Source organism: Bacillus cereus group sp. N21, assembly GCF_016483395.1.
Lineage (GTDB): Bacteria > Bacillota > Bacilli > Bacillales > Bacillaceae_G > Bacillus_A > Bacillus_A pseudomycoides.
Genome location: NZ_JAEHBX010000039.1, coordinates 1 through 45335, shown reverse-complemented (window position 1 = coordinate 45335; position 45335 = coordinate 1). Strand labels below are relative to the sequence as shown.

Genomic DNA, 45335 nt, shown 5'->3' with positions numbered 1-45335 from the left:
GAATGAGTGTAAAGATACACAAAAACCCCGAAGCATGGACTTTTTTTAAGTGTCCACGATTCGGGGTACAGTTCAATAGAGATAGAGCTGGGTTTTTATACACCCTAATATAATTTTGAAAACAACAAAAATTCTAATTTTTTTAACTATCAATTTCAATATCTTTAAATTATAATAAAAGGTAGAATTATATTCTAATTAACAGGAGGCACAAACATATGAAAGCCGCAGTAAAGCATAACGTTTCAGACTTTAAAGATTATCTACAATCCAATGAAATACATATGGAAGAAAACATAGATGAGAATGATGGCTCTGTATTTTTTTCAGTAAACTTAGAAACAGAGAGTGGTGCAAAAGTTCGTCTTATCGCTGCCTTTCATAACGAGCATCCTACTGTCGATATATATTGCTTCAATGTCGCTCAAGTTCCTGATTCAGCTAAGAAAAGCGAAATATTACATTTAATCAACGAACTAAATACAGCATATAGATTCGCAAAATTCACAATTAGTAACAGCGACTCCATTGATATTTCAACTTCCCTTGTATTTACAGAACCATACTTTAACCCTGCCCTTGTATTTGAGCATACTAGACTATTATATAAAGCTGCAAATGATGAATATGAAAGATTAATGAAACTTATTTGGGCTTAATAACTTGAATGCCACTGGTTCTCTAGTGGCGTTCTTACATTCTTTCTATACTAGCCTTCTTCTTCAAATATCTATCCGGTAATATCTGGTAATACACTTCCCAAAAATCATATTACAATGCGATATCCATCCAAATTTTAATAGATGTTGAAACAATCAATATCGCTAATATCCACTGCAATATTTTTTGATTTAACCTCTTCCCTACACTTGCTCCAAGCGGTGAAGCAATTAAACTTGCAATCGCGATCATTATAGACGGCAGTACTACCACTTGTCCTGTAGTTACTTTTCCAATTGTAATCCCGATAGATGAAATAAAAGTAATTGCTAATGAAGTTGCAATTGTCATATGTGTAGGGATTTTAAGAATGACAAGCATAATTGGCACAAGTAGAAATGCACCGCCTGCTCCAACAATACCAGAAGAAGTACCTACGATAAATGCTAAAACACTAGCTAATCCTTTATTATACGTCAATGCTTCTAAAGGAAGCTCGCTGCGATTTTTTTTCGGAATAAACATCATAATAGCTGCTATCGTAGCTAAAATAGCATATACAATATTAACTTGCCCTGCATCTAATACTCTTGAACCTAGACTCCCGACAAAACTTCCCACTAAAATACTCGTTCCCATATATAGCACCAATGTTTCATTTATATAACCGCTTTTCCGATAAACCCATACACCTGCAAATGTTGCGAAAAACACTTGAATAGCTGTAATACCACTTACTTCATGTGCCGTATAACCAGTAAACCCTAATAGCACAGGAATATATAAAATCATCGGATAATTAATAATAGCACCGCCAATACCAACCATTCCTGATATAAATGAACCAACAAAACCAATAAGAAAGATTACAATCATAAAACTGAAGCTCATCTTTATTTTTCTCCCTTCTAGAAAGAAGGCGTTCTTTAATGAATTACCTTTAAATAAATAGATTCACATTTCCATCAGAAGCATCTGCTAGATAAGCTGCCACACCAGCAAATTCAACATCTTCCATAATCTCTTCTTCTTTTAGTCCTAATAAATCAACTGTCATTTGACAAGTTACAAGCCTAACACCTTGCTCTTTTGCCATATCAATTAAATCTGGAAGCGGCATAGCATTGTGCTTTTTCATAACATGCTTAATCATTTGAGGGCCCATACCGGCAAAATTTATTTTAGATAAGCCCATCTTATTTGCACCGCGAGGCATCATCTTTCCAAACATTTTCTCTAAGAAGTTTTTCTTTACTTTTACATATTCATCTTTTCGAAGTGCATTTAACCCCCAAAACGTATGGAAAATAGTCACCTCTTGATCATACGCCGCTGCACCATTGGCAATAATATAAGCTGCCATCACCTTATCGTAATCTCCACTAAACAAAACAATCGTTGTTTTTTTCTTTTTCTCCATGTTAACTCCCTACCTCGATATACCTATACGGGTATTTTGCGAAATATACAAAATCCTTTATTTATAAAAGAACCCTGCGTCGTACTCCGTATTATTCTATTTTACCTTCCCAATCTAACATACCACCAGTCATATTTATAACCCCAAAACCATAGCTTTCTAAAAACTGAACAGCTCGTGAACTTCTCCCACCAGAGCGACACACCATAATATATTCTTTATTTTTATCTAATTCATGCATGCGAAATTCCAACAGGCCAAGTGGAATATGAATAGCTCCCGGAATTTTCCCTTCCATCACCTCTTCCACTTCACGAACATCAATAACGTGTAATACTTCATGATTCATCAATTTATTTTCTAATTCTTTTGCTGTCATTTCTTTCATTTTTCATTTCCTCCTTAATTCCAAGCATTCATACCACCTGAGACATTCGTAATATGTTGAAAGCCTAATTTTTTTAACATTTTTGTTGCTTGTTTACTTCTCATTCCACTTTGACAAATTACAATTACTTCTTTGTTTTTATCTAAATGACTCGCTTTTTGTGCTAACTCATTTAATGGGATATTCTGAAACCCTTGAATATGATTCCCTCTAAATTCACCAGGTGTACGAACATCAATAAATTGTTTATTTTTTTTATTCATCTCCGTCTTTAGTTCTTTCCCGTTTATATTTTTAACTCCCTTAACCGGTAAAAAACGAGAAATGATAAACCAAGCAACAAGTATAGTTAAAACAATATTGAATACTACATTTGCACTCATACACCATCTCCTCCAATCTTTCTCTATACAATTCGTATCCGTAGAGCAGGTCTTTTTGTTTTACGCCTTTTTAATCCAGAACTTCAGTACACCATTTTCTTCCGTATGCTGTAGTACTTCGTGTCCACCTGTTTTTGACCAAGCTGGAATATCCTTTATTGCACCTTTATCTGTTAAATGAACCTCTAGCACTTCTCCAGATTGTAAAGCTTCCATAGCTTTTTTTGTTCTTACGATTGGCATTGGGCATGCTAAGCCTTTCACATCTAATACTTGTTTTGCATTCATATTCTATACCTCCAACATATTTTTTTATTATTAATCGTGCACCGCACAGCGGTTTGGGCCAATTTCCATTTCGCGCTCTTCTTCTACACTTGGATTGATTTTCCCCATATTCGTCTGACGAATATCTTGATATGCATTCGGCTGGAGCGGTAAATTTTCTGTAACTGTTTTTCGAAACTCCAACTCATCTTCAATATTTAATCCTGCATTTCGTTTAAATAGATCTTTCAATTTTGCACGAACCCGCCCTTGCTCATCCAATTCGCTTGCTTTCGAATAATGCGCTGGTAAAACAATCAAATCTTGAGATAATGTTTTATAACGTTTATATAAAGTGTTACGCAAATCACTTACCCAGTCTTCCGCTTTGCCCGCAAGATCCGGACGACCAATAGAATCTACAAATAAAATGTCACCTGATAGAAGATAAACATCATCTACAATGAATGATGTACTTCCAATTGTATGACCTGGTGAATAGATCGTCTCAATAGCAATTTTTGTTTCTCCCACCTGAATGACAATTCCTTCAACAAGTGGCTCATAAGAAAAAACAACTTCTTCAGCATCTTTTGGCGGTAACCAATACGTACCTTTCACCTTCTGTGCTAACTTACGACCACCAGAAATATGATCGGCATGTAAATGTGTATCCATAACGTTTGTAATCATAGCACCTTGTTCTTTTGCAAACTCCTCATATGCTTCAATTGTCCGTATAGAATCAATGACTACAGCTTCCCCATTTGAAATAACCATATAGGACAAACATCCTTTTCCAAGACGGTTAAATTGATACACGCTGCCACCATCTTTTAAATCCCCTACTTTAATCGGCTTCACATATTCACTCCAAGCTTTCATACCACCAGCTAAATAATAAACATTTTTCAAACCAGCTTCTATAAGTTGCTCAGCAACAAACTTGGAAGATCCTTCTTTCGCACATACAACAAGAATATCTTTTTCCTTTGGCAACTCTTCCAAGATGCTTTCTACGCCTTCTAACAAATCAAAGTATGGTTTATTAATAGAAGAAACTTGTTTTCCTTCAATTTTCCAATCCATATAATCCACTTCATTACGAACATCTAAAATAAATAATTCTCTAAATAAAACTTTCTCAGCAATATCTTTCGCTTGTAATCCTATAGCACTCACTACCTTACCCCCTATGGTATAAATTTTGTTAAAAAAATTAAAAGTTAACTGCCCTACTCAAATTTTTTCTTATTCTTTTTCTATAGTAGCTTACCACTACATCACTCAATATACATATACCTGTACGGGTATGTTGAAATGCTTTTTAAAATCTGTCAACACATTCGTTTGACAGATTATCTGCTTTTCACAAGCAGTTGTACAGCCTCTTTAATTAAATCTTCATTTGATGTATCGCCTTTTTTAAATTGTTCTCGCAAACAGTTTTCCAAGTTCGTTCCTACAATTAATCCAATTGTGCGATCCATAGCAGAGCGAGATGCTGTTAATTGTGTAATAACCTCTTTACAATCTTTTTCTTCTTCAATCATTCGAAGTACACCGCGAATTTGTCCTTCAATTCGCTTCAACCTATTTTTAATATCTTGATTATATTCCAACGTGCTATCACCTCAATACTTTAATAGACATGCTTTATCTAAAAAAAATGTCTACTGCACCAGATTGTAGTAAAATTCTTATTTGAATTTACAACCTCATCATATACCCTTCAGGGTATTTTGTAAAGCCATATTTTTATATTTAAAATTAATTCCTACTATATTACCTTATATTATTAGCCACAGCCCCTAATATATTAATATACAATGCAGTTTGGTAAAGCAGTTGCATACAATTTAAAACCACCATCTACATTCTTCACCTTATATCCTTTTTCCATTAACATACGTGCAGCAACATAGCCTCTCATACCTAGCTGGCATGTAATATATATTTCTTCATTTACTGGAATTGCATCCAATCTTTCACGTAATTCATCTAATGGAATATTAACTGATCCCTTAATCATCCCTTGTTTCAATTCATTCGGTTCACGAACATCAATTAAATATCCACCTTTTTGGGCAATATAATTAATTTCATGCCACTGCACTGTATCTACAAGCCCTTCAATCATATTACTTGCAACATACCCCACCATGTTTACTGGGTCTTTTGCAGAAGAATACGGCGGTGCGTATGCTAATTCTAAATCTGGTAAATCCATTACCTTTAGCTTAGCTTTCATTGCCGTCGCAATTACATCAATTCGTTTATCTACACCGTCACGCCCAACAGCTTGTGCACCATAGATTTCTCCTGATTCTTTATTAAAAAGCAATTTTAATAAAATTGGATATGCATTTGGATAATAACCCGCATGAGAATTTGCCTGTACATGCACTACCTCATAGGGTATATTTAAACGCTGCAATATCTTTTCATTTACTCCTGTTGAAGCAACCGTTAATTCAAATACTTTTGCAATTGATGTTCCCATCGTCCCTTTGTATACAGACTCTGTATGCCCATGAATGATATCCGCTAATAGACGACCTTGTCGATTTGCTGGCCATGCTAATGGAATCATTGTCTCTGTTTCTGTTACAAAATCTTTTACTTCAATCGCATCACCAATGGCATAAATAGATGAATCAGACGTTTGTAGTTTGTCATTTACTTTAATTGTCCCGCGTACTCCAAGTTCTAGTCCTGCTTCTTTTGCCAAGCTACTCTCTGGCTGGACACCGATAGACAGAACTACCATATCAGTATTGATTTTCGAACCACTTTTTAAGCGTACGACTGCTCCGCCTTCTTCAAAAGCATCTACTCCATCTTCCAAAATGAGCTGAACACCATGCTTTTTCATATGTTCGTGTACATATACTGCCATTTCATAATCAATTGGCGGCATTACTTGATTTGCCATCTCAACAAGCGTCACATCAATTCCTTTTTCTCTCAAGTTTTCTGCCATTTCAACACCAATAAATCCTCCCCCAATAACAGTAGCATGACGTGGTTTCTTCTCATCAATATACCCTTTAATGCGATCTGTATCTGGTACATTTCGTAATGTAAACAACGTTTTTGCTGTTTCAATTCCTGGAATAGGCGGTACAATTGGTTTAGATCCTGGTGAGAGAATTAAAATATCATAAGACTCTTCGTATGTTTCATTTGTCATTACATTTTTCACAACAATTGTTTTTTCTTCTTTATTAATTTTTATCACTTCACTTAAAACACGAATATCTAAATGAAATCGCTTTGACATCTTTTCAACAGTTTGCACTAACAACCTCTGTCTCTCTTGAATCACACCACCAATGTAATATGGTAACCCACAGTTTGCAAACGAAATATATTCGCCTCGCTCGAACATAATAATTTCATCCACTTCACTTAAACGACGAAGACGTGCTGCTACTGATGCTCCTCCTGCAACTCCACCGACTACAACAATTTTTTTGCTCATCTTTTCATAACCTCCACGATTATTTTCATTTAACTTTTCTTCTTTTTACTTACTACATATAAATATACAGGACATCAAATTACATATACCCGTATAGGTATATAATAAACACAAAAAAATAGAATGACAATATATAAAGCTCAAACTTTATACTTGTTCACAAAATTGAAACAAGCTTGGTATGTGTAAAATCATACTACGCTTGCTTTTAGCTTCGCAAATTCGTTTGAAATAACATCATTTATTTTAAGTAAAATATAGAACAAGAGCTCAGATTATTTCTAAGCTCCTACTATTGCTACTAGACTCTTTTTTATTCCACTACAGCCCCAAGTTATTTTATTTATTGTATAGCTCCATAATTCTGTTCACAATCAACTCAGCAGTATTTTCTTCTGGTGGCATTAATAAGTTTGTAGTTGGTCCATACACTACAGGATTCAATTCCACTTCATATCCTCCATATGTATATTCCTCTTTTGTTGGTAAATAACCAAGATAGCCATTCGTATATCCACCAAAAAAAGCTAGTTCATTGTTTAGATTTTCTTTAATAGCTAGAGCTGTTTCTGAGAAAGGTTCCATCGGTATTCCAGAAAATGATCCATCATTGATCCGAAACAATTGAATTTCCAAATCAATTGTTAACTGTTTAATATTTTCTTTATGCTTAGCTACAACGACTTTAAGCCAGTCATCAGTATTAACCCCCCACTGCTTTTCAGCTAGTAGTGCCATTCTTTTTATCTCTTCAAGCTCAGGAATATCCTTTAGTTTCATTTTCATTGTAGTTGAAATAGTTTTCAGCTCTGAAATTAGGTTGTAAGTAACTGTTGGTAACATAGTTAGGACACTCCCACTCAATATGTAAGCCATTTGTTTTAACGCTTCCTTAGAACCACGATATTTTGCATTTACATTTCCAGCGGCTCCCTGAACAATCATTACAGGACAGTTTAATGTTTGTTCTAGAATCTCCCTTGTCACTCCCGGATAATCTGCTGATAATCTATCACTATCTGACTTTAAGACATTAGGATGAGCAGTACAAAATATAATGATTCCAGTTAGTTCTTTTGTTTTGTAGTTTCTGATTGCTAGAACGCCAATTCGTTTGTCTACAACACCATTTTCATTTATGCCCATTTTCACTTTCCCGTCAGATGTTTTTTCTCTTCGATTTACTCCTATTTCACCCGTCGTTACGTTCCACCCCACCTCAGATAATTGCATATTTTCATTCGCAATAACGGCTCCTTTGATTACATTAGTGATTAAAATCGTTTTATAAGACTTTACTAATTAATCATCACCGACCGTTTCGGGACCAGAATGGGTATGAGTATAAACAACCGTTATATTTTTAAATGAAACGTTCAGCTCATGTGCTACTTGTTCTCGGATTGTTATTGTATCTTCTATTAGCATTCCTATATTATCAATGCTAATAAATACCGCCTTTGTTTGATTATTTTCAAACACATATATTGTTGCATAAATACGTTCTTCAATATTACTAATACCTGTTTCCCTATGATATCCAATAAAATCAATACCTAAAGGAGGTGTAATATCCACCTTACATACCCCTACTTTACTCATTTGAACCTCTCCAGTTATCTATGTAATTTTTATATCTCACTCAGCTAAACTCCCCTAGTTTAATCTAAACATACAACAATATTATCACATGTAAATTTAACAATTCCATTAAATTACCAATTCATAAAAAAGCCGCTGATCCCAGCGGCTTCACACATACTTCCGGTGCACCATCTTCCCATCATATGAGAAGACAACACCTTTATTCTCAACATTAGATTCCATATGGACTGTTCTTCCCCATAGCTGATGAATGTATGGCAGTACTTTCTCTAAGTATTTTAAATCTAACTCGATTCCTTCGTAGCTATGTTTAATGTACAATTCCCCATTCTTTAAGTAGTCTCCATCTTCTACTACTAAGTATGGGAACCCTCCATTTGTACGCATATTTACGAGCTGGTCACGCACATGTTCCCATTCTTTATCAATTACTTTATACTCTTTTCCTTGGCGCTGGAATAAGTACATATCTTCTCTCATAACCAATTCTTTATTTAAGTAATTCCTTAAGAAGGATACATCCCATTCAATTTCTCGCACTTCAAAGATTTTTTCACGGCCTGATCCAGGTTTTACACCACGACGTTTCATTTCTTCAGTTGGATTATTATAACGTTCTTCAATATCTTCGAACATTTTAATACCAAGGTAGTATGGGTTAATGCTTGTTTTTGATGGCTGAACTACACCTGCATTTAGCTTTGCAAATTCGATTGCTTCATCTGAAGTTAAGTCCATTTCTCGGAGGATGCGCTGATGCCAATACGATGCCCAGCCTTCGTTCATGATTTTCGTTTCTAGTTGCGGCCAGAAATACAACATTTCTTCTCGCATCATCGTTAAAATATCACGTTGCCATTCATCTAGCTCCCTACTATATTCTTCAATAAAGAGCAGCAAATCTTTCTCTGGCTGCGGCGGGATTTTCTTTTTCTTCCGCATATTTGGCCGTTCTCGTTTTTTATTTCTATCATCTAAATTCCACAAATCATCATACTGTGAAACTCGTTTCTTTTCTACTTCTTCCTCTTCTAAGTCATCTATGCTCCAAGCTAGCTTCGGCCGCATAAGCGATGGATCAATATGTTCTTGAATGGCCAAAACAGCATCTAAAAACGTTTCTACCTCTTCTTTTCCATATTTATGTTCATATGCTTTAATTCGTTCTGCTGTCGCTGCCATACTTTCAACCATATCGCGCTTTGTATTTGAGAAGCGGATATTATTTTTAAAGAAATCGCAGTGTGCTAATACGTGTGCTACAATCAATTTATTTTGAATCAATGCATTTGTATCGAGTAAAAATGCATAACATGGGTCAGAGTTGATGACAAGCTCATATATTTTACTAAGTCCCAAATCGTAATGTAGCTTCATTTTGAAGAATTGTTTCCCAAAGCTCCAATGTGAAAACCGCGTCGGCATGCCATAAGCACCAAATGTATAAATAATTTCCGCTGGGCATACTTCATAGCGCATCGGATAAAAATCCAGCCCAAATCCAGTTGCAATTTCAGTAATTTCAGCGATTGCATATTGTAGTGCTTTATCATCACTAGTTCTCATTATTTTCCCTCCTTACACTTTCCCTTAAGAAAGTGTATGAAGGAAAACAAGCTTTCATGAGAAATGATGAAAAATAGATACTCTACCATTCACTTTAACCAGTAGTCTTCTTCATAATCATATGACAGATACTGCTCTTCATAACAGCGTTGGCACATATTATAAGGGTAATCCCCTAGCATATATTTTTGACAATACTTGTACCTTTTACGATGGTTTAGCAAGTGTTTACTTACATACTCATCAATTACTGCAATATAAAAAAGTACTAGAAAAGCACAAAAAAGCCGGATACAAATTTCACATCATTTGCATCCAGCTTTCCACCTTTATCTATTACCCTTCAATAACTTCAAGCTTCTCCATAATCGGCGTGCGCTCTTTTCCTTCTGGCTTCTTATCGAAATAACCAATATGAAGGATTCCAACAATGCGTTGTCCTTTTGTTAATCCAATTCCTTCTATAAATAAAGGATTATAATTCAATCCGCCTGATTTCCAAACACAGCCTAGTCCACGTTCCCAAGCGAGTAACTGAAAGTTTTGCATAAATGCACATACTGCTGCGTAGTCTTCATCGCGCTGGATTTGACGTGGATCTTCATCCATATACACAATGATTTGAGCTGGTGTACTTAGAAAACGATCGGATAAAATTTTACCTCGTTTTGTTCTTTCTTCTTCTGTAAAAGAATTTAATACAGCATCTACTAATGTTTTACGTCCTTCACCAATATATAATTTACATTTCCATGGCTCACGATGCTGATGGTTTGGTGCCCACGTTGCATCATTTAATAATTCAATTAATAATTCTTTTTCTACTTCTCTATCTGTAAATGTACGAATCGAACGTCTTTCTTTAATGATATTTGCAATGGAAGTATATGTAGTCATATGTTTCTCTCCCTTATTCTCATCTATATGTATAAGTTTGTTATTGATATTGATTTTCAATTTCGATTATAACGCAGTTTTCTACCATTAATCAATGTTTTATGTTGTGAAACTAATAAAAATTTTTTTTTGTTACATTGCGAAAAAAACTTGAAATGTTCACAAGTTTTTCACAACTTACGGACATGCTATGTGTAAAGTTTTCCATTTCATTCAATTAGGAGGAATTTGTATGTACAAAAGAATTGTATTAAGTATGGCTATGGTAGCACTGCTATGTGGAGTATCTGTCTTCCCAGCTGCAGCTGCCTCGCAAAAAGAAGTTGCGGTGCATCATCATAAGTTAATCTCAGAAGAACAAATCCAGTCGTTAGAAAAACAAGGATACAACAAGCATGAAATTTGGAAAGCAGCACACATTGCAAAGATTAGCAAAAAAGATATTAAAGATGTTTTATTGTACTATAAACAAAATAAATCTTGGAAAGAAACAGCAAAGCATTTTGGCGTGGATCCAAAGAAACTGCATAAACACCATATGAGTAAAGAAATGAAGAAAGCACTACTGCAAAAAGTAGCCGAAATGCAAAACTCCACACCAGAACAAATGCAGAAAATAATGAAAGATAATAATATTCGTTTGCATCACCTTACAGTTTTAACTATCATTGCACAAAAAAGCAATACACCATTCAATGACGTATTAAAAATGAAAAAAGATGGCATGCATATTAAACAAATCGCAGAAAAATTAAACGTGAAGAAAGAAGATATAAGAGCTGAAATGATGAAATTAATACAGTCTGTGAAAGAAAAAAAGACAAATTAAACATAAAAAGGAAGAAGCATTTGTTGCCCTTCCTTTTTTATGTTTCCTGTATAAAATTTGTTCTTCCCAAAAAAACTAACAAGAGCATTCCATATAAGGGAAGGAGTGAAAATTATTGTTTAGCTTACCACGAAAAAATTCTAAAGCAAAAAACAAAAAAATGAGCTGTACCATTCCAGAATTTATTCATACGATGAAAGAATCTACGGATTTTGTATCCTACAACATAACAGAAAATGGAAAACTCTGTCTTTTTTATTTATAAATCTGTCGTGGAAGAGCTCATAATTAAACGATTTATTTTGACACCTATTAAAAAGCAATTAGAACAAATCCAAAACATTGCAGACTTGACAAACATCGTCTTTATTGAAGACATTATTATCTCTCCTTCCATTGATGATATTCGTGAAAAGTTATTGGGTGGATATGTACTCATAGAGTTACAAAATACATCACATGCTGCACAGTATGCTTTAATTCAAGCAGAAAGTACCGTTCTTGGTAAGCGTTTATATAATGATACTGAAAATGAATATAGTGTAATTGGACCGAAAGTTGGTTTTGTGGAGAGCATTGATATAAATATTCACTTATTACGTCGCGGCATCATAACAGAGCAACTCATTTTTAAAGAGATTATTGTCGGTTCTATGTCCAAGACACATGTTACCATTGCCTATATAAAAGGACTAACAAATGAACAACACATTAATACAGCGACGCAGCGTCTTCAAAATATTGATTTTGATGTTCCTTTTGATGCGACAATGATTGAACAATTTTTGAGTGATAATAGTAACTCACCCTTTCCCGTTTTACTGCCAACTGAGCGAGTTGATCGTGCTGTATTCGCTCTTATCACTGGTCAAGTATTAATTTTAACAGACGGATCACCGTATGCATTAGCCGGACCAACAACATTATTAGACTTTTTTGTTTCTCCAGAAGATTATTATTTACCATGGATCATCGGCTCCTTCTTCCGGATTATTCGCTTTTTTGGTGCTTTATTTTCTCTATTTTCTTCTGCCATTTATACAGCTGTCTTAACATTTCATTATCAAATGATTCCATCAGATTTGTTAGGACCTATTATTTTTTCTAGAGCCAATGTACCTTTTCCCCCAGTTTTAGAAGCACTCTTTTTAGAAATTACAATTGAATTACTTCGTGAAGCTGGAGCACGCTTACCTACAAAGGTCGGTCAAACCATTGGTATTGTCGGTGGAATTGTTATTGGACAAGCTTCTGTTCAAGCTGCTTTAACGAGTACAATTTTATTAATTGCAGTCGCATTATCTGCATTAGCTTCTTTCACCACACCGACAGTGAAGATGTCTTCGACAATTCGTTTGCTCCGGTTTCCACTCATTGTTTTAGCCGGTGCCTTTGGCGGACTTGGTCTTATTGTTGGATTTGTGATGATACTTACGCACTTAATTCAGTTAAAATCACTTGGATCACCTTACTTAGTACCCTTATATCCATTTCGTGGTTTAGCTGCATCTGAAGGTTTTATTCGCTTCCCATTTAGCCACACAGCGCAGCGTCCTTCTTTTCTACGCCCAAAATCGAATTGGCGCTATAACCCGAGTAAAGCAAAGACAAAACGTGATGGTGAAAAGACATGAAAAAATTTTTAACTGTATGGATCATTGGGGGATTATTTTTCCAATCTGCTTGCACTCAAACTCAAATTATTGATACACAAAGAATTATTCATGTTGCGGGATTCGATATAAACAAAAATAAAGAAGTTCAAGGAACGATTTTGTATCCCGACTATACCCGTGGTGTACAGACGAAACCAAAAATTCAGTCAACATCGGCAAATTCGATTGAAACAATCGCATCTCGTATGAATGGAAAGTCCCCTCACAATGTTGTTGTAGGACAAATGCGTACCGTGTTATTTGGGAAGTCTTTTGGTACATATGGAATTGGTGATATTGTGAATAATTTACAAAGAGATCCCAATATTGGAAGGGATGTACAATTTGCATTTGTCGACGGCTCAGCAGAAAAGCTGTTAAAACATGTTGCGTCAAATGGTTCATTATATCTCTCTGACTTGTTGGATCAAAATATGATGAATGAAAATATTCCTCGTGCTACTTTAAATATTTTTTTATATGATTACTATTCATATGGATCCGATCCATTCATTCCTTACATTCAAATGAGTAATAATAAAGCGGCTACAGTAAAAGGACTTGCATTTCTAAAAAAAGACAAAGTAGTTATGTTTGCCGATCAAAAAGATTCATTTTTAGTAAAATTACTGACTCATCCTACTAAAAATGGTCGTTATGAAACGTCCATCCAAAAAGATGGCCATAAAGGGCTTGTAGTCACACAAAACTTATCTGGAAAAAGCACCTATTACCTTGATGGAAATGGTGAGATTCCGAAAGTAAACATTCATTTAAAACTAAATGGTTTGATAAAAAATTCTCCGAATTGGCTTAATTTAACGAAGCCTCAAAATATAGCTTATATCAAAAAACAAATCGAGCAAACGATGGAAAAACAGTCTAAAGCTTTGATTCAGCAATTTCAACAAAAACAAATAGATCCGTTAGGAATACAGGATCAAATTAGAAGCCGCACGAGAAAATGGAACATACAACAAATACATAAAATGTATCCATCTGTAGATGTAAATATTGATGTAAAGGTTAATGTTGTGCAATCTGGTATCGGAGAATGATGAGGTGACGATATGAATACCCGCAGCAAAGAACTAACAGTATCTCCTTACTTCGCTTTCTTTTTGGTTCACTCTCTTCAAATCGGAGTAGGAATTTTAGGATTTCAACGTATCCTGATTAAAAGCGCTGGATATGACGCTTGGATTTCCCTTATCCTTATGGGATTTGCAACTCACATTGTTTTATTTTGTATGTTAGCGATGCTAGAGAAAGATAACGACTTAATCAATATACATACAACATGCTTTGGAAAGTGGATCGGATCTTTCTTTTCTCTATGCTTTACTGCTTATTTTCTTTTATTTTGCCTTACCATTCTTCAAACATATATTGAAGTCATTCAAGTTTGGGTATTTCCTACACTTAAATCGTGGAATTTGAATGTACTCTTTTTATTCATTGTTTTTTATGTTATAAAAGGTGGATTTCGCTCTGTAACCGGTATCTGCTTTTGGGGGATCGTCATTCCTTTTTTTGTAATCTTTTTTTTAATTTTCCCAATGAAATATGCTCATTTCCGTAATATTTTACCTATTTTGACGCATTCACCTTTACAAATTTTTCAATCAGCAAAAGATTCTATATTAGAATTTCTCGGATTTGAAGCATTACTATTTGTATACCCACTCATTGAAAAAGGAAAATCTCTAAAAAGATGGGCACACGGTGGAATTGCTTTAACAACCATTATTTACGTTATCTTAGCACTCATTTCTTTCATGTACTTTAGTGAAGGACTTTTGCAGCGTACAATTTGGGCAACCTTAACAATGCTTAAAATTATTAAAATTCCTTTCATTCAACGATTTGAGTACATCATTATTTTTGTTTGGTTTCTCATCATTTTACCTAATCTTTGTGTAACGATTTGGTCTTCTTGCCAATCCATGAAACGATCGTTCCATATTCCGTTTAAGTTTACATTGCCTTTTTTCATTTTCGTTGTGTATATCGCGTCTTTATTTATTATAAACAGAGAACATATTAATACATTGAACACGCTCCTATCTCGGGCTGGTCTGTATATCGTATATGTTTATATCCCTCTCCTTTTTCTATGGCATTCCATTCGCTGGCGATTGAAAAATAAACAAAATAAAACTTCACCATAGGAAAGCACTAGCGATTTTGGTACAATTTTACTAATACAAAGGCAAAGGGGATATGCAGATGAAAAAATATCTATTCTCTCTACTTGTAATAAGCAGTCTTATGCTTTCTGGATGCGGTGCAGCGGACAAGAAACAAACGTCTGAACCGAAAGAAGAACACGCTTCCCATTCTCAGCAAGGTGATATACAAGAAACAACAAAAGGGATCGACACGCTACCAACGTTTCTGGACAAACTAGACCCACAAATGAAAGAAATCTATACAGTTGCAGGAAAAAATGCCGAATTATTAAATTGGATACCTTGTTACTGTGGATGCGGAGAAAGTGTGGGACATAAAAATAATAAAAACTGTTTTATTCGTGAAATTAAGAAAAATGGAGAAGTTGTTTGGGATTCTCACGCAACGACCTGTGTAAACTGTTTAGAAATTGCGGTAGAATCTGCATCTATGCATCAAAAAGGAAAATCGACTCTTGAAATTCGAAAATACATTGATAATAAATATAAAGAAGGCTACGCAAAACCAACGCCTACCCCAATGCCAAAAGCGTAAAAACAAGGAATTTCCTCGTTTTTTATTTTTTACGTAACATTTCCCTTAGCAAATTCTTTCAAGTGTTTTTCTTCTCGATTGACGTACACTATATGTAACTCCTCAGTAAGGAGGGTACACAATGCAGACATATAACGACTACGATAAAGCTCTCTATTACACGTATTGTTGTAATTGGGACAAGTTGCTTGTTTTAATGGTGCAAACTGATGATCAATTATTTTCTAAACGAATCGAGCATTTTTTACATGCTTACAAATATGGAAAAGAACTACCAGAAGTAGATAAACAACTCCAACTTCTATTCCAATATATCGACCATGCTTCACAAAAGTCGCATATAGAAGAAATAGACCAAGTACAAATGTAAATGAAGCGCTATTCTCCCTTTGAGAATAGCGCTTTTTGAATATTTTTCCACATATCCGTTCATAATACACATATCAATAGTGAACGGACGTGATTATTTGTATAAATCCTTGTACGTATTTCTCAGCATGATGATACTGCTAATTGGTTGTGAAAAAGCGAATAATCCTCATTTATTTCAAGGGGTAAAACAAGAGAAAAACATATGGAATATCTTAATTATCGGTAGCGATTCACGAGGTGAACAACAAGCCCGTGCTGATACAATTATGATTGCCCAGTACAATAAAAAAGAAAATACAGCAAAGCTCGCTTCAATTATGCGGGATAGTTATGTAGAAATTCCTTCTTATGATAAAAAATATAATAAAATCAATGCTGCCTACTACTATGGCGGCCCTGAATTATTACGAAAGACGATTCAACATAATTTTGGAATCGATGTTTCTCATTACGTTACGATTGATTTTGAAGCATTTGTTAAAATTGTGGATACCATTGCACCTGAAGGAATTGAAGTGAATGTTACACAAACAATAATCGATGATATGGGACTACATGTAAAGCCAGAAATACAACCTCTTCACGGGAAAGATTTACTAAAATACGCGCGTTTTCGCCATGATACTGAAAGTGACTTTGGCCGTGTGAAACGACAACAAGAAGTACTCCGGGCATTGAAACAAACCCTTACTGATAAAGTTCACTCTATAGATGGGGTACTAAATTTACCAATAATGGCACATGAACTCTCTCCATATATAAAAACAAATCTAGATATACCAACGCTCTTTTCACTTGGGAATAATATTTTGTTTCAACCCATTGATAATATAGAAACGATGCGAATTCCAATTGATAACGAGTATGAATCTGCTCTTACCAAACACGCTGGTTCCGTATTAAAAATAAATCCAGAAACAAATAAAGAAGCAATTCAAAAATTTTTCAATGCTACAAAAGCCGTAAACACCCCCTAAAAACAAGGTTCATGGACCTTGTTTTTTTATTTCCAAGTTTTCCCCTTATAAAACTTTCCTTGATAAAAATATTTTCTCTTTATTTTCTTGTCCTTTTCATACTATAATTTAGTATGTAACTATTATAAGAGAGGTAAAAAACATGAAACGTGAGAAAAAACAAGAATATGCATTGTTTACTGCTTGGGGAGCTTCTTTTATTGCTACACTTGGAAGCTTATATTTTTCTGAGATCATGAAATTTGAGCCTTGTGTACTTTGTTGGTATCAACGCATTTTTATGTACCCATTTGTTTTATGGCTTGGTATTGCAGTTGTAAAAAAAGACTACCGCATTGCTACATATTCTTTACCAATTGCAAGTATTGGTGCCTGTATTTCGTTATATCATTATGCCATTCAAAAAGTTTCTGCATTCTCAGCAGCAGGAGCAGCTTGTGGACGTGTGCCTTGTACGGGGGAATATATAAACTGGTTCGGATTTGTCACAATCCCATTTTTGGCACTTATCGGATTTGTCACGATTGCCATTTGTAGTTTGATTGTAATTAAAAATAAATAAGGAGATGACATAATGAAAAAAATGCTTATCTTTGGCGGTATTATTATCGTCTTATTTGCAGCTATTTTTGCTGTAACACAGATGGAAAACAAAAATACAGCGAAACAAGAAAAAAATTACTATACAAATAAAATCTCTTCTTCTGATATTCGTAAAAATAACGAGGAAAAGAAAGAACAAACCATTTACTTCTATCAAACAGATTGTCACTACTGTGAAAAAGTCTCACCTATTGTTGTACCAATGGCTAAAGACATGAACATTGATATGAAAGTCATTGATATTTTAAACGATAACCCAACTTGGGATGATTATAAAATTGAAGGAACACCAACAATTATTCATTTCAAAGACGGAAAAGAAGCAAGCCGCATTAGTGGCGAACAGCCAAAAGATACTTTTGAAAAATGGTTTAAAGAAAACAAGAAGTAATAAGAAAAGGAAACTCCTTCTATACATGAAAGCTGTGTAAAATCCCACACTAATGTATAAGGAGGGGGTTTTATGCCAGAGGTACGCTGTTCTGTGTCCAATTGTTCATTTTGGGGACAAGGGAATTTTTGTCAGGCGAATTCAATCTTTGTCCAGCCTGATGATCAAAACACGAATCAATCAAATGAATCTTATACAAATTCGGCCTTAACAGGTGAAACACTTGAAAGCTCTGCGTCAACAAGCGTTGAAACATGCTGCCAAACGTTTAGACCGAAATATTAAGACGTAAATCCCCATCTCCTTTTGAGATGGGGATTTTTCTTTCTTTTCTTCCTCATGTCTTAAATAATATGTATAAACATACTATTTAAGAGACGAACAAAAATAAGACACGTTTTTTATATCGGGGAATTACTAATCGACTTTGTATGCCATGATATTCATTCATCATTAACAGATGGTAAACATTTTGAAAAGAAAGTTGTTGCCTTAAACTTGTACAAATCGCGGGCAATCGTTTCTTTCCTAACGCTTAAAGATGTAGAAGCATACAGCTAAAGGTATGCTTCTACATTATAACAACCCCATATTTCCATGCATCATGCATTATCGTTATATACACAATCAATATAAAAACTGTTCCAAACAATGTTATCCTGCGATAGATTCCATCTTCCCCTTCTCTCGCTTCAACAAAGGACCAAATAAAACCAACGAAAAGTAATAAATCAATATAGGGAATATACAGATTAAACATAAATGAAACATACAAATAAATAATAAATAAGCAATTCGTTAACAAAAAGATTTTAAATGCAAATTGGCTATTCTCTTTTCTCATAACACGCCCGCCCCCAATCTGTACTGTATTATATTCACAAGAACAGAATAGTTGCGATTGGACCAACTAATTACACTTTGCTATATAAATCGCGGCTATGAAAACAAACAGAGACCTCCACTCATTTCCTCTCTTTGTTTTAACATGGCATGGGGCCAAAAAAGGCTCTGACCGCTTCTATCCACGGACGGATCCTCTCTCTCATCCAAAAAGAAAGGTCTTTCGCTTTTTATTTATATAACAAATAAGCTATCGCCTATTTACGATAGCTTTACTGTACATTATATTTCCTCTTATATATATTACTTAAAATGGAATAAGGCACTTGCTCATAACGAATTTTCCCGCCTGTTTCATCCATAATATACAAATTATTACCTATATAATAACTTCCATTTTTCCCTCGAGAATAAACAGCATATCGTTCATTCGGCAATACTGTTTTTACTTTCGTAAATTGGCCATTTGGTTCTTGCCAATATATATTCATACGATCCACAAGTGTTAACATTCCAATTTGTTCTTCTGCTATTATACGTCCATTCCAACTTGTAACACGATATCCAAGCTTATGCGCTGCATATTCTGGAGATGTATAAAACTGAGAAATAATTACTTTTGTCCGTAACGATACTCGGTCATATAGCCATTGTATATCTCGATCATGCATACGAATGCAACCGTTTGATTCTCTTCTTCCAATTGTCCCTTCTCGATTTGTACCATGAATTGCATATTCTTTTTCATTTAAACCAAGCCATCTTGTTCCAAGTGGATTATTCGGTGCACCACCCGGAATATTTTTACGGTGATATTCTTTATTTTTATATTTATTAATGATACAAAATGTGCCTTCAGGGGTTGGTGTGTTACGCTTTCCAGTTGTAACAGGAAACGTCCTTACATAGTTTCCATTTTCAAAAAAAGATAATTGATTTGTTGTAAGGTTAATTAGTATCAGATGATCTGTATCCGCAAAAGTGCTAATTGGTAGACAGAAAAAGAGTATTACAACTAAACATACTTTTTTCATTCATATCCCCCCAAGCATCCCCCTTTAAAATTGACCATAATATATGAGGGTACAATTAGCTTTTACTATGAATTCTATTCTTATGAATGAAAGTACAAAGCTTCTTCAGATTTAACTTATCCATTCACAATTACACCACCATTTACGTGAATGATTTGTCCGGAAACATATGTGGAATCGCCTGAAGCTAAATATACATAAGCAGGTGCTAATTCATACGGCTGCCCTGGTCTTTTCATCGGTACATTACTTCCAAATTCCGATACCTTCTTCTTATCAAAACTCGCTGGAATAAGCGGTGTCCAAATCGGGCCTGGCGCAACACCATTTACACGAATTCCTTTTTGAACTAGTGATTTTGCAAGTGAACGTGTAAAAGCAACAATCGCTCCTTTTGTTGCAGAATAATCAATGAGTTGCTCGTTTCCTTCATACGCAACGATCGAAGCTGTATTTATGATTGTATCTCCCTGCTTTAAATGTGAAAGCGCAGCTTTTGTAACATGAAAATAAGAAAAAATGTTAATGCGAAATGTTTTTTCAAGTTGCTGCGCTGTAATGTATTCTAAACTTTGCTGTGGATATTGCTGTGCGACATTATTCACAACAATATTCATCCCCCCTAGCTTCGAAGCCGCTTCCTTTACAATATGCTGGCAATGTTGTTCACTACTTAAGTCACCAGGAAGTAATATACACTTCACTCCTTGTTTTTCAACAAGTCTTTTTGTCTCATTTGCATCTTCAAGTTCATCTAAATAAGCAATAGCAATATGCGCTCCCTCTTTTGCAAACGCAATAGATACCGCCCTTCCAATTCCACTATCCCCTCCTGTAATAAGCACGTTTTTCCCTTTTAGTTTTTCACTACCGCGATAATTAGGATCTTCGTACTCTGGGAGAGGATTCATCATCGCTTCAATCCCCGGTTGTTTATTTTGATGTTGTGGTGGTAATGTTAAAAACTTTTTTTGCTCAGGCATACACATTTCAGCTCCTTCTCATTTCTCTTTCTTATGATGTACACATTTATAAAAAGTACTTATACATGAAAAGCCGAAACATATGAGCTGTTCTGTGATTAATATTCGAAATTAAGACATAAAATAGAAATTGTTATAAAATTTTTTGTACGAAACTCTTGCAATAGAACTAAAAAACGAATATTATATATAACTGTTGTGACAATTATTCGTAAACAGAAAGGATGTTTATATGTTTAACCTTTCAAAACATAAAACTTCTATTAAAACTGAAATTATGGCAGGTATAATTACCTTCTTAACAATGGCATATATCATTGTCGTAAACCCTGTCATCCTTGGGGATGCAGGTGTTCCATTTGAACAAGCATTTACAGCGACAATTATTGCCGCTGTTGTTGGAACATTATTTATGGCAATCTTTACAAATTTACCAATTGCAATCGCGCCGGGTATGGGACTTAACGCTTATTTCTCTTACTCTGTTGTAAAAGCGCATGAAGGAATGACATTCGCAATTGCATTCTCTGCTGTATTTGTGGCAGGTATGATTTTAATGTTGTTATCATTAACTTCTTTCCGTACAAAATTAATGGAAGCAATTCCTGAAAACTTAAAACACGCAATTACTGCTGGTATTGGCTTATTTATCGCCTTTATCGGTTTACGTATGACGGGCATCGTAACAAAACATCCATCTAACTTAGTTGGACTTGGAGATCTTCATTCGCCTCCAGTACTACTAGCGTTAGCTGGACTTGGGATCACACTTATTCTTATGTCCTTAAATGTAAACGGCGCATTATTCTTCGGAATGTTATTAACAGGAATTATCGCTTATTTCACAGGTCAGTTAACATTCCCAAACGGCATTACATCTATGCCTGGATTACCAGAAGGAATTATTGTTTCAAATCCAATTACTGCTGTTTCTGATGTAATTAACTACGGTTTATACGGCGTTGTATTCTCCCTCTTCCTTGTTACATTATTCGATACAACTGGTACATTACTTGGTGTCGCTCAGCAAGGTGGACTTATGAAAGATGGTAAACTCCCAAAATCGGGACGAGCTCTTCTATCTGATTCTTTCTCAGCAACAATCGGGGCTATGTTCGGAACAACACCATCAACAGCATATATTGAATCATCTGCGGGTGTTGCAGCTGGTGGACGTACTGGTTTAACAACAATTACAGTAGCTGCATTGTTTGCCGTTGCTGCATTCTTTGGTCCTCTAGTAGGTGCTGTTTCTGGTGTTTCAGCAATTACATCTCCATCATTAATTATTGTTGGTAGCTTAATGATGGGCGCTGTACGTCATATTGATTGGGATACATTCGACGAAGCATTTCCAGCATTCTTAGTAATCTTAAGCATGCCACTTACATCAAGCATCGCAACAGGTATTGCACTTGGATTCATTTCATATCCACTTATGAAAATGGCAAAAGGACAATTCCGTGCTGTTCATCCACTTGTATATGTATTTGGTATTTTGTTTGCTTATCAATTAGTTTTCTTACCGCACTAATAAAAAAGCCTTGGCTCACAAATTCTGTGAACAAAGGCTTTTTCTAATATTCCTTATTCATTTGCAATTCTTTACTATACTTTTGAATCAAAAATGAAGAAATAAACATTGCCGTATATCCCATACGTCTAAGTCCCTTATATACATTTTCCATATGTATCATTCCTCTATACACTTTTACCCAAATTACACCACAATTAGCTCTAAATAGATTTTATATTCAGTCTATTACAAGAACAAAAACCCCTTAAAGAGGTTTTTCCATCCATTACCTTTGTAAAAACGCCTGTAAATCCGCAAATTGTCTTGCTGCATCTTTATAGCCTTGTTCATATAAATTTTGCAGCTTTTGTGGATCTTTTTCCATTCGATCCACTTGAAGTGGTACTTCTGGACGAATGACAAATAGATTTCCAGCTAACTCTTCTTTTTCAATATAATGAAGTGTCTCATTGTATACTTCATAACGAGAAAGCATCGTATTGACAAGATTAGGATATTTTTTATAAGCTTTTGCTGCAATCCATCCAAATTTTGATTTTTTCTTCGCATATCCATGGTTTCTCGTTAAAATAAAAACCGATTTCTCATAACCATCTTGCTGTGCTTTACGAACTGGGATTGGATCCGAAATTCCACCATCCAATAATTGTTTACCACGGTAATTTACAACTGGTGCGATAAATGGCAATGAGCTAGAAGCTTGTAATAAAGTCAATACATCTGCATTTGTTCCTTCTTTTTCAAAATACATTGGTTCACCAGTTTCACAATCTGTCGTTCCTACTAGAAAACGCTCTGCACTATTAAAATATGTGTCAAAATCAAATGGCACGTGCTGTTCTGGAATCTCACGAAAAATAAAGTCCATATCAAATAACTGACGTTTTTTCCATAAATTTTTGTAAGATAAATACCTCGGATGTGTTGCATAATCAATATTTACTGTTTTATTTCGATTTCTTTGTCTTGAAATATATGACGCCGCATGGCACGCTCCCGCTGAAACACCAATAACATATGGAAAATATAAATCCTGTTCCATAAAGTATTCTAGTATTCCACCCGTATATACACCGCGCATACCGCCGCCTTCTAATACTAAACCCGTATTTTCAAGCATTGTTTTCTCTCCTCTTTATATACATAGACTCTTTAATTATTCATCTTGTTAAATATCTCTTTCTATTATATAAGGGTCTTCACGAAAACCATATTCAGAAGGCTTGGTGCGAACGAAAAATTATTCTTCTACTTCTCTAAATGAGCTCCTACATCCTTTACAAACCTTTGAATCAATGATAATTCCTCTTCTGTATACTGATTTAAAAGTAACAACCACTTCTCTTCAGCTTGTTGATGCAATTTCTCATGCGCCATGTAAATTTCATTTCCGTTGTCTGTTAAACGAAAAAATATTTCCTTTTGATTATCTAACATTTTCATCTTTTCAACAAATTGTTTATTAAACAATTTTGTACAAATTTTAGAAATTGCTCCCTTTGTCATTCCCATCTCTTCAGTAATAGCTGTTACATTCATTAATCCTTTTTTTCCTATGCATTGGATCACATGTAATTCTGATAAAGACATACCACTTACCCCTGTCTCACGAAGAAAACGCTCATCATTTCCTTTCATATGCTCTTCTTGTTTATGAAAAAGTGTACGAATATCCGAAAGTATTTCTATTTGCCTTACTGTACGGTCCAAGTCGAATCCCCTCCATGATACTTCATAAGTTTCCGCAGAAACAATTTAATTATATACCATTTCAAAATAAAAATTAAATTCATTTTTATCTTTACAAGTAAGAAAATAATGTTAAAATTATTTTAGTTTCCAAGGAAACTAAAATAAGGAGGTTTTCTGATGAATCACTCATTATCTTCATCAAAATTAAAATCTATTTTGTATATCGTTTGTATTAGCGCTCTATTAGGTTCCTTTGCTCAAAACATTTACACGCCCCTCTTACCAATGATTCAAGATTCTTTTCACACCTCTCTTTATCTTGTGAATTTAACTGTTTCTATTTTTACTTTTGTTCTTGCAATTATGCAGCTTGTTTATGGACCATTAATTGATACAAAAGGACGCAAATATATTCTTCTTCCCAGCCTATTCATAGGTACAATCGGTGCAATTGGTTGTGCTTTTACAACAAACATTTATTTATTTCTTATTTTCAGAGCAATTCAAGCATCAGGGATAGCTGCGATACCTGTTGTAGCGGCTACTATTATTGGGGACTTATTCGAAGGAAAAGAACGAGGGAAAGCCATGAGTCTTTATCAAATGCTACTTTCCATTGCTCCTGCTGTAGGCCCTCTCATAGGCGGCTATCTTGGAAATATAAATGGTCACGTATCTATTTTTCTATTCTTATCTACGATTGGCATAGCTCTATTAATTGTAAATATTGCATGGCTACCAGAAACAAAACCGGTTATTTCTAAAAAAGCTACAACAACTAATAATTATTGGAGTATCTTAAAACACAGAACTGGTTCTGCTATTGCGATCATTGGATTTATGCAGTTCTGCATTTATTTTTGTTTTCTTGTTTTTTTACCAACAATACTAGCCAATTTAGTTCATTTCAACACAAGTAAAATTGGGCTTATGTTTGTACCAATGTCTCTATGTATTATGCTAGGAAGTTATTGCTACAAGTTTTTACAAACATTACTTACAACAAAACAAGCTTTACTTCTCACCAGTTTTCTCAATATCACATGCGTTATTCTATTTTCTTTCACATATCATATAAATATCCCAATCCTTATCATTGCAACATCCCTATACGGTTTTAGCATGGGACTATCAATTCCAACCCATACAACTCTACTAACTGAAGAATTTGTAAGCGAACGAGCAACTGCCATTGGTATCTACAACTTTATCCGTTATATTGGAATGGGTACAGGACCAATCGTAGGCAGTTTTCTACTCTTTAATCAAAATTACTTTTGGATTTTCTTTGTAGAGGCAATTGTTTTTCTGATTGTGGTCTTATATTCTATGAAAAAGCTAACTTCTCATCCTGTAAGAAAAGCTAGAATTCAAAAAGCTAAATAAACATTTATATATATTACAAACAAAAAAGAGAATGTCCGAAAACAGCTATTTTACTGCATTTGGACATTCTCTTTTTTATACTCTCTGATCCGCCACAATATGAATATCAATATGCTTCGTCTGCCTCATAATTTCATTTACAATTGATCCTTTTCGAATTTCTTCCCATCTTGTTCTTGCTGATTGACCAAGTAAAATTTGGGTGACCTGTAATCGTTTTGCCACTTCAATAATGACATCAGCTGGCTTTCTTCCTTTCGCTTCTTCCAATACGAAAGTAGCATGAAATTGATTCGTTAACGCTTGCCACTCCTCAATTGTTTGCCTTTTGCTTGCCGATAATGATTCTATATTTTCTCTTTCAACATTTAATACATACAATTCAGCGTTTAATCGATCTGCCATACGCCAACCACGCCGTATTAATTTCTCTGCTGTTGAACTATATTGCACACAAACGAGAATTTTTTCTTTTACACCTATTGGTTCTGTCACTGACTGACTAATCTTCTCGTCCATATCGTCAGCAACTTCACGAAGTGATAACTCTCGTAAAGCTCCTAAATTATTAACCGTAAAAAAATTTTGTAAGCTTTGCTGAATTTTTTCTTCTTTATATATCTTTCCATCTGTCAATCGTTTCCTCAAAACTTCAGGGGTTACATCAACAAGTTGAATTTCATTTGCTTTTTGTAAAATAAAATCAGGAATACGCTCTCGTACTTTTACATTCGTGATTTGTTCCACAATATCATGAACGCTTTCTAAGTGTTGAATATTAAACGCTGATAATACTGATATCCCAGCGTCCAATAATTCTTCTACATCCATATAACGTTTTTTATGTTTTAATCCAGGTATATTACTATGTGCCAATTCATCCACAACAACTACTTGCGGTGCTCGCTTTATAATCCCCTCTACATCGAGCTCATAAAATACTTTTCCTTTATAGTTTATTTCTTTTAACGGTATTCTTTCTAAATCAGCAATTGCTTCTTCTGTTTCTTTTCTTCCATGCGTTTCAATTAAACCTATTACAATATCAATATTCTCTTTTTTCATTTCTTGCGCATCAAACAACATTTTATAACTTTTCCCTACTCCTGGAGCAGCACCTACATACAGCTTTAATTTCCCACGATTTTGCTGGCGTATATATTCTAAATATTCTTCCGGCGTTCGTCTTTGAAACGTCGGTTTATAGTCATCTGCATACATTACACGCACTCCTTCCCAGTAAACAACGCTACCTCAATCGATTGGATTGAGGTAGCAACAGTACTATTTCATTATTTTTTGTAATTCTAAATTTAATTTCAAAACGTTCACACGATCCTCTCCAAATAATCCTAATGTAGCACCTTCTGTTTGAGACTTAATCATTTGATTTAGTTTTTCTTTCGGAATATTCGTTAATTTTGAAATACGATCAACTTGTACGTAAGCTGCCTTTGGACTAATATCAGGATCTAATCCAGAACCTGAATTCGTCACTAAATCCATCGGTACTTCCGTAACTGAAACAGTCGGATTTTTATCCTTCCAATCCGCTACACTTTCTTCTACACGTTTTACTAAATCAGGATTAGATGGTGCATAGTTATTTGATCCTGACGCTTCTGCTTTATATTCTATACTAGAGACGCGTCCATGAAAATAACGTGGGTCTTTAAAGTTTTGGCCGATTAACTTTGAGCCAATTACTTCATTTTTTTCATTATATATAAGACTTCCATCCGCATTATCCTTCATCACTGCTTGCGCAATTCCAGTTACAAGCAGCGGGTATAAAAGCCCACAAAGAACAAGAAATGTAAAGGTAACACGAATGACTGGTGAAAGTATATTTTGTTTTTTAGCCATTTTCTTTTCCCCTCTTCCTTATATGAACAATCCTACAATTAGATCAATTACCTTAATCCCAATGAAAGGAACAATGACTCCTCCAAGTCCGTAAATTAATAGGTTTCGACCAAGCAATGCATTGGAACTCATCGGTTTATATGCAATCCCCTTCATTGCTAATGGAATGAGTAATGGAATGATAATCGCATTAAATATTAATGCTGATAAAATAGCTGAAAGTGGCGAAGTTAATTTCATTATGTTCAGTGCTTCCATTTGCGGAATTGCTAATGTAAACATCGCTGGAATAATCGCAAAGTATTTTGCTATATCATTCGCGATACTGAACGTTGTTAACGCACCACGCGTCATTAACAGCTGTTTACCAATACCTACAACCTCAATAATTTTTGTTGGATTGGAATCTAGATCAATCATATTAGCCGCTTCTTTCGCAGCTGTTGTTCCACTATTCATCGCTAACCCAACATCCGCTTGTGCTAATGCTGGTGCGTCATTCGTACCATCACCAGTCATTGCCACAAGTTTTCCTTTATCTTGTTCTGCTTTAATAACTGCAATTTTATCTTCTGGCTTACATTCTGCAACAAATTCATCTACACCTGCTTCTTTCGCAATTGTTGCTGCTGTTAATGGGTTATCCCCTGTACACATGACCGTTTTGATTCCCATTTGGCGAAGTTGTTCAAAACGTTCACGCATACCAGGTTTTACAGTATCCTTTAAATAGATTAAGCCATAAATACGATCATCCACTGCAACTACAAGTGGTGTCCCACCTTCTTTTGAAATTAAATCTGCCTTTTGATTCACATCTTTTGGAATCGTACCACCTTGCGCTTGTACCCACTCAATAACAGCACCAACTGCACCTTTTCTTACCTTTGTACCATCAAGTAAGTCTACACCACTCATCCTTGTTTCTGCTTTAAACGGAACAAACTCTCCTTGCTCAGCAAGCTCACTGTTATATGATAAAGCTTTTGATTTTACATATTCAATTACAGAACGACCTTCTGGTGTTTCATCTAAAACTGATCCTAATGCAGCCCATTTTGCTAATTGTTCAATTGTTTCGTTTCCTACAGGAAGTAATGTATGTGCCATCCGGTTTCCAAAAGTAATAGTACCCGTTTTATCTAAAATAATTGTATTAATATCACCCGCAGCCTCTACAGCTTTACCTGACATTGCTAATACATTAAATTTCGTAACACGGTCCATTCCTGCAATCCCAATCGCGGATAATAATCCTCCAATTGTTGTTGGAATTAAACAAACAAGAAGTGCAACAAGTACGGCTGTATCAATCTTAAACCCTAAATAATTTGTAAAAATCGGTAGTGTTACAACTACAATTAAGAAAATAAGAGTTAAACTTGTCAGTACTGTATTCAGAGCAATCTCATTTGGTGTTTTTTGACGGGCAGCCCCTTCTACTAAAGAGATCATTTTATCTATAAATGACTCACCTGGATTGCTTGTAATCGAAATTGTAATCTCATCACTAACAACCATTGTACCGCCTGTTACCGAACAAAAATCACCACCTGCTTCTTTAATAACAGGAGCAGATTCACCTGTAATTGCTGATTCATCCACCGATGCCAAACCTTTAATGACTTCACCATCACTTGGAATCATTTCCCCTTGCTTTACAATTACAATGTCACCTTTTCTCAGCTCAGTCGCTGAAACTTGAACGATTTTCCCATTCTCTTTTATGACATTTGCAAATACATCTTTCTTCGATTGTTTCAAAGAATCTGCTTGCGCTTTCCCACGCCCTTCAGCTAATGCTTCTGCAAAATTCGCAAATAACACTGTAAATAATAGAATGAGAGAAACTGTTATATTAAACCAACCTGGTATACTACTAGATATATTAGGAAGAAACGATAAAATAAAAGTGATAATAAATCCAATTTCTACTACGAACATAATTGGATTTTTCACCATTACTTTTGGATTCAGTTTTGCAACTGATTGTTTCATCGCATGTGTAACAATATCACGATCCATTGTTTTCGCTTGTCTAACTTCACTTTCTACAGCATGTATTGACGATGGAATCGATTGATTTGCTTGTTTTTCTTTTACCACTACTGGTTTCATCATTTACCCTCCATTACTTCAATGTAAGAAATTCTGCAATTGGTCCTAGCACTAACATTGGGAAGAACGTTAATGCACCAACAATTACAATTGTTCCAATGAAAATGCCCCCAAATAAACTATTATCTGTGCGGAACGTTCCTACTGTTTCTGGCACTACCGTCTTCTCTTTCAATGAAGCTGCAACAGCTAACATCGTAATTAAACTGAAATAACGTCCTAAAAACATTACTAAACCAGTTGTAATATTCCAAAATGGTGTATTATCTCCTAGTCCCTCAAATCCAGATCCATTGTTGGCAGCAGAAGATGTATACTCATATACAACTTGCGTTAAACCATGAAAACCTGAATGAGAAATCGCATCCGTCCCTAAATGAGTTGAAAGGGCCAATGCTGAAAATCCTAAAATAAGCAATGGATGAAATAATATTGTTACCGCAATTAATTTCATTTCTTTTCCTTCAATTTTCTTACCTAAAAATTCTGGTGTCCGTCCAACCATTAATCCAGATATAAAGACTGCAATAATTGCGTACATAATGATATTGACAAAACCTGCTCCAACACCACCAAACACTGTATTTAACATCATGTTTACAAGTGGTACCAATCCACCAATTGGTGTTAACGTATCATGCATTGTATCAACTGCACCTGTTTCGGCTGCTGTTGTTACTGTCGCATACAGTGAAGAAAAGACTGTTCCAAATCGTACTTCTTTTCCTTCTGTACTGCCTTGCACATGTTCCATACCCATTTGATTTAATACTGGATTCCCATGTAATTCAGATGAAACAATCGTTACAAACCCAATTAAAAATACCATAAATAGGGAAACGAAAAGGATACGCCCTTGTTTCTTATTGCCAACCATTCGTCCATACGTAAACGGTAAAGCTGTTGGCAGTAACATCATGAGCATCATTTGTAAGATGTTACTGATTTGTCCTGGATTCTCAAATGGATGTGTGGAGTTTGCTCCGAAGAATCCGCCACCATTGTTACCAAGTTCCTTAATTGAAACAAATGAAGCTACAGGACCACGCAAAATACTTTGTTTCACACCTTCAATTGTTTGTGCTGTAACTGCTCCATCTAAAGTTTGCGGTACACCAAGCGCAACAAAAATCAGTGCTGCAACAAATGCAATGGGAAGAAAGACCCTTGTTAAAGCTCGAGTAAAATCAACGAAAAAGTTCCCCAGTTCCTTGCCTGCTAATCCTCTTATAAAAGCCATAACAAGTGCTAATGTCGTTGCCGGTGCAGCAAACATTAAAAATGTGATCCCAATTAATTGTGATAAATAAGATAATCCGTTTTCGCCGCTATAATGCTGTAAGTTTGTATCCGCCATAAAGCTGATTGCTGTATTAAAAGCAAGCGTTGGCTCCATCCCTTCAATATGAGCCGGATTTAATGGAAGCACGCCTTGTAAGCGAAAGATGAAGTATACAACAACGATCATGAAACCATTGAGTGCAACTAGCGATAAAGCGTATTGTTTCCAACTCTGGTTATACGCTTTAACACCTGCAATTTTGAAAATAATCTTTTCAAAAGGCCCAAATACTTTTTCTAATCTGCTATTTCCTTGAAAGGCTTTCTCTAAATAAGTACCCGTTGGCTTTGCGACAAGAATGAATAACAACATTGTGATTACAACTGCGACCCAAATCATAATAAATGCTTCCCCCTAGTTAAAACTTTTCTGGATTTAATAACGCATAAACTAAATACACCGTAATTGCTGCAACAATAACCGATAAGGCAATCATCATGATTGCTTCCCTTCTTTCACAACTTTATCTGACCAGCTCGCTAGCCCTATCATAGATGCTACCAATACAACACAGATTCCGATCATCACAACATCAAGCATTATAATCCCTCACTTTAAAATGTTAAATTTTACCATATACCCATCAAAAAAAGAACACTGAGGCTCTACTCAGTGTTCAAAAATGAACAACACAAAAGTAAACCTCCTCTCCAAACGCTTACGAGGTTAGCTGTCGGATTCGGGCCTAAAGAGTAGCCCTACTTTCGTAATGAAAGATTCACCCCAAGTGACAATGCACAAAATTGGTTCCCCCGCTCCATTTCTGGACTCAGCGATATCAGGTTGTTTTTGGAAATATTTATGAACAATTTATGAATGTAAATATACTCCTCTATATTTAACTTGTAAAGAGTAAAATTACCTAAAATAAGAAAATATTTCATCATTTAAACGCTTACATTGATTAAGATTAATATTTTATCATCTGTTTCCTTGTCTTTTCTTTCTTTTTCATCAAAATCGATTTTTAATATGAAATAAAAAAAGAGAATGAATTTGAGTACCGTTTTAATAGTACCTTGAATTCATTCCCTTTTTGCATTATAAAAATGAACGCAAGTTTCTCCCACGAATGTAGACTCGTGTTAGTTCCACATGCAACATTTCATACGCAATAATATCCGTTTCTAAATACAAACTCTCTTCTGATGGCAATATCATATATGGTTTTGGAAACATAGAATCCATTGCTAATTCTTGAACTCGCTCTACTGATACTGCCCAACGATGCGCTATATCCTCGCGTAATAACACCTTCATCATCACTTCCCCCGCCCTATTCAAAAAATAAAAAAGAAATGTTATCACAATTTGTAAACACTACAAATGTAGCTCCAATTGTTTGATAGAGCCTTACTGGATATCTTTTATTTCTTGTGACAACTGTAATAGGTGCTTGAAAAGAAAATCGAATACGCTCGGTAAAAAAGCTAACTGTTGGAAGCTCATCTCCTAGCAGGATTACTTTTTTAATCCTCTTGCAAATATTAGTTAAATTCTGCTCACCATTGCAACAATAAGTTGATTCAAATCCACATGCTCGCACTTCAGCCGCTACATGTTCAGTTGCGGTAAAAATAATCATATCTTGTTGAAAAGGCACTAATTCTCGTAAACTGTTTACTTTTTCCTCTTCCCCTACACAAATGAGCGTTACCTCTTTTTCCCCATCCATGTACATCATCCTCCTTAGCATAAAAGAATTCAAATATAGATTGATATTCTCCTATACTAGTCAGACCGATGAAGTGATGTATCCATCCATGCACCATCCTCTCTCAAGACGCTTACGAAGTTAGCTGTCGGATTCGGACTTTGAGAGTAGCCCTACTTTCATCATGAAAGATTCACCCCTAGTGACCATGCACAATTTGGTTCCTCCGCTCCAAATGAATCGGACTCAGCGTTACAAAAAACAGATTCTGGCTGATATAATACTCCTAAACATGGAAAAAGTAAACAATAAAAAAAGCCATTTATAAAACTGGCTTCCCCATCAAAACTTGAATATTTATGCACGAGTTTCTTGACGTTTGCCCCGCATTAACAGGCAGTAAGATCCCCAAAAATGCAGCGAAAGCAAAAGCTACTAGATGGGAAATCAACTGCCTGTAAAAGCCCGATTGGTGAAGGCTAATAATCAGTGGGGGATGAAGCTCCCCACTGATTAAAGTTTCACTTTATATGCAAAATGGTTCGTTGGCCCATGACCACTTCCAATATTCAATTGCTGTTCAATTGCTATGCTAATAAACTTTTTCGCTTCTCGAACCGCTTCTTCGATTGGATACCCATTTGCAAGTCCTGCCGTTACAGCAGATGCAAATGTACAACCGCTACCATGCGTTTGTTTTGAATCAATTCTTTCACTTCTATACTCAATAAATTGTTCACCATCAAATAAGAAATCAATAACTTCATTTCCTTGATAATCCGCATGTCCACCTTTCATAAGAACGTACTTGGCTCCTAATCTATGCAACTCTTTTGCAGCTTCTTTACTATCTTGGATGTTATGAATCTCCATCCCTGTTAATACTTCTGCTTCCGGTACATTCGGAGTCACAACAGTTGCAATTGGTAATAAATGTTCTTTCAATGCTTGCACTGCTTCTTTCTGTAATAACGATGCACCACCTTTTGCAATCATAACAGGATCTAGTACAATATTATTCCAGCCAAACTTTTTAATATTTTCTGCAACGACCTTAATAATTTCACTACTAAATAGCATGCCGAGCTTAACAGCATCTGGTGTTAAATCAGCACTAATTGAATTTAATTGCTCCTGAATCCCTTCAAGGGTAACAGGATATACTCCTTGCACACCAAGTGTGTTTTGAGCTGTAATAGCTGTAATAGCTGTCATTCCATATACACCAAGCTCTTGAAATGTTTTTAAATCTGCTTGAATACCTGCACCACCGCCGCTATCTGATCCAGCAATTGTTAAAGCTTTATTCACTTTCATCTCACTCATCCTTTTCTATCCAAAATAGCGATGATAAATCGTTTTTGCTTCCACTATATCTTTTGTTCCATGCACAAGTACGCGTCCATCTTGAAAGGCAACTAGTCGCTTTCCTTCAACTGAAAATGATAATAAATAGGGATTTACCATTAAATCTGCTACGCGATCGCGCAGCAGCTCTTTATATCGTTTAAAATCTAATTGTTCTTTATAAGGAGGTCTGATTTGAACTGTATTTCTTCCACATAAAACTGCAGTTTTCGATGTATTCTCTTTACTTAAATATGGGTAGAGTGCTTCCCCACCACATGATGGACAATTCGGCTTTCGAAGCTTTTGCACATTCATACATGAATATTCGTTTTTCCATACATCAAACGACACAAGTCCATCACGAAGTGCTTCATAATCCTCTACTAAAATTTTAATCGTTTCCGTTACTTGATGAGAAACAACGAGAGATACAGCAGATGAAATAATACCTGCTGTATCACATGTTGCTCCGCCAAGCGGAATAGATTGTAATAAACAAGATAAACATGGCGTTTTTCCTGGTAAAATCGTATAAGAAAGGCCGTAACTTCCTACACACGCCCCATAAACCCACGGAATTGAATGTTTTTGTGATATATCATTAACGATAAAACGTGTTTCAAAGTTATCAGTCGCATCAATCATTACATCGACATTTGTAACAAGCTGTTCTAATTCCTCTGCTGTCACATCTTGAACATATGCTTCTACAATTACATTGCTATTAATCGCTTGCAAACGTCTTTGTGCTGCTACAGCCTTCGGAAGATTACTTTCTACATCCTCCTCACAATATAGCTGCTGACGTTGTAAATTGCTCCAATCAATATAATCGCGATCCACAATCGTCACATGGCCGACGCCAGCTCTTACAAGCATCTCTGCATTCGCGCTACCAAGTGCCCCAGCACCAATGATTAACACATGCTTTCCGCCTATTTTTCGCTGCCCTTTTTCACCAATTGGAGAAAATAACTCTTGGCGAGAATATCGATTATTCAACTACGCTCATTCCTTCTAACGGGCTACTTGCTGTCGCGCAACGCTTACGTGCAATACGTCCTGCTTCAAATCCTAAACGTCCTGCATGAATACCTAATTTCATTGCTTCTGCCATTTTAATAGGATCCTTCGCTCCAGATACAGCTGTATTTAATAGCACACCATCCGCTCCTAATTCCATCGCAAATGCTGCATCAGCTGGACTACCAACACCTGCATCCACAATTACCGGTACTTTTGCTTGTTCAATAATAAAGCTTAAGTTTAATGGATTTACAATTCCAAGTCCTGAGCCAATTGGTGATGCACCAGGCATAATCGCATGAACACCAAGTTCCTGTAATTTACGTGCTAATACAACATCATCAGATGTATAAGGAAGAACAATAAATCCTTCTTCTAACAACATTTCAGAGGCTTTTAAAGTCTCCACTGGATCAGGTAATAACGTTCTGTCATCACCAATAACCTCTACTTTTACCATGTCACAAAGCCCTGAAGCTTTTGCTAATTTCGCAATACGAACTGCTTCTTCAGCATTTTTTGCCCCTGCTGTATTTGGGAGTAATGTATATTTTTTCACATCAATTTTTTCTAATAAATTGGGTTGGTCTACATCAAATATATCCATACGACGTACTGCAAATGTTAAAATTTCTGCCTCTGATACTTCAATTGCTTTTCTTTGTACATCAAAATCAGAAAATTTCCCTGTTCCTAATAAAAGTCTAGAATGAAATGTAAATGGTCCAATGTTCAACATAATCAACCGCCTCCTACGAAAGTTACAATCTCAATTTGGTCTCCATCAAAAACAGATATATCTCGATGGTCTTCTTTTTGCAAAATATCTTGGTTACGTTCCACCACAACAATTTTTGTATCCAATCCTAAATGTGTAAGCAATTCTGCTACTGTCTTAACACTCCCAGGTACCTCTACTTGCTTACCATTAATTTTCAAATTCAAACTTCCATCCCCTTTCTATATAAACCTTTCTTGTTAGGTGGGAGAGAGCATCCGACCATGCATAGAAGCGGTCAGATCCTTTTCCTGCCCCATGCCAAGTAAAAACAAAGAAAAAAAACGAGTGTAGTTCAGCTTTTATTCTTTGTCACATTGACTTACATGTTAAAAAATCAAAATACATTTATATAAAGTGAAACTTTAATCAACATGTGTTCTCTTTATCCCCATCAATCAGGCGTTTACTGCTAGTTCATGCAGGATAAATTGATTTAGAAACCAATGAATCTAGCAAATAATTCCCTTGCTTTCCTTCTATTAAATCTGCCATATATTGACCAGAAACGGGACTTAATAAAATACCGTTTCTGTAATGACCGGTACAAGCATATAATCCTTTTATTTCCTCGTGTGCCCCCATATAAGGAACCTCGTGATTAGATTGCGGGCGTAATCCCGCCCACGTACTTTCCCATTCAGCTTCTTTCAAAGCCGGCAAGATTGTATAAGCACGTTCTAATATCGAAGTAATACTTTCTGGTTGTACAGACTTAGTAAACGTGTGAGGCTTCATCGTTGCTCCAATTACATAGCGTCCACCACGTTTTGGCGCGATATAAAACCGCTCTTGGAAAATAGGAGATTGCAGCAATGGTTTACAGCTCTTTACGGCAACAACTTCTCCTTTTACAGGATATGTACCCCAATCACTATGAAAATGATGAAGTAGTTTTGTACTCCACGAACCACCAGCAATTACTACCTTTTCACATGTAATCATACCTTCATTCGTAACAATTCCTACTACTCGGTTGTCTTCTATTTTGATATCAAATACTTCTGTTTGTTCATATATATCAGCACCAGAAATGGCCGCAGAGTGTGCAAATGCCTTTGTAAGTTCCGGTGCAATAACATGACCATCTTTTGGATAATATACAGCCCCAATGATCGATGAAGAGAGGAATGGCTCTTTTTCATAAAGCTCATCTCCTGTCAGAAAATATGATTCTTCACCTGTTTTCTGTTGCCAGTCCATAATATCTAGTATTCTTGTCTTCTCATCTTCATTTTGGGCTATACGATATATACCTTTTTCTTCATATCCAATATCAATACCCGTTTTTTCACGTAAAACTGCTGCAAGTTGTGGAAATATTGCACGGCTTTTTCTAGCAAGCTCAAATAGTGGATCGTACGCATCCCACTCCGCCTGTACACCAAGTAAACCTGCCGCTGCTTTAGAAGCTTCAGACGCAATCCTTTGTTTCTCAACAATTGCAACTTGGTATCCTCTTTCAGCTAGAAAATGTGCAACTGAACTCCCAATCACACCGCCGCCAATAATGGCTACATCATACTTCTTACTCATGATTTTTCGCCCACTTTCTTATTGTCTCCTTGTACAACCTTGCCTGCTTATACGGATTACTATCACTTACAATCCCAGACATAACAGCAATACCACTCACGCCAGCTCTAAGAACCTCTCCTATATTTTTAGGTGTTATCCCTCCAATAGCTGTAATCGGTATCGTTAATCGCCTTGCTATATCTGAAATCTCTTCCAACCCTCTTGCCGGAACATTTTTCTTACAACTCGTTGGAAATACATGACCATAAACAAGTGAATCTGCTCCATTTTTGAACGCTACTATCGCTTCTTCTAAAGAATGCACAGAATAACCAACATGCAAATAAGAAAACTTTTCCTTTACAGACCTGACATCAGCACTTCGATATCCCAATTGTACGCGAGGAATATTTAATAGAATTGCAATATCGATTCGATCATTAATCACAAGCTTAGATGCCGGAAAGCCTCCTTTGAGGAGACCTTCCACACCTTCATATAACTCTTTCGTACTTTTCTCTCGCTCACGAATATGCAAATAATCAATCTCACTCTCAATTTTCATCGCTACATTCGCTAACTCTTCGAATGCCATCTGGCCATTTGAGATAACGTGGAGCTCATCTTTCATATTCACTCGCCTACTTTAAAATATTTTCGAATAATTCATTGGCAGGAACACTCTCTTTTGTCATGCCTTTTTCTTTCAACCATTTATTTTGTTTTTCCCATGACTCTTTCGTATCTGATAAAAATGGCTCATCTTTCGTTTCCATTTTCTCTAACAAAATTTTCATACTTTCTTTTTCAACTTCTGGAACAAGTGGGAAATTTTCCTTTTCTTGATGATTTAATAAAATATCCAGTGCTTCGTCTGGATTCTTTTTCATAAATTCATATCCTTTTTTCGCACCTCGTAAAAAGGCTTGCAACGCTTCTTTATCTTTTTTCAACGTTTTATCACCTGTTACAAAAACAAGTTCATGATAATTTGGTACACCATAGTCAGCTGGGTTGAAGTACGCTGGTTCATGGCCTTCATGACGCATAACAGGAACTTCATGGTTAATATAAGCACCTGTGACAGCATCTACTTTTTTCGTAATTAATGCTGGTACTAAATCAAATCCAACATCTACTACTTTTACAGTATCAGGATTACCACCAGCTTCTTTTACCATCGTTTTTAAATACGCTTCACTTAAAGGTGTTCCAGAATAACCAACTGTCTTTCCTTCTAAATCTTTTGGTGAATTGATTCCCGCTGATTTTAATGATACGACGTGATTTAATGGTGAACGGACCACAGCTCCGATTGATTTCACTGGAATTTGTTCATTCGCTTTTGCAATGACAACGTCTGGTTGATAATATAAACCAACTGTTACTTTCCCCGCTGCCGCTAATGTTACTGGATCGGTTGGATTAGAAGGGAATTTAATATTCACCTTTACTCCTTCTTCTTTAAAGTATCCTTTTTCAATCGCTGCATAGATAAAGCTATGCACCGCATTTGGATACCAGTCGAGCATAACTGTTACTTCTTTTTCAGCCTTTTTCTTTTCTGATGATGAATTGCTAGAACATCCTGCAATCATTGCAACTAATAATGTAAACACAAAGATGCGTTTGAATAATTTCATGAATGTTTCCTCCAACTAATGAATTTCTTTTCTAATATAGAAACAAATAATACAAATAAAATAGCTAGTAATGATAGAAGTACAATCGGCGCAAACACACCAGCTCCGTCTAACTGTGTCATCATTCGTTTACTAAAGTATCCTAAACCAGCTTGTGCGCCAAGCCACTCACCAATTGCTGCTCCAATGACACTAAGTGGAACAGCAATTTTTAAAGCAGAGAAAAAGTACGGAAGTGCAGATGGCAACTTTAACTTTAGAAAAATATCTTTTTTCGTTGCACCATATGTCACTAAAAGCTCCTCCCATTCCTTTTTCGTGCTGCGCAATCCATCATACGTATTTACCGCAATGGGGAAAAAGGTAATCAAAACTGTCACAACGACTTTGCTCCAAATTGAATAGCCAAACCATAAAACAAATAATGGTGCTAAAGCAGTAATTGGAATCGTTTGTGAAGCAACTAGTAACGGATAAAAAGCTCTTTCTATCCATTTACTCGCATTCATAGACATCGCCAGTCCAACACCAAGTACAATAGAAATAACTACGCCGATTAAGACTACATATAAGGTTGCTGGCAAATGAACTGTAAGTAATATGTCACGCAGTGCCCACATTTTAGCTAGAATTGCAGTAGGAGATGGCAAAATATACATCTCATCTACAATTCTAGCCCCCACTTCCCAAGCTATGAGTAGTATGCTACTTAAAATCAGTGCAGGTAGTAGCTCTGTCACACGTTTCATACGAGCACCTGCCTTTGCAGCATACCGAGTAACTCATCTTTTAGCCCTAGTATCTCAGGCTTATGCAAATCTTTTCTTGAGCGCTCCGTTCCAAGTGGTACAACACGCTCCGTTAAAGTTGTTATAGGCTGCTCTGTCACTATTAAAATCCGATTAGAAAGAAAAAGTGCTTCTTCTACATCGTGTGTAATAAATAAAATGGTTTTTTGCCACTGTTTCCATTGCTCAAACAACCATTCTTGCAACGTTGCTTTCGTTAATGCATCTAATGCGCTAAACGGCTCATCTAACAATAAAATGTCCCCGCCTGTTAATAAAGTTCGAATAAAGGACACTCGCTGCCGCATACCACCTGATAAATCTTTCGGATATTTGTTCTCGTATCCTTGTAAACCAAATTGTTCTAACAGGTCTTTTGCCTTTACATGTGCTTCTTTTTTCTTTATCCCCTGGCACTCTAACGGCAATGCCGCATTTTCAATAATTGTTCTCCACGGCAGGAGCATATCTTTTTGTGGCATATACCCTACAGGATGACTCGAGGTTTCTGTAAGTTGAATCGTTCCAGCCGTCGGTTCTTCTAATCCTGTAATTAAGCGAAATAATGTACTTTTGCCACAGCCACTCGGTCCAATGATGCTAACAAACTCTTTTTCCTGTACCGAGGCATCCAGACCCTTTATAATTGGCTTTTCATCATAATGAAAGGAAACATTATGAAATTGTAGTATGCTCTTGCTCCTCAAAACCCCACATCTCCTTACGATACGCCATATCCCAGAATAAATACTCAAAGCGGCTGGAATATAAGAAAATCTCTTCTAATTTGTCTAACTCTTGTTCAGACTTTCCTTCAGCTAGTTCATTTAATAAATCCATTAGCCAAATGCAAAGGTTTCCATACTCTTCTGAGCTATATCCTTGAATCCACTCCCCAAAGAACTCATGATCCCTTGCTCCTGGAATATCATTTAAACGCTTTCCAATTTCCCAGTAGCTCCACATACATGGAAGCAGAGCCGCAATTAACTCTGCAAGCGTACCATTTTGAGATACTGACATCATATAGTTTGTATACGCTAAATTTTTAGCAGATGGTTTTGCCTCTTCCATCTCTTGTACAGAAATACCAAGGCGTTTTGCATACTGTTTATGGATCGTCATTTCTCCATTTAAAATGCCGTCTATTTGTTCTGCAAATTTTGCCATAACTTGCGGATTAGTCGCTTTCACAACTCCAATTGCATATAATTTTGCATAATCTAGTAAATATAAATAATCTTGTATGATGTAATATTGGAATTTATCTTTTTCTAATGTACCGTCCCCCATCCCAGTTACAAATGGGTGATTATGACTTTTTTCCCAAACAGGCTGTACTGTCTCAAATAATCTCTCACAAAACTTCATTTATATTTCCCCTTCCTTTATATCAATTTATCCAAATAAAAAACCACTCCTCTATAAGAAGTGGTTACATCAAATAAAAATACATTTATTCGTTGCTCCACTTCCCTACGCTAGCATAATCTAGATCAGGTCAGTAAGGGTTAAGGATTATTCCTCTCTCAGCACATAAAGCACCCCTAGTGGTTTCTACTATAAAATTGTCAAATAAAAAAGCCCTGTTTCTTTACGCAAAGAAACAGGGACTTACTGTTAATGTCCGAATTGCTTCCCTACGCTAGCATAATCTAGATCAGGTAGTAAAGGATCAAAGACTCTCGGCCTTACTCTCAGCTGGCAACACCAACTCTCCTAGCACAATATGAAATTATCATAGTCAGTATAACACTGTCATCCATCATCAGCAACTGTTTTAACTTATTCCAATCCTATTTACGAGCCATGAATCCAATACAAAGTAAGAATTCTTTACATCAAAGTTCTACTTATATAAAATATGAAAAATAAATATATCCATTTTGATTTTTCAACATATAAGTCGCGGCTATGAAGAATAAAAGGTGACCTGTACTCATTTTCTCTTTTTGTTTAACTTGGTACGGGGTAGGAAAAGGATCTAACCGCTTCTATGCATGGTCGGATGCTCTCTCCCTCCTAAAAAGAAAGCTTTTCTGTCAGTTTTTCAATTTAGATTTATATATCTATTCAGAAAATATCAATTATCTTTAATCCATATTATAATGATTATTAATCTGTTATTCTTTTAATATATTTCGATTCCATTAAAAAATTGTTATTTTTCTCATTTCATATTACAGTTATATGAATAATGCACAAAATATTATATCTTTATACTATAATAGGGAATGTATTAACACATCTATGGGGGGCTAATATTAGATGAAACAGAAAGCTACAGCTTTAACGGCAACTACTGTCGCAGTCGCATCTCTACTTCCATCCATAACTCAAGTAGATACACGTACTATAGCAGCTCAAGAATTGCCTACACAAAACACTCAATATATAAAAACGAATCTAAAAATATTATATTCGAATAATAAAATAAAAACAAGGAATAATGCTAACTCCGTAAAAAATACAAATATTTCTACATCTACTAAACGGAAAAACAGTTATATTGTAAATGTTGGTGATCAAGTTCAGACTGGGGAATTGTTAGGACATATGGAAAATACAGGCCATTCATTTGGGCAGCACCTCCATTTTGAATTACATAATGGTGAATGGAATTTTGAAAAAACAAACGCAGTAAATCCACTGCAGTATTTAGTTCGGTAATATTATATGCCACGTAATATTGCCTTAATAATTGAGTATTTGGCTTTTCTCGGTTTAATTTGTTGTTTAGTAATTTACAATACTAACATTGTTTTTTTGAGTATCGTTATCTTATTTGTTACTATCGAATCTTTGATGGAAGCATTCAAAATCCGACTAAAGAAACACATTTCTCATATATATACTGCATTTGTTATTATCGGCGGTTTAATAACAAATATTATTTATAGTGGTTTTCACCTGGCTGCTATATTTCCTGTATTTTTTATAGGGGTACTACTCATTATTTCCCAATATATTTACATTCCTAATCACCGTAAGAAACAACAAGAAGCTTAGAATGGACGTATGTCTACTTCTCATTTACGACTAAATAAAAAAAGGTCTCACTTGAAGTGTGAGACCTTTTTTTATTTATACATTATAGAGAGTGAACAAGGGAAAGCACAAAACTTTTCTTTACCCACACGCATATCGTTCATAAATAAAACTTAAATTATATTTCTTCTCTAATCCCACTCGTTGTTCATCATCACACCAGTAAAATAAAATATCATGAATCGTTGCATAACGCTTATTCTTTAGAAATTGTTTGATAAATGACGGTAAACAATCATGTAATTGTATAAATATATAATTCCGCAAAAGTTCTTCCTTATGTTCAATTCCTTTACAAACATACATCAACTCTTCACAATAATATGCATGTTGCGGAACTTGAATCATTTCAAAAAATGGTACATATGATAATAGTTTTCCAATGAAATGCTCATATCGATTCATAAATTCAAACGACATGTGCTCCATCATTTCTTTCATTACATAAAGATAATCATCCACATGCGTGGTTTTTAATGGATTAAGGCGATCAGAAATTTGAGAAATTACAGCCCTTTGACATGCAACAACAGAACGACTTGGTCCATAATATGTTAAAAAATCCGTACACTTACGATATTTTTTTAATAAGTCATATATGTATAAGTCATAAACATATGTATTACAGTATATTGCTAAGTTCATCATCTCTTGATCTAATTGTTCTTTGGACAATAATTTTGCCTGTTTGCAAATATAAAAGAATGTAAGTTCCATTACTTCCTTATGAGATAATAGCTTCTCACATTTTTCAATACACTCTGTATTAAATTTAATTCTTTCCCATATCATTACATCATCATTTTCCAATTTACCAATTCGATATTTTACAATTAAGTAGTTCCAAGCCACAACTTGAGTTAAAATATCCCACGTTTCATATTCCATAGATGTATGTACAAATTCATCTAATCTTTGGTTCACCATAAATGTATACGCTTCCTTATACCAACTGATTTTCTGGCATAAACGAACAATACGAATTAAAGTTGGTATTTCATCCTTATGGAACTGTGGCAAGTCCTGCACCTTATTCATTCCATATAAAATAAACGGAGCCAAGTTTTCTTGTTTATAAAATTCTTTTTCTTTCCAAGCTAAAATTGTCCGTTCTTTTCCTTCGCCTTTTGGATGATTTGGTGCAAGTAAAGAAAATAAATCCGCAAAATTATTTGGTTCTACATAAACATCTGTAACCAAATTCCAATTTGGATTAATTTGTACATCCCTCATATCATTTCCCCTCCATTTCTATTTATATATAAAATCTTTGATAGCTTAGTAGATAAACATAATATTATAAATATTAATATATTCAAAATAAATTATAAAACTTATATTTATTATTATATCATTTTTTAACATAACAAAAATTAGTAATAGGAATTTTTAACCAAAATTTCAAATGAAATTAGCATATATTATTCTTCATATATACTTAGTTAAGCATCTTTACACCTTATATACATCTATGCCTAACATTTTGGATACGTTTTAATAACAATATAATTTTGTTTGCAGTATTAATAAAGTGAAACTTCCATCAGTAGGGATTTTCTTCATCCACCACTGATGGAAAGTCCTCACCAATCGGGCTTTTACAGGCAGTTATCCCTCACCTATCTTTCTTGCTTCTCTCTGAACCTTGAGGTGGGGGGCTTACTGCCCGTTAATGCGGAATAAAACGTATCCAATCTTACCTATTCTCTAGCACCTAAATACACTGTATTTTCTAGCCTGAAAATAATCTGCATCTATTCGTTATTCTGTATGCTCGGAAATCTCACTTAAAGCAAATCCAGCTTGATCATCAGCTTTCTCTGCTATTGCTAAATCACCTAGCGCTAACATCCCAACAAGCTCGCCATTCTCAACTACAGGTAGTCTTCTGATTTGATGCTGTGCCATTAACTCTGTAGCATTTTCAATAGGGTCATCAGGAGATACGGAAACAATTTCTGTTGTCATGACATTTGTAATTTTATTAGACCCAGGATGTTTCTCAGCAATTCCACGAACAACTAAATCACGATCTGTGACAAGACCAACCACTTGATTATTCTCTACAATTGGAATCATCCCAATGGCCTCTTCTTTCATTTTCACAGCAGCTTCATATACATTATCTAGCGGTGTACATTGCACAATATCGGTACTCATAAATTCTCTAACTGTTGTCATGTAGCTCTATTCCCTCCTTTTTATACATACTATAGTTTTTCCAAAATCCCTCTATTTATTTCATAATAAATAGAGGGATTTTGGATTGACGATATCGTATATTAGAAAAGAACGTAACTTCACATTATATTTTTCACAAGAAAAAAAGAGCCAGCTAATTGCTGACTCTTTTTTATGACCCGTACGGGATTCGAACCCGTGTTACCGCCGTGAAAGGGCGGTGTCTTAACCGCTTGACCAACGGGCCATGGCTCCGCAGGTAGGACTCGAACCTACGACCGATCGGTTAACAGCCGATAGCTCTACCACTGAGCTACTGCGGAA

General features: G+C 35.4%; 49 protein-coding genes, 2 tRNA genes, 3 pseudogenes and 4 riboswitches. Of the genes and pseudogenes, 16 read left to right on the top strand and 38 right to left on the bottom strand.

The features are described from left to right. Positions 1-218: 218 nt before the first annotated feature. Positions 219-659, top strand: a complete 441-nt coding sequence (locus JDS96_RS19985; RefSeq protein WP_003195390.1) for a YbjN domain-containing protein — start codon at positions 219-221, stop codon at positions 657-659. Positions 660-771: 112 nt separating this feature from the next. Here the strand turns inward: JDS96_RS19985 and JDS96_RS19980 are convergent, their stop codons facing one another. The 11 genes and pseudogenes from JDS96_RS19980 to JDS96_RS19930 all read right to left on the bottom strand — a co-directional run bounded on the left by JDS96_RS19980 (position 772) and on the right by JDS96_RS19930 (position 10670). After that, positions 772-1551: a sulfite exporter TauE/SafE family protein gene (locus tag JDS96_RS19980; protein ID WP_033795907.1), complete on the bottom strand. Its 780-nt coding sequence runs from the start codon at positions 1549-1551 to the stop codon at positions 772-774. Between the two features lie 49 nt (positions 1552-1600). After that, complete coding sequence (locus tag JDS96_RS19975; protein ID WP_199667802.1) at positions 1601-2080, bottom strand: DsrE/DsrF/DrsH-like family protein; 480 nt, start codon at positions 2078-2080, stop codon at positions 1601-1603. Positions 2081-2171: 91 nt separating this feature from the next. Further along, positions 2172-2468 carry a rhodanese-like domain-containing protein gene (locus JDS96_RS19970; protein WP_006093617.1) on the bottom strand — a complete coding sequence of 99 codons (297 nt, stop codon included), beginning with the start codon at positions 2466-2468 and terminating at the stop codon, positions 2172-2174. A 14-nt stretch (positions 2469-2482) separates the two neighbouring features. Continuing rightward, on the bottom strand, positions 2483-2851 hold the full coding sequence (locus JDS96_RS19965; RefSeq protein WP_003195381.1) for a rhodanese-like domain-containing protein: 369 nt from the start codon (positions 2849-2851) through the stop codon (positions 2483-2485). A 60-nt stretch (positions 2852-2911) separates the two neighbouring features. Then, complete coding sequence (locus tag JDS96_RS19960; protein WP_003195379.1) at positions 2912-3139, bottom strand: sulfurtransferase TusA family protein; 228 nt, start codon at positions 3137-3139, stop codon at positions 2912-2914. Positions 3140-3169: 30 nt separating this feature from the next. Beyond that, on the bottom strand, positions 3170-4300 hold the full coding sequence (locus tag JDS96_RS19955; RefSeq protein ID WP_199667801.1) for an MBL fold metallo-hydrolase: 1131 nt from the start codon (positions 4298-4300) through the stop codon (positions 3170-3172). 176 nt (positions 4301-4476) lie between these two features. After that, positions 4477-4740, bottom strand: coding sequence for a metal-sensitive transcriptional regulator (locus JDS96_RS19950; RefSeq protein ID WP_199667800.1), 264 nt, complete (start codon positions 4738-4740; stop codon positions 4477-4479). A 197-nt stretch (positions 4741-4937) separates the two neighbouring features. Continuing rightward, positions 4938-6602 (bottom strand): CoA-disulfide reductase, encoded by a 1665-nt coding sequence (cdr, locus tag JDS96_RS19945; protein WP_199667799.1) that lies wholly within the window; start codon positions 6600-6602, stop codon positions 4938-4940. 339 nt (positions 6603-6941) lie between these two features. After that, positions 6942-8204, bottom strand: a pseudogene (locus tag JDS96_RS19940) (neutral/alkaline non-lysosomal ceramidase N-terminal domain-containing protein). A gap of 150 nt (positions 8205-8354) precedes the next feature. Then, on the bottom strand, positions 8355-9773 hold the full coding sequence (spoVR, locus tag JDS96_RS19935) for a stage V sporulation protein SpoVR (protein WP_199667798.1): 1419 nt from the start codon (positions 9771-9773) through the stop codon (positions 8355-8357). 336 nt (positions 9774-10109) lie between these two features. After that, positions 10110-10670: a nitroreductase family protein gene (locus JDS96_RS19930; protein ID WP_018766894.1), complete on the bottom strand. Its 561-nt coding sequence runs from the start codon at positions 10668-10670 to the stop codon at positions 10110-10112. A gap of 232 nt (positions 10671-10902) precedes the next feature. Between JDS96_RS19930 and JDS96_RS19925 the strand changes: the two genes are divergently transcribed. The 11 genes and pseudogenes from JDS96_RS19925 to JDS96_RS33085 all read left to right on the top strand — a co-directional run. Further along, a complete protein-coding gene (locus JDS96_RS19925) occupies positions 10903-11499 on the top strand; it encodes a hypothetical protein (protein WP_199667797.1) in 597 nt (198 codons plus the stop codon). A gap of 115 nt (positions 11500-11614) precedes the next feature. Then, positions 11615-13133: pseudogene (locus JDS96_RS19920) on the top strand (spore germination protein). Further along, positions 13130-14212 (top strand): Ger(x)C family spore germination protein, encoded by a 1083-nt coding sequence (locus JDS96_RS19915; RefSeq protein WP_097793665.1) that lies wholly within the window; start codon positions 13130-13132, stop codon positions 14210-14212. The pseudogene JDS96_RS19920 and the gene JDS96_RS19915 overlap by 4 nt, the downstream one beginning before the upstream one ends. 12 nt (positions 14213-14224) lie before the next feature. Next, entirely contained in the window at positions 14225-15325 is a 1101-nt protein-coding gene (locus JDS96_RS19910) for a GerAB/ArcD/ProY family transporter (RefSeq protein ID WP_199667796.1), read from the top strand. A gap of 58 nt (positions 15326-15383) precedes the next feature. Beyond that, positions 15384-15881, top strand: a complete 498-nt coding sequence (locus JDS96_RS19905) for a PCYCGC motif-containing (lipo)protein (RefSeq protein WP_018766898.1) — start codon at positions 15384-15386, stop codon at positions 15879-15881. Positions 15882-16002: 121 nt separating this feature from the next. Further along, a complete protein-coding gene (locus JDS96_RS19900) occupies positions 16003-16251 on the top strand; it encodes a YhdB family protein (protein WP_018766899.1) in 249 nt (82 codons plus the stop codon). 97 nt (positions 16252-16348) lie between these two features. Beyond that, positions 16349-17230, top strand: a complete 882-nt coding sequence (locus JDS96_RS19895; protein WP_026008665.1) for an LCP family protein — start codon at positions 16349-16351, stop codon at positions 17228-17230. 142 nt (positions 17231-17372) lie between these two features. Further along, positions 17373-17792 (top strand): disulfide formation protein C, encoded by a 420-nt coding sequence (locus JDS96_RS19890; RefSeq protein ID WP_003195354.1) that lies wholly within the window; start codon positions 17373-17375, stop codon positions 17790-17792. Between the two features lie 12 nt (positions 17793-17804). After that, the gene (locus JDS96_RS19885; RefSeq protein WP_199667795.1) at positions 17805-18224 is read left to right on the top strand and encodes a thioredoxin family protein; all 420 of its coding nucleotides are present in this window, start codon (positions 17805-17807) and stop codon (positions 18222-18224) included. A 72-nt stretch (positions 18225-18296) separates the two neighbouring features. Further along, positions 18297-18509 carry a DUF1540 domain-containing protein gene (locus JDS96_RS19880; protein ID WP_018782370.1) on the top strand — a complete coding sequence of 71 codons (213 nt, stop codon included), beginning with the start codon at positions 18297-18299 and terminating at the stop codon, positions 18507-18509. A 102-nt stretch (positions 18510-18611) separates the two neighbouring features. Further along, positions 18612-18707 (top strand): annotated as a pseudogene (locus JDS96_RS33085) (carbohydrate kinase); the annotation flags it as partial. Between the two features lie 88 nt (positions 18708-18795). Here JDS96_RS33085 and JDS96_RS19875 read toward each other — a convergent pair. From JDS96_RS19875 to JDS96_RS19865, 3 genes are all read right to left on the bottom strand, one after another. Beyond that, positions 18796-19068, bottom strand: coding sequence for a hypothetical protein (locus JDS96_RS19875; protein WP_199667794.1), 273 nt, complete (start codon positions 19066-19068; stop codon positions 18796-18798). 271 nt (positions 19069-19339) lie between these two features. Beyond that, complete coding sequence (locus JDS96_RS19870; protein ID WP_199667793.1) at positions 19340-20101, bottom strand: L,D-transpeptidase; 762 nt, start codon at positions 20099-20101, stop codon at positions 19340-19342. Positions 20102-20217: 116 nt separating this feature from the next. After that, positions 20218-21084 carry an SDR family oxidoreductase gene (locus JDS96_RS19865; protein ID WP_199667792.1) on the bottom strand — a complete coding sequence of 289 codons (867 nt, stop codon included), beginning with the start codon at positions 21082-21084 and terminating at the stop codon, positions 20218-20220. 232 nt (positions 21085-21316) lie between these two features. Here JDS96_RS19865 and JDS96_RS19860 point away from each other — a divergent pair, with 232 nt between their 5' ends. Continuing rightward, positions 21317-22618 (top strand): NCS2 family permease, encoded by a 1302-nt coding sequence (locus tag JDS96_RS19860; RefSeq protein WP_006093602.1) that lies wholly within the window; start codon positions 21317-21319, stop codon positions 22616-22618. 268 nt (positions 22619-22886) lie between these two features. On the opposite strand, the gene JDS96_RS19855 is transcribed toward JDS96_RS19860, so the two are convergent. Both JDS96_RS19855 and JDS96_RS19850 read right to left on the bottom strand, forming a co-directional pair. Next, the gene (locus tag JDS96_RS19855) at positions 22887-23741 is read right to left on the bottom strand and encodes a patatin-like phospholipase family protein (RefSeq protein WP_199667791.1); all 855 of its coding nucleotides are present in this window, start codon (positions 23739-23741) and stop codon (positions 22887-22889) included. A gap of 128 nt (positions 23742-23869) precedes the next feature. After that, positions 23870-24331 (bottom strand): MarR family transcriptional regulator, encoded by a 462-nt coding sequence (locus JDS96_RS19850; RefSeq protein WP_018782374.1) that lies wholly within the window; start codon positions 24329-24331, stop codon positions 23870-23872. A gap of 159 nt (positions 24332-24490) precedes the next feature. On the opposite strand from JDS96_RS19850, the gene JDS96_RS19845 reads away from it, so the two are divergent. Further along, the gene (locus tag JDS96_RS19845) at positions 24491-25699 is read left to right on the top strand and encodes an MFS transporter (protein ID WP_199667790.1); all 1209 of its coding nucleotides are present in this window, start codon (positions 24491-24493) and stop codon (positions 25697-25699) included. A 75-nt stretch (positions 25700-25774) separates the two neighbouring features. On the opposite strand, the gene kdpDN is transcribed toward JDS96_RS19845, so the two are convergent. The 18 genes from kdpDN to tenA form a co-directional block, all read right to left on the bottom strand. After that, complete coding sequence (gene kdpDN / locus JDS96_RS19840; protein WP_003195332.1) at positions 25775-26920, bottom strand: KdpD-like non-kinase potassium sensor; 1146 nt, start codon at positions 26918-26920, stop codon at positions 25775-25777. A 63-nt stretch (positions 26921-26983) separates the two neighbouring features. After that, complete coding sequence (gene kdpC, locus JDS96_RS19835) at positions 26984-27565, bottom strand: K(+)-transporting ATPase subunit C (RefSeq protein ID WP_003195330.1); 582 nt, start codon at positions 27563-27565, stop codon at positions 26984-26986. A gap of 18 nt (positions 27566-27583) precedes the next feature. Continuing rightward, complete coding sequence (gene kdpB / locus JDS96_RS19830) at positions 27584-29683, bottom strand: potassium-transporting ATPase subunit KdpB (RefSeq protein WP_033797463.1); 2100 nt, start codon at positions 29681-29683, stop codon at positions 27584-27586. A gap of 13 nt (positions 29684-29696) precedes the next feature. Then, on the bottom strand, positions 29697-31364 hold the full coding sequence (kdpA, locus tag JDS96_RS19825) for a potassium-transporting ATPase subunit KdpA (protein WP_006093595.1): 1668 nt from the start codon (positions 31362-31364) through the stop codon (positions 29697-29699). Positions 31365-31383: 19 nt separating this feature from the next. Then, entirely contained in the window at positions 31384-31464 is an 81-nt protein-coding gene (kdpF, locus tag JDS96_RS19820) for a K(+)-transporting ATPase subunit F (RefSeq protein WP_000972378.1), read from the bottom strand. Then, a complete protein-coding gene (locus tag JDS96_RS19815) occupies positions 31461-31565 on the bottom strand; it encodes a hypothetical protein (protein WP_016113183.1) in 105 nt (34 codons plus the stop codon). The genes kdpF and JDS96_RS19815 overlap by 4 nt, the downstream gene beginning before the upstream one ends. Positions 31566-31666: 101 nt before the next feature. Next, positions 31667-31810, bottom strand: a riboswitch (cyclic di-AMP (ydaO/yuaA leader). A gap of 256 nt (positions 31811-32066) precedes the next feature. Beyond that, positions 32067-32288, bottom strand: coding sequence for a hypothetical protein (locus tag JDS96_RS19810; protein WP_003195323.1), 222 nt, complete (start codon positions 32286-32288; stop codon positions 32067-32069). Between the two features lie 13 nt (positions 32289-32301). Then, entirely contained in the window at positions 32302-32700 is a 399-nt protein-coding gene (locus JDS96_RS19805; RefSeq protein WP_003195320.1) for a hypothetical protein, read from the bottom strand. A 93-nt stretch (positions 32701-32793) separates the two neighbouring features. Continuing rightward, positions 32794-32941, bottom strand: a riboswitch (cyclic di-AMP (ydaO/yuaA leader). Between the two features lie 251 nt (positions 32942-33192). Then, positions 33193-34005, bottom strand: a complete 813-nt coding sequence (gene thiD / locus JDS96_RS19800) for a bifunctional hydroxymethylpyrimidine kinase/phosphomethylpyrimidine kinase (RefSeq protein WP_199667789.1) — start codon at positions 34003-34005, stop codon at positions 33193-33195. Between the two features lie 6 nt (positions 34006-34011). Continuing rightward, positions 34012-35031, bottom strand: coding sequence for a thiazole biosynthesis adenylyltransferase ThiF (locus JDS96_RS19795; RefSeq protein ID WP_199667788.1), 1020 nt, complete (start codon positions 35029-35031; stop codon positions 34012-34014). Next, a complete protein-coding gene (locus JDS96_RS19790) occupies positions 35024-35794 on the bottom strand; it encodes a thiazole synthase (RefSeq protein ID WP_018766911.1) in 771 nt (256 codons plus the stop codon). The genes JDS96_RS19795 and JDS96_RS19790 overlap by 8 nt, the downstream gene beginning before the upstream one ends. A 2-nt stretch (positions 35795-35796) precedes the next feature. Continuing rightward, positions 35797-36000, bottom strand: a complete 204-nt coding sequence (thiS, locus tag JDS96_RS19785) for a sulfur carrier protein ThiS (protein ID WP_006093590.1) — start codon at positions 35998-36000, stop codon at positions 35797-35799. Between the two features lie 250 nt (positions 36001-36250). Further along, positions 36251-37369: a glycine oxidase ThiO gene (gene thiO, locus JDS96_RS19780; protein WP_018766912.1), complete on the bottom strand. Its 1119-nt coding sequence runs from the start codon at positions 37367-37369 to the stop codon at positions 36251-36253. Next, positions 37362-37982 (bottom strand): thiazole tautomerase TenI, encoded by a 621-nt coding sequence (gene tenI / locus JDS96_RS19775; RefSeq protein ID WP_199667787.1) that lies wholly within the window; start codon positions 37980-37982, stop codon positions 37362-37364. The genes thiO and tenI overlap by 8 nt, the downstream gene beginning before the upstream one ends. A 10-nt stretch (positions 37983-37992) precedes the next feature. After that, positions 37993-38994 carry an ABC transporter substrate-binding protein gene (locus JDS96_RS19770; RefSeq protein WP_199667786.1) on the bottom strand — a complete coding sequence of 334 codons (1002 nt, stop codon included), beginning with the start codon at positions 38992-38994 and terminating at the stop codon, positions 37993-37995. After that, positions 38991-39743: an ABC transporter permease gene (locus JDS96_RS19765; protein ID WP_018782383.1), complete on the bottom strand. Its 753-nt coding sequence runs from the start codon at positions 39741-39743 to the stop codon at positions 38991-38993. The genes JDS96_RS19770 and JDS96_RS19765 overlap by 4 nt, the downstream gene beginning before the upstream one ends. Further along, positions 39740-40489: an ABC transporter ATP-binding protein gene (locus tag JDS96_RS19760; RefSeq protein WP_199667785.1), complete on the bottom strand. Its 750-nt coding sequence runs from the start codon at positions 40487-40489 to the stop codon at positions 39740-39742. Before JDS96_RS19760 ends, JDS96_RS19765 begins: the two co-directional genes overlap by 4 nt. Next, a complete protein-coding gene (gene tenA, locus JDS96_RS19755; RefSeq protein ID WP_003195302.1) occupies positions 40458-41153 on the bottom strand; it encodes a thiaminase II in 696 nt (231 codons plus the stop codon). The genes JDS96_RS19760 and tenA overlap by 32 nt, the downstream gene beginning before the upstream one ends. Positions 41154-41238: 85 nt before the next feature. Then, a riboswitch (TPP riboswitch) is annotated at positions 41239-41341 on the bottom strand. A 61-nt stretch (positions 41342-41402) separates the two neighbouring features. Further along, positions 41403-41513: riboswitch (TPP riboswitch) on the bottom strand. A 537-nt stretch (positions 41514-42050) separates the two neighbouring features. Between tenA and JDS96_RS32840 the strand changes: the two genes are divergently transcribed. Further along, a complete protein-coding gene (locus JDS96_RS32840) occupies positions 42051-42452 on the top strand; it encodes a M23 family metallopeptidase (protein WP_003205911.1) in 402 nt (133 codons plus the stop codon). Between the two features lie 6 nt (positions 42453-42458). Further along, on the top strand, positions 42459-42791 hold the full coding sequence (locus JDS96_RS19745) for a hypothetical protein (protein ID WP_199667784.1): 333 nt from the start codon (positions 42459-42461) through the stop codon (positions 42789-42791). A gap of 120 nt (positions 42792-42911) precedes the next feature. Here JDS96_RS19745 and JDS96_RS19740 read toward each other — a convergent pair whose 3' ends face one another. The 4 genes from JDS96_RS19740 to JDS96_RS19725 form a co-directional block, all read right to left on the bottom strand. Next, positions 42912-44063 carry a DUF3965 domain-containing protein gene (locus JDS96_RS19740; protein ID WP_199667783.1) on the bottom strand — a complete coding sequence of 384 codons (1152 nt, stop codon included), beginning with the start codon at positions 44061-44063 and terminating at the stop codon, positions 42912-42914. A 528-nt stretch (positions 44064-44591) separates the two neighbouring features. Beyond that, on the bottom strand, positions 44592-45011 hold the full coding sequence (locus JDS96_RS19735) for a CBS domain-containing protein (protein WP_006093581.1): 420 nt from the start codon (positions 45009-45011) through the stop codon (positions 44592-44594). Between the two features lie 175 nt (positions 45012-45186). Next, positions 45187-45258: transfer RNA gene (locus JDS96_RS19730), tRNA-Glu, on the bottom strand. A gap of 1 nt (position 45259) precedes the next feature. Beyond that, positions 45260-45334: transfer RNA gene (locus tag JDS96_RS19725), tRNA-Asn, on the bottom strand. Position 45335: the final 1 nt, after the last annotated feature.

Coding starts and splice junctions, on each gene's coding strand:
- JDS96_RS19875 (WP_199667794.1), bottom strand. CDS start 19,068: ATGAGAAAAGAGAATAGCCAATTTGCATTTAAAATCTTTTTGTTAACG.
- JDS96_RS19870 (WP_199667793.1), bottom strand. CDS start 20,101: ATGAAAAAAGTATGTTTAGTTGTAATACTCTTTTTCTGTCTACCAATT.
- spoVR (WP_199667798.1), bottom strand. CDS start 9,773: ATGAGAACTAGTGATGATAAAGCACTACAATATGCAATCGCTGAAATT.
- JDS96_RS19980 (WP_033795907.1), bottom strand. CDS start 1,551: ATGAGCTTCAGTTTTATGATTGTAATCTTTCTTATTGGTTTTGTTGGT.
- kdpB (WP_033797463.1), bottom strand. CDS start 29,683: ATGAAACCAGTAGTGGTAAAAGAAAAACAAGCAAATCAATCGATTCCA.
- JDS96_RS19880 (WP_018782370.1), top strand. CDS start 18,297: ATGCCAGAGGTACGCTGTTCTGTGTCCAATTGTTCATTTTGGGGACAA.
- JDS96_RS19805 (WP_003195320.1), bottom strand. CDS start 32,700: ATGGATGGGGAAAAAGAGGTAACGCTCATTTGTGTAGGGGAAGAGGAA.
- JDS96_RS19960 (WP_003195379.1), bottom strand. CDS start 3,139: ATGAATGCAAAACAAGTATTAGATGTGAAAGGCTTAGCATGCCCAATG.
- JDS96_RS19810 (WP_003195323.1), bottom strand. CDS start 32,288: ATGATGAAGGTGTTATTACGCGAGGATATAGCGCATCGTTGGGCAGTA.
- JDS96_RS19765 (WP_018782383.1), bottom strand. CDS start 39,743: ATGAAACGTGTGACAGAGCTACTACCTGCACTGATTTTAAGTAGCATA.
- JDS96_RS19900 (WP_018766899.1), top strand. CDS start 16,003: ATGCAGACATATAACGACTACGATAAAGCTCTCTATTACACGTATTGT.
- JDS96_RS19770 (WP_199667786.1), bottom strand. CDS start 38,994: ATGAAATTATTCAAACGCATCTTTGTGTTTACATTATTAGTTGCAATG.
- kdpC (WP_003195330.1), bottom strand. CDS start 27,565: ATGGCTAAAAAACAAAATATACTTTCACCAGTCATTCGTGTTACCTTT.
- tenI (WP_199667787.1), bottom strand. CDS start 37,982: ATGAAAGATGAGCTCCACGTTATCTCAAATGGCCAGATGGCATTCGAA.
- JDS96_RS19860 (WP_006093602.1), top strand. CDS start 21,317: ATGTTTAACCTTTCAAAACATAAAACTTCTATTAAAACTGAAATTATG.
- JDS96_RS19985 (WP_003195390.1), top strand. CDS start 219: ATGAAAGCCGCAGTAAAGCATAACGTTTCAGACTTTAAAGATTATCTA.
- JDS96_RS19910 (WP_199667796.1), top strand. CDS start 14,225: ATGAATACCCGCAGCAAAGAACTAACAGTATCTCCTTACTTCGCTTTC.
- JDS96_RS19915 (WP_097793665.1), top strand. CDS start 13,130: ATGAAAAAATTTTTAACTGTATGGATCATTGGGGGATTATTTTTCCAA.
- JDS96_RS19975 (WP_199667802.1), bottom strand. CDS start 2,080: ATGGAGAAAAAGAAAAAAACAACGATTGTTTTGTTTAGTGGAGATTAC.
- JDS96_RS19925 (WP_199667797.1), top strand. CDS start 10,903: ATGTACAAAAGAATTGTATTAAGTATGGCTATGGTAGCACTGCTATGT.
- JDS96_RS19890 (WP_003195354.1), top strand. CDS start 17,373: ATGAAACGTGAGAAAAAACAAGAATATGCATTGTTTACTGCTTGGGGA.
- JDS96_RS19745 (WP_199667784.1), top strand. CDS start 42,459: ATGCCACGTAATATTGCCTTAATAATTGAGTATTTGGCTTTTCTCGGT.
- JDS96_RS19855 (WP_199667791.1), bottom strand. CDS start 23,741: ATGCTTGAAAATACGGGTTTAGTATTAGAAGGCGGCGGTATGCGCGGT.
- JDS96_RS19790 (WP_018766911.1), bottom strand. CDS start 35,794: ATGTTGAACATTGGACCATTTACATTTCATTCTAGACTTTTATTAGGA.
- JDS96_RS32840 (WP_003205911.1), top strand. CDS start 42,051: ATGAAACAGAAAGCTACAGCTTTAACGGCAACTACTGTCGCAGTCGCA.
- JDS96_RS19885 (WP_199667795.1), top strand. CDS start 17,805: ATGAAAAAAATGCTTATCTTTGGCGGTATTATTATCGTCTTATTTGCA.
- kdpA (WP_006093595.1), bottom strand. CDS start 31,364: ATGATTTGGGTCGCAGTTGTAATCACAATGTTGTTATTCATTCTTGTC.
- JDS96_RS19845 (WP_199667790.1), top strand. CDS start 24,491: ATGAATCACTCATTATCTTCATCAAAATTAAAATCTATTTTGTATATC.
- JDS96_RS19735 (WP_006093581.1), bottom strand. CDS start 45,011: ATGACAACAGTTAGAGAATTTATGAGTACCGATATTGTGCAATGTACA.
- JDS96_RS19905 (WP_018766898.1), top strand. CDS start 15,384: ATGAAAAAATATCTATTCTCTCTACTTGTAATAAGCAGTCTTATGCTT.
- JDS96_RS19965 (WP_003195381.1), bottom strand. CDS start 2,851: ATGAGTGCAAATGTAGTATTCAATATTGTTTTAACTATACTTGTTGCT.
- JDS96_RS19930 (WP_018766894.1), bottom strand. CDS start 10,670: ATGACTACATATACTTCCATTGCAAATATCATTAAAGAAAGACGTTCG.
- tenA (WP_003195302.1), bottom strand. CDS start 41,153: ATGAAGTTTTGTGAGAGATTATTTGAGACAGTACAGCCTGTTTGGGAA.
- thiD (WP_199667789.1), bottom strand. CDS start 34,005: ATGAGTGAGATGAAAGTGAATAAAGCTTTAACAATTGCTGGATCAGAT.
- JDS96_RS19865 (WP_199667792.1), bottom strand. CDS start 21,084: ATGCCTGAGCAAAAAAAGTTTTTAACATTACCACCACAACATCAAAAT.
- kdpDN (WP_003195332.1), bottom strand. CDS start 26,920: ATGTATGCAGATGACTATAAACCGACGTTTCAAAGACGAACGCCGGAA.
- JDS96_RS19740 (WP_199667783.1), bottom strand. CDS start 44,063: ATGAGGGATGTACAAATTAATCCAAATTGGAATTTGGTTACAGATGTT.
- JDS96_RS19970 (WP_006093617.1), bottom strand. CDS start 2,468: ATGAAAGAAATGACAGCAAAAGAATTAGAAAATAAATTGATGAATCAT.
- JDS96_RS19815 (WP_016113183.1), bottom strand. CDS start 31,565: ATGCTTGATGTTGTGATGATCGGAATCTGTGTTGTATTGGTAGCATCT.
- cdr (WP_199667799.1), bottom strand. CDS start 6,602: ATGAGCAAAAAAATTGTTGTAGTCGGTGGAGTTGCAGGAGGAGCATCA.
- kdpF (WP_000972378.1), bottom strand. CDS start 31,464: ATGATGATTGCCTTATCGGTTATTGTTGCAGCAATTACGGTGTATTTA.
- thiO (WP_018766912.1), bottom strand. CDS start 37,369: ATGAGTAAGAAGTATGATGTAGCCATTATTGGCGGCGGTGTGATTGGG.